Here is a 57671-nt window from a genome sequence, read left to right on the forward strand (position 1 = left end):
GGTTGGTTGGTTGGTTGGTTGGTTGGTTGGTTGGTTGGTTGGTTGGTTGGTTGGTTGGTTGGTTGGTTGGTTGGTTGGTTGGTTGGTTGGTTGGTTGGTTGGTTGGTTGGTTGGTTGGTTGGTTCACAAAAGAAATAGATGTTGGATTAAAGAAAATTACAGGAGCTGCCTTTTTTGAGACAGCTCCTGTATAATGTTTATTACCAGATTTTGATTCTTTCTTCCGGTGACTTGTACAGTTTGTCTCCTTGTTTAACATCAAAAGCTTTGTAAAAAGCATCAACGTTGATCAATGGACCAAAACTTCTGAAATATCCTGGAGAGTGTGGATCAGTTTTAACTTGGTTGATCATATATTTTTCACTGGATAGGGTTCTCCACACAGTTGCCCAGCTTAGGAAAAAGCGTTGATCTTGCGTGTATCCACTTATTTCACCTGGGTTTCCCTTATCTTTTAAATATAGTTGAAGTGCATCGTAAGCAATGTTTACACCTCCTAAATCCGCGATATTTTCACCGTTTGTAAATGTTCCGTTGACGAAAGTGCCTTTTACAGGTTCATATTTATCGTATTGAGCTGCGAGTGTTTTTGTTGCTTTTTCAAAATTGGCTTTATCTTCTGGTGTCCACCAGTCTACCAAGTTTCCGTCCGCATCAAATTGTGCGCCCGAATCGTCAAATCCGTGGCTCATTTCGTGGCCAATTACCGCACCTATACCACCGAAATTGACAGCTGCGTCGGCTTGTGGGTTGAAAAATGGCGGTTGAAGAATAGCTGCCGGAAACACGATCTCATTGTTTACGGGATTGTAATAGGCATTTACTGTTTGTGGAGTCATTCCCCATTCTGATTTGTCAACAGCCTTGCCAATTTTAGCCAGATCCTTTTCATATCGCCATGTGGTGATATTTTGGAGGTTAGCATACAGATTACCACCTTTATTTTCAGATAGAATACTCAATTTAGAATAATCTTTCCATTTGTCCGGATAGGCAACTTTTACAGTGAATTTGTTTAATTTTTCAAGCGCTTTTCCTTTTGTAGCCGAAGACATCCAGCTTAAATCGTTGATATGGACTGCAAAACTTTTCTTTAAATAGTCGATCAATTCGACCATTTGTGCTTTAGCCTCAGCTGGAAAATATTTTTCGACATATAATTTTCCGAAAGCTTCACCTAATGTGGAATTGATCAGTTCAAATCCTCTTTTATTTAATGCTCTTTGTTCTTGTTGACCTCTTAAATACTTACCGTAAAAAGCAAATCGCATGTCTCCTAATTTTTCGCTTAAATAAGAGGCACTACCGTTGATCATATGGAATTTTAAGTAATCTTTAATAACAGGAAGGTTTTGTGCACTGACCAATTTATCGAAGTTCTTGTAGTAACCTAATTCCCCAATGATTACTTTTTCTGTATTGACACCTACTTTTTTAAGGTACTCAGGTAGATTTACATTTTTAACCAAGGCGGTTAACTCTGCCATGGTCTGTGGATTGTACTGTAACGTATTATCACGGCTTTGTTCATTGGTCAAGTAGGTCTTCGCAATGCTTTTTTCATAGTCAACGATTCCTTTTGCGGCAGCATCAGCATTTTTATAGCCCAATTCTGTTAACATGGAAGCTACATATTTTTGATACTCGGCAATAGCTTCGGTATTTTTTTCATTTTCTTTCTGATAATAATCTCTTCCTAGTCCTAAGGAGGCATCTCCTAAGTAGACTGCGTTCATTTTTGAATCTTTTAAATCAGCATAGACACCCCAGCCATAGAAATTATTCTCACCTTCTTTCGTTACGGAAGTTAAATAATTCTGAAGATCTTTTAGGTTTTTAATCGCGTCGATTTTGTTTAAATTTCCCTGAATCGGCTTAATACCGTCTGCATTTCTTTTCTGTAAGTTCATGTAAGAAGCATACAGGTCCTGTATTTTTTTGCCCTCACTTCCTTCAGGAAATTTATCTTTTAAAAGAGAGTTCAGAATTTTCATCGAATTGTTGTCCGTATCTTCTGCCAATTTATTGAAGCTTCCCCAAGTGGGTTTGTCGGAAGGAATTTTAGCCGTTTTCATCCAGGTTCCGCTTACGTAGTTGTAAAAGTCATCCTGTGGACGTACAGATTTGTCCATTAAGCTCAGATCAAGTCCTTTGTCGGGTCCTGTGCCTGCTGTCTGTGCTTCCGCATGCTGTGTGTAGACTCCAGCCAAGAAAATTAGGGCGAGTGTTAATTTTTTCATTGTTGTTTTAATGTTGTATGATTTTCAATAATTCAATCTGGGAGTACGCACAAATTACGGATAAAATAGGTTATGTTATTTGCTCCGTGTAATTCGATTTGTAGCAGCCATGTCAATAATTAGCTGTGATTTTTTTAAAGCTAAAAAAATCATTTACACAAATGACGGAAAATTCTAATTCAGCAACAAGTAAATTTGATCATTATCTGTCATTTTATTAAACTAATCGGGTAAATTAACATGTTATTCGTTTGCTAACGAATAACATGCATATACTTTTTAAAGTATATCCTTTGATGTGTCGGTGAACGCTCCACTATCTGACTTAGCTAAGCAGTTTTAGGGTAAGAAGAAATACTAAACTTAATATGGAAATACTAAACTTAATATGAATTTAGTTTAGTATTAATAAACGATGTTTAATATTGCTTACATTTTCATCTATAAGTAAGCGATTATGTTCAAACTATCCTATTCAATTTCACCTAAAGTTACTGGCCTAACATTGTCATTGGCCATGCTGGCTGCACAGGGGGTTAGCCAGACCCGATCGTTCCAGGGGAGACTGGTCGATTCATTGAGTCAAGGCGCTATTCATGGCGCAACAATTCGTAATTCTCATTTAGCTAAGCTTGTTTCATCGGATCATTCCGGTAAGTTTGTGATTGACGCACATATCGGTGATACGCTAAGAATTGGCTACATGGGGTATCTTCCCAAGGTTTTCATTGTTGGTAATCAATCTTCATCCGTTATTTCGCTTATACCGAACCAACAATCCCTCAATGAGGTGGTTGTAACTGCGCTTGGTATCAAAAAAGAAAAGCAGGCTATTGGCTATTCAGTGCAGGAAATAAAAGGCAAAGACATGGTTAAAGCTCGGGAACCAAATGCTATTTCTGGTTTAGCTGGACGCGTGTCAGGCTTAACAATTACACCGAGTACGAACTTATTTGGAGACCCGGGTATCACGTTACGTGGTCGGAGCAATATTCTTATTGTGGTCGATGGCATGCCGATTAATACCGACTCATGGAATCTTAGCCCGGATGATATCGAATCCTATTCTGTTTTAAAAGGGGCAAATGCTGCGGCATTATATGGGAACAGAGGTCAAAATGGAGCGATTGTGATAACGACAAAACGAGCAAAATCACAGGATAAGGGTTTCCAGGTTGAATTTAACTCAAGTACACAATTGCAGACGGGGTATAATGCGATACCAAAAATTCAAACCGAATATGGCCCGGGTTCAAATTATCAATATGCTTTTAAAGATGGTCGTGGGGGTGGAATCAATGACAACGATTACAACATTTGGGGACCCCGATTTGAAGGACAGCTTATTCCGCAATATAACAGCCCGATAGATCCAAAAACAGGTCAGCTTATTCCGTTACCTTGGGAAGCCAGAGGAAAAGATAATTTGAAGAAATTTCTTCAGAATGGTCTTTTGAGTACAAACAATATTGCTATATCGACCAAAAATGATCATGGTGATCTACGCTTATCTGCGTCTCAGATGTTTCAACTGGGAACTACGCCTAACACGAAATTGGGGAGCACCAATATAAATCTTACCGGAGGCATTAACGCTGGTAGTAAGCTCCGTTTCGATGCGAGCATAAATTACAATAAGCAGTATTCACCAAATTATCCAAATATTGCTTACGGACCAAATAGTCCTATTTACATTCTTACATTATGGGGAGCGGCAGATTATGATATTGATGATCTTCGCAACTATTGGCAGCCTGGAAAAGAAAATGTACAGCAGTACAATCGTGAATACACCATTTATGACAATCCTTGGATGACGGCTTATGAAAATTTGAGGACTTATGATAAGGATGATATCTACGGTTATGTGTCGGCTAATTACAAGTTTAATGATAAATTGTCATTAAATGCACGTACTAGTGCTAGTACCTGGAATAGGAATAGAACGATTAAAATTCCAATTTCTGCCAACCTATATAATTATAATATCGGTGGAAGCCGTGTTGGTGGTTATCAGGAAACCTATGATACTTTTTGGGAAAATAATACAGAGGTTTCCTTAAAATACCAAAATCGTATCGCCGAGGACATAGGCTTCTCAGGCTCAGTATTTGGTAATTTAAGAACCGTCAGTGTCAAATCGCTGTTTGCACGTACAGATCGTGGATTGACTGTGCCCGGTGTTTATGACCTAAGTAATTCGATCATGCCCACGGTGTCTACTAGCGATCGCGCCCTGCGTCAGGTCGGAAGTGTTTATGGATTCATGGATGTAGACTATAAAAGTATGTTATTCTTAAATCTAACGGGGCGATTTGATAAATCTTCGACGATGCCGGTAAAGAATAACACCTACTTCTACCCATCGGCTTCACTAAGCGCTGTGATTTCACAGATGGTCACTTTACCCAAGGTTATTTCCGCATTAAAAATCCGTGGGGCATATGCTAACGTTGCGAGTGATTTCGTCAATGAATCGGCCCAGTACGATATTTATAAACTTTTGCCGGCATACAGTAACTATGGACGTTGGGCCAATTCAATGACGGGCGTAACGTATACCGATGTATTACCTAACCCGGATCTCGTGGCAGAGCGTGTGAAGACGGCGGAAATAGGTTTGGAAACTCGTTTATTTAACAACCGTCTGGGTTTCGATTTTGCTTTTTTTAGAAACCTGGAAGGTCCCCGGATTATCGAATTGGCTACGTCGGTTACTTCAGGTGTAAGAGCGAGACAAACCAATGGGTTGACTTTATTGCGTAAAGGTCTCGAGCTGAGTATCGATGGGACTTTGATTCAACAGAAAGATTTTAGCTGGAATGTAATGGTCAATGCATCGACAAATCATGCCTGGCTACATGACATCGATGGGCATCAAACGCGATCGGGGAATGTTCGTGTTGGTGAGCGATGGGACGGATATTACGTGAATGATTTTCAGCGTGATGAAAAAGGAATGCCAATTGTGGGTACAAACGGTTTGCCAGCTTACAATCCTTATGTGAGCAGAATAGGTTATAGCGATAATAAATTTACGGCCAGTATCAGCAATAGTTTCCGATACCGTGATTTCAGTTTTAGTTTTCTTGTCGATGGCCGCTTTGGTGGTTTAATAAAAAATGTGCAGGATGCCAAACAGTGGGGATCGGGAACACATCCCGAATCAGCAAATGAATATCGTCTAAAGGACTGGGAAAATAGGGATGTCAAAGATTATAAAGGAACTGTCATGACCAATGGGTTAAAAATAGTCAAGGGGCAGCTCAATACAGATCAGGATGGTAAGATAATCTCCGATACAAGAGAATTTGCCCCAAATGACATTTCTGTATTGTGGCAAAACTGGGCCACTAATTACTATCAGTCGGGACCAATTACGGCCAAAAGCCGAACCTTTGTCAAATTACGGGAGATCGTTTTCAGTTATAATATACCTGCCAACTTGTTGAAAAATTCCAGATTCTTCCGCAGTGCAAGTGTTTCAGTGGTTGGTAGGAATTTGCTGTATTTCACTGGAAAAGGTACCCAAAATATGGATCTGGACCAATTCACCAGTGCTAGCTCAGACTACCAGACACCATCAGTAAAGAGCTTTGGTCTAAATCTTAATGCAACCTTCTAAAAACTTAGTCAAAATTTTTAAAAATGAAGTACTTTAAATCCACTCTCATTCTTCTCCTGTTCGGGTGCTCTTTCAGTTCCTGTAAAAAGATAACGGATCTACAAAAAGACCCTGCGGCCGTATATAATCCTGCTCCAAAACTTTTGTTTACGGGAATACTTATGCGTTCTTATGATGCGCCATGGAGTGAAGATCATCGACATAATCAGTATATGACACAAAATGAGGCCTATTATGCGGGGCAGCCTTATGGATGGACTACAGGCTCTTTTGAAACGCCCTATGGTATATTGCGTGATGTGTACCGTATGGAAATCGAAGCTGCGAAAACTCCTGAATTGAGTGCTGCTTATATGACTATGGCTAAATTTTTCAAGGCTTATTTCTTTGCCCGAACGACTGAAATGTTTGGTGATATTCCAGTGACAGAGGCTCTGCAAGGTGAATCGGCGGGCAATTTTGCACCCAAATACAATACCCAGTTGGAGGTGTATCAGCAAGTGCTTAGCTGGCTTGAGGAGGCGAATAATGAACTGGCAAATCTCAAAGAAAAAGGCAATACATTAGATGGCGATTTCTTTTACAATGGCAAGCCTGAGCAGTGGCAGAAACTGGTCAACTCATTTAAGCTACGTGTTTTAATTAGCCTCAGTAAACGTGCCGACGATAGCCCCGCATTGCGGGTTAAGGAACGCTTTGCTGAAGTTTTGGCGAATCCTACCAAATACCCGCTGATTCTTGAAAATCGGGATAATTTTCAACTCCTTTACAATAATATTAACACCTATCCGCTATGGCCAACAGACGGTGTGATTATAAAAAAGGATGTGCGCAACACATTGGGAGCAACCTATCTGAATATTTTAAAGACTTTACAGGATCCAAGATTGTTGATTCAGGCACTGCCGGCTTCGGCGATGCCTTCTGATCCTACGCGCCCCTTCGACGTATACAATGGCGGGAAAACAGGCGACCTACAGAGTACCTTGCTAAAACAAGCTGCGGATGGACAGCTATCTATGATCAATTTTGATTATTGGCTCGCTTCGCCGTCTGGGGTTCCGTCTATTCAACTTGGTGCCTCCGAAGTCCAATTTGCCCTGGCAGAAGGTATCAATCGCGGTTGGGCTAGCGGAGATGCTGCGGTAAGATTTCAGTCAGGGATAAGTCAGTCGATGCTGTTCTACGGAATTTCTCAAGACAAGATCAATTTGTTCTTACAGGCAAATCCTTACAAAGGGAACAATATGGAAGGGTTAAAGCAGATCCTAACACAAAAGTATGTGGCATTTTTTGAAAACTCAGGAAAACAGGCATTTTTTGAGCAGCGCCGGACAGGAGTGCCAGTTTTTGATATAGGACCTTCGAATGCCAATAATAACCAGATACCGAAACGGTGGGCATACCCTAAGACCGAATACAGTACCAACGAAACTTACTTGAAAGAAGCTTTGCAACGTCAGTTTAATGGATCAGATACCCAAAATGACATTATTTGGCTTATTAAATAAAATACAAAGTAAGCGTAATTAGTCATGGAAAAACCTCTTGGATTTGTGTCCGAGAGGTCTTTTTACGTAGACAATCGTTTCTATGAATCGTTTATTGCTTCTCTTTGATGGTCAACATACGTATCAGGAGATCTTGTATGGAGAGACTATCCAGCTCTTTTCCAATAAATACCAGTGTATTCATTTTTCTCTCATCCTTTTTCCAATGGTTACCGTAGTCCATATCGACACGTGAACCGACGGTCTGTATAATGATTTTTTTGTCTTCATCTTTTTTATAACCAATTCCCTTCATTCGGTAAATTTTGTTTGGATACTTACCGACAAGTTTGCTCAAACCGAGAAATAGGTTTACGAAATTAAATTCTTCAGCAAAAGTATAGACGCGCGTTGCAATATCGCTCAGATGTTGTTTTGCCAGACTTGATTTGCCAAGTATCATTGAACTGCTTAGATTAACGTTCTTCAGAAAAGAAAAGGCTTCTATTTTTTTTGTGTACTTTATTTCCTCAATTATTTCGAAAGGAAACCCCTCCGTTACTGTTGACTGGAGAGTTTTCGCTAATGGGTTTACATGTGCTAAGTAATTGCTTAAATAGCTCAAATATGCTGAATGTACCGCTTCGGTTTTGTTAATGACAATGACGTCGGCAGCCGTGATTTGCCGTAACACTTCATCTCTTTCCTTGATCTGATCTTCAATAAGTGCAGCATCAACCAAGCAAATAATCTTTTTTAATGGGAAGTAGTTCTTAAACACTGGATGCCTTGTAAAAGGTTCTGTTATAGCATCGGGTATGGCAAGACCTGTACATTCAATAACGAGTTCATCAAAGCTGTCCTGTTTTTGATAGAGCGATTCGAGTGCGGTGTAAAGTTCATCGTTCATCGTACAACAGATGCACCCCTCTTGGAGCGCTACCAATTGTCCATAGTTTTCATTGAGCAAGGAACTATCTATATTTAGTTGTCCTATCTCATTTTCAATGATAGCAAAACGTTTTTTCGGATAGGATTTCATTAAGGCATTTAGAAAAGTCGTCTTTCCTGCACCTAAAAAGCCAGTTAAAATGGTTACTGGGCGAGCATGGGCTGTATTCATTTGCGATGATTATACATTTAATCTGCTTCTGGTATCATCCCAACGAAAGTCGGGGAAAGGCAGATCTTATTTCAATAAATTGAAAAATTCGTTTCGTTTACTTTCTGATAAGAATATACCGCTGTATTCCAGTGTTGTTGTACAGCTGCTGGTGTCTTTGACACCCCGGGCGGAGACACAGAGATGATCGGCATCAATCACAACAATGATATCATCTGTTGCTAAGGTGGATCTGAGCTCATTGTAAATCTGTAAAGTAAGGCGTTCCTGCACCTGTGGGCGATGCGCATAATAGTCTACAATGCGGTTTATTTTTGATAGTCCTATTACGCGGTCTTTGGGGATATAGCCTATATGTGCCCGACCTACGATTGGTAAAAAATGGTGTTCACAGGCTGAATTTACCCGTATGTCTTTTTCCATCAATAGCTTATTGTAGCCATAGCGATTTTCGAAGGTGGACAGCTTGGGCTTGTTAACCGGGTTAAGGCCATAGAACAATTCGTTGATATACATTTTTGCTACACGATGGGGCGTTCCGCTCAGACTGTCATCTTGGAGGTCGAGGCCAAGTTCATACATGATGTCCTTAAAAAGTTGAGATATCTTGCTGATTTTTTCTTCGTCTGTTCGATCAAATGCATCGGGTCGCAGGGGAGTATCCATTGAAGTCATCATGTGGTGGTCTCCTAAATCTTCCGGATTGGATGCTGTATCTTTTTTTAATAATGTGTTCATAAATTAATTTTTATCAAATCGTACTGATTATACCTCTTGTCTATTGTCAAATGGAGTTGCCATTTCATAGCGCTATTCGTGTTATAAATATAGTTAAAAAACATCAAATGCAATATAGTTGCTTTTATTGTTTTTTAACTATATTTGATAGGTAAATCTTTAATGCGTTATGTTTAAGCAATTTATTCTAGTTTTTTTGTTTGTTGTTGCAGGAAGTAAAACTAATCCAGTCTTTTCTCAAGGGGTAACGGAATCACAACATTTGGTCGATCATAAGCCTTTGATGAATGAGGTTTGGAAAACCTTTGACACCATGCTCTATAAAGTTAACAAGGTTAATGGCAAGACGGTTTACACCCCCTATTTTCCGAGTAAGCTGTCGAAACTGGATGGAACAAGTGTAGAGTTGCAAGGCTATATGGTGCCGTTAAAGGCCGGTCTTCGCCATAATAGGTTCCTTTTGTCGGTTTTGCCGGTGCAGCAGTGTATGTTTTGTGGACAAAATGGTATTCCACCAATGGTGGAGGTTACGCTGAGCGACAACAATAAAGTGTGGTTAAAAGAGAATCCTGTTATTGTAAAAGGCTATGTCAAATTAAATGAGAAAGATCGGAGCAGGGTTGAAATCTTTATAAGAGATGCAGCTCTTTTAAAACAGTAAAGATTATCAAAAGCTAACGATTCCGCCAGGTCCACCAAAGAATGATTCCATAGATAAGCACAGCGACCGCAAGCAGTAAAAATAGTTCGAAACTTGTCTCCGGAAAACTAGTCGATTGTGAAAGAAAGGCGGATATTAATAAAATGCCGAGTATGCCTGAGGTTATGCTCACAATGAGTTTTTGAGCTTTGTTTAATGCGGGTTTTGTTTGTTGTGCTACTTTCTTCTCGAGGATCTCATGTACAGGTTCGGTTTCCTTCAATAGTGCAATATCGAGATCAAGCTGCACTGCCATTAAATTGAGGGTATAAGCCCTTGGTAGAACTTCAGCTTTTTCGATGCGTTGCACAGACCGAAGATTCAGTTTGACAAGATCAGCAAGTTGCTGTTGGGAATATCCTTTACTGATACGGGCATTTTTGATCAAAAGCGCTATTTTCTCTTTGCTGGATTTATTGGTCATTTTAAGACATTTTGCGGCGTATTCAAATGTCGTGAAATTAAATGATTTAAGGCTATAGCTTTGTGTAAAAAAAATCATGATCGCTATTGCTCTTGAATTGGTCGTATCCCAGTTTTTGCTGGGTTATTTTTGCAAGCGGAACCTCCAGGTTCTGGGGTTTTCCTCAAAGGTCGGATCTTTCCTCTTTTGTCTGTTTGGTCCTATAATATACGTTACTGCTCTCTATTTGAGTATTGCTTATTTAGTCGGAAATCCGTATCAACTAAATCCGAATTATACGGTATCTGATTTTTTGGGCAGTCTTTATTATGTATCAAAAGCAGTGGTATTTGAGGAATTGATCTTTAGGGGAGCCGTATTATATATTCTTATGAGACGCTGTGGTCAGGGGAAAGCTGCATTGATCACGGCGCTGGCTTTTGGCATTTATCACTGGTTTTCGTACGGTATCGTGGGGCAGATTTTTAAGATGCTGGAAGTTCTTGTATCGACCGGTATAGTGGGGTATTTATTTGCACGAATTTGTATTAAAACAGGTAAAATAGTGCATCCGATTGTTTTACATTTTGGTTATAATTTTGCAACGATGATTCTATTTTCGAAAGAAAAAAATATCGGACTGCAGCTCCTGATAAAAACGTATGCGGTAGACCCAGTCAAACCCGAGGGGATTTTGCCTTTGTTCGTCCTCGTTAGTTATTATATCGGTTTTCCGCTGTTGTGCTATATTTTTCTTAAACAACTAAAAGCTGCAAATAATTTGTCCTGACTGCCTGCTAGTACCTATCATTTGCTCGCTTTATTACTTGCATGTTGCGGAACGGGTTTCTTTTTTTTGTGATTTATTTACATTGATAATCATATAAATACGTTTGTTGTTTTGTTTTAATCATTTGATTAAAACAATTGTTTATTTTTGATTCTTTTTTCTATCTTTGCATAATACAAGGAAGTTTAATCGGGATGAAAGAGAAGAAAATAGATCTGTCGACGGAAACGAAAATTAAGGAAGCGGCGAGGGTTGTATTCTATAAAAAAGGTTTCTCAGCAACCAGGACAAGGGATATTGCCGAAGAAGCAGGGATCAATCTTGCTTTGCTCAATTATTATTTTCGGAGCAAAGAGAAGCTTTTTGAAATTATTATGTTTGAAACCTTTTCGGCTTTCGTACAGAGTATGGCTGTTATCCTTAATGATGAAACAACCAATCTTGAAAGTAAAGTTGAATTGATAGCCAATAGATATATCGATTTTATCATCAGAGAACCGGAGGTGCCTACTTTTTTGATTTCGGAAATCAGAAACAATCCTCAGGAACTCCTCGAAAAGTTGCCAATCAAACAATTGCTAAACAATTCTGTTTTTTTTAAACAGCATCATGAAGCCTTAACACAGGGCTTTATTATGGAGCCACATCCTTTACATTTTTTAATGAATTTATTGGGGTTGGTTGTGTTTCCTTTTATCGCAAAGCCTTTGATTATGGGGGTACAAGATCTCGATATCGAACAGTTTAATGCACTTATGATAGAGCGTAAGAAGCTTATACCGATATGGATAGGAGCGATGATGACAGCAAAATAATTTTTTTGTCCCAAACTTAATCAAATGATTAAATCTAAAGATTAAAAAATAATGCCACAATATATGAACAACGCAGTTATGAAGTATTGTTATTTAACGCATGTTATTCTTTTATTGATCCTGTTGCATTTTGCAAATAGGACCGCTGCACAAGTAGAGGTACTCACTTTGGAGCGTTGTTATACGCTTGCCAAAGCAAATTATCCAGCAATTAAAAAAATGGATCTGATAACCAAAACGGGTGAGTATACCATCCAAAATGCCAATAAAAGGTTTCTCCCCCAAATTAGCTTCTCAGGTCAGGCAACCTATCAATCGCAAACAGTAAGTTTTGCGGATGCTGTAGGTTCATTGCCGGGTATTTCCTTACCTTCTATCAGTAAAGATCAGTATAAAATACAGGGTGAAATTAGTCAGCTCATTTACGATGCCGGCAATACAAAAATGCAGAAGGATTTAATCGCTGCAAATACGGCATTGGAGGAGCAGACCTTAGTATCCAGTCTCTATGGGATCAATCAACGTATCAATAGTCTTTATTTTGCTGTTTTATTAATCGATGCCCAATTGAAGCAGAACGAGTTAAACAAGGCTAACTTACAGACTCAGGTACAAAAAGCTGAGGCTGCTTTTGACAATGGGGTAGCATTTCGTAGTAATGTGGAAGAGCTGAAAGCTGAAGTATTGAATATAGAAATGCAGACGACAGAATATACATCTAATCGTACAGCATATTTAAATATGCTTTCGCTCTTTATAGGAAAGAAGCTGCCCGAATCCATGCAATTGGAATTGCCTACTGCTCAGTATACGCTTTCCTCCATTAACAGACCTGAATTAAAAGCTTTTGATTTACAAAAAAACATCGTTGACCAACAGGAGAAACAATTGAAATCCGATTATCTTCCACAGGTAAGTGGCTTTTTTCAAGGGGCACATGGAAGGCCAACCCTCAATATCATTGAAAACAAATTTGGTCCCTGGTACGTTACGGGGCTGCGTTTTTCTTGGTCGCTAAGTAGCTTTTATTCACTGTCGAACAAAAGAAATATCCTTCAGCTCAATCGTCAGTCTATTGATGCCGATAAGGAGACATTTTTGCTGAATGCCAAAGTTGACCTGAGCCAACAGGATGAGCAGGTTAATAAATATACCATCTTGATTCGACAGGATGATGCTGCGATTGCCTTGCGGACATCGGTAACTCAATCTGCTGAGGCGCAGTTGAGCAATGGAGTGATCACGACCCACGAGTATATTCAAAAATTAAATGCAGAACACTTGGCCAAGCAGCTCAAAATATTGCACGAGATCCAATTGTTACAAGCGATCTATAATTTAAAATTTATAGCCGGGAATTAACTGTAAACATCAAAAAATGAAAAGATTAATCCTATTTATTACTGCGCTCTCTTTGCTTAGTGGTTGTAAGCAACATAATGAATATGACGCTTCAGGGAATTTTGAGGCTGACGAAGTGATTGTCTCTGCGCAGCAAAACGGAATATTGATGCAATATGCTGTTGAAGAAGGAAAGCAATTGAAACTTGGAGATACTGTCGGAAAAATAGATGTCCGTACTGCTGAATTGCAAAAAGAACAAGTGCAGGCAAGTATCGAAGCTTTAGCTCAAAAGACGGTGAATCCCAGGGATCAGGTTGAACTAGTACAGCGCCAACTAGTCGTTCAGGAAGCGCAATTAAAACAACAGCTGTACGAAAGGACCCGGACGGAAAATCTGGTAAAATCAGATGCCGCAACACGTAAACAGCTCGATGATATCAATGCGGCAATCGATCAATTGCAGAAACAAATAGCCGTGACCAAGCAACAACTCACCCTCAATACATACAATACAAATACCCAAAATCGGAGTATCTTGAGTGAGAAAAATCCCTTAGAGAAATCTGCTGCACAGATTCAGGAACAGATCAATAAGGGACAGGTGATTAATCCTATTGGTGGGACAGTTTTGGTAAACTATGCACTACAGGGTGAATTGCAGGTCGTCGGTAAACCTTTATATAAAATTGCCAACACGACGAAGCTTTATTTGAGGGCTTATATTACCGGAATTCAGTTGCCACAGATAAAAGTCGGACAGGCGGTGACTGTGCGTATTGATGATGGCAAGGAAAATTATAAGGAATATCCCGCAACAATTACATGGATTTCAGATAAATCTGAGTTTTCACCAAAGACAATTCAGACTAAAGATGAGCGCGCTAATCTTGTTTATGCGATCAAAGTAAGTGTGAAAAATGATGGCTATTTAAAAATAGGGATGTATGGTGAAGTCCTTTGGTCAAAGTAAGTTATTATGATCGCTGTCAGTGTAAAAAATATGGTCAAAACCTACGGTAATGTTAGAGCCGTAGATGACGTTTCTTTTGAGGTAAAGAAAGGTGAGTTGTTTGGGCTTATAGGGCCTGATGGCGCCGGTAAAACATCAATTTTCCGAATACTAACCACTTTACTGCTTGCGGATAGCGGTACTGCTGCTGTAGAGGGATTTGATGTTGTCAGAGAATATCAACAGATACGCAATCGGGTAGGATATATGCCAGGACGTTTTTCATTATACCAGGACCTGACGGTAAAGGAGAATCTCACTTTCTTTGCGACAGTTTTTGGTACAACCATTCAGGAAAATTATCCACTTATCAAAGATATTTATGATCAGATACAACCCTTCAACGATCGTAGAGCAGGGAAATTGTCTGGCGGAATGAAGCAAAAGCTGGCCTTATGCTGTGCGCTGATCCATAAGCCCGACGTGCTTTTTCTGGATGAACCGACAACAGGTGTCGATGTTGTATCCAGAAAGGAATTTTGGGAAATGTTGACCAAACTCAAGGAACAGCAGATCACGATCGTGGTATCCACACCCTATATGGATGAAGCTCGACTGTGTGATCGTATTGCATTAATGCAGGGCGGAAGGATTATGTCAATCGATGAACCGTCAGGTATTATAAAAAATTTTCCAAAGCCACTATATGCGGTTAAAGCGGACAATATATATAAACTGCTCCAGGATCTCCGTTCGGATCAGGCGGTAGAAAGCTGTTATGCATTTGGCGAATATTTGCACCTTACCTCAAAATCAGAAGTGGATGGTAGGGAAGGCATTATTGCCCTGGCAAATAAGTATAATCCACAACATCTCGTGGTTGAAAAAATAGCAGCAACGATCGAAGATAGTTTTATCCGCCTGATGCAGGATCAAAATGGTATGAACGAATTCAAACAAGTTACAGATGGAGAATAAGGCAATAGTCTGTAAGGATCTGACCAAGCAATTTGGAGATTTTAAGGCCGTAGATAAAATTACGTTCGATGTTGACCAGGGCGAAATTTTCGGCTTTCTTGGGGCCAATGGTGCGGGGAAGACCACGGCCATGCGTATTCTTTGTGGTTTGTCCTACCCGACATCGGGTGAAGCAACTGTTGCTGGCTTCAATGTGTATAAAGAACAGGAGCAGATCAAAAAGAATATCGGTTATATGAGTCAGAAGTTCTCGTTGTACGATAACCTCACTATTTTGGAAAATATTGAGTTTTATGGTGGCGTTTATGGTGTTTCAAGGGCAGACATAAAGTCGCGGAGCAGTGATTTGGTACATACCTTAGGTTTGGAGAAAGAAGCAAAAAAACTCGTAGGCGAATTACCTTTGGGTTGGAAACAGAAGTTGGCATTCTCGGTAGCGATTTTCCATCGACCTAAAATTGTTTTTTTGGACGAGCCAACAGGAGGTGTTGATCCGATTACCCGACGGCAGTTTTGGGATATGATTTACGAGGCTGCTGCCAATAACATCACGGTGTTTGTGACAACACACTATATGGATGAAGCCGAATACTGCAACCGTATCAGTATCATGGTAGATGGGAAAGTAGAAGCGATGGACAGTCCTACAAATCTGAAACAGCGGTTCGAAACCCATTCCATGGACGACGTATTTTATCAACTGGCACGTGGGGCCAAAAGATCGGGAGATTGATATGAAACAGTTGTTCGCTTTTATTCGCAAGGAGTTTTATCATGTTTTTAGGGATCGTAGAACGTTGCTTATCCTTTTTGGGTTTCCCGTAGTTCAGATTCTCCTTTTTGGCTATGCATTGAGTAGCGAAGTTAAAAATATTGGAATTGCGATCCAGGATAATGCGCGTGATGTCAACTCCAGTGAAATCATAAACCGTATTAAAACAAGCTCATATTTTCAGGTGAAAGATGAAATTGTAAATTATAAAGATGTAGAAAGCCGATTTAAAGATGGAAGCATCAAATGTGCAATAATCTTTCCTGCGAACTTCGGGGAGGATCTATATCGAAAGGATGGTGCTCAAATTCAGCTATTAGCTGATGCTTCCGATCCGAATACTGCCACAATAGTCACCAATTATCTGACGGCTATAATCAAGGCATACCAGCAGGACCTAAATCCCGGAACAGCGTTATCCTATCAGATAGTGCCGCAACTGCGACAATTGTATAATGAAGAGCAGAACGGTTCCCTTAATTTTATCCCTGGAGTGATCGCATTGATTTTTATGATCGTGAGCACGGCACTGACCTCCGTGGCAGTTGTGCGCGAAAAAGAACTGGGGACTATGGAAATTCTATTGGTATCGCCTTTTAAACCCATTATGGTTCTCATCGCCAAAGCGATTCCATATCTCGTGCTTTCACTCGTCAATTTTATCATTATTCTTCTACTTTCGGTGTTTGTACTTGATGTTGAGATCAGGGGAAGTCTGGTGTTGATTTTTGCAGAGAGTATTTTATTTATTATCACCTGTCTTTCTTTAGGCTTGTTGATTTCTAATATCACCGATTCCCAGCAAACTGCCATGTTAATAGCGATGATGGGCATGATGCTGCCGACCTTATTATTGACTGGCTTTATGTTTCCTTTGGAAAATATGCCCTGGATATTTCAGGTTATTTCGCATATCGTACCATCCCGGTATTACTATGCAATTATTAAAGCTGTCATGCTCAAAGGAATGGGCTTTAGTTATGTTTGGAAAGAAACATTGATTCTCGGCGGGATGTCAGTTGTGTTGTTGTCAATTGCATTGAAAAGATTTAAAATCAGGTTGTAATGGAGGTATTAAGATTCATATTACAGAAAGAGTTTCGGCAGATATTCAGAGACAAGATTATCTTGGCCATGATGTTTGTCATGCCGACAGTTCAATTGATCATCATGCCATTTGCAGCCAATTTTGAAGTGAAGAATATCAATATTGCTTATGTTGACAATGACCACAGTTCTTATTCAAGAACCTTAATCAATAAAATTGCATCTTCAGGATACTTTAAAATCGTAAGTAGTCCACTATCTTATAAAGTTGGATTGGAAATGATCGAAAAGGGAGACGCTGATCTCGTATTGGAGATACCGGCAGGTTTTGAGCGCAATCTGGTGCGGGAAGGTAAGCAGCAAGTCAATATCGCAGTGGATGCCATCAATGGTACAAAATCGTCCTTGGGTGGAGCTTATTTAACTAGTGTAATTACTGATTTTAACGGCGGTTTGGATGTAAATATCAAAACCGCTAAAACAGGTGTTTCAGAGCAGGTCACAACCGTCAAAATAGCGAATTCCAATTGGTATAATCCCAGGGCTGAATACAAGTACTATATGGTGCCGGGTATTTTGGTTTTGTTGCTTACGATGATTGGCGGATTTATTACAGCGCTCAATATTGTCAAAGAGAAGGAAATCGGAACAATCGAGCAGATCAATGTGACGCCCATCAAAAAATGGCAGTTTATCCTAGGGAAACTAATTCCATTTTGGATTGTGGGCATGATTGTTTTTACCGTTGGTATGATTGTAATGTATATTGTTTATGGTATTTTTCCGCAGGGAAGTTTACTGCTTTTATATCTCTTTGCTGCATTTTACCTCATTGCACTATTGGGGTTGGGATTGTTTATTTCTACCCTCGCAGACACGCAGTTGCAGGCCATGTTCATCGCATATTTCTTTATGATGGTTTTTATGCTGATGAGTGGCTTTTTTACCAGCACAGATAGTATGCCGGCTTGGGCAAGAGCAATTTCGCAATGCACACCCGTTACCCATTTTATCAGTGTTGTACGGCTAATTGTCTTAAAAGGGAGTGGATTTCAGGAAGTGAAGAAAGAGTTTGTTTATCTTATTGGATTTGCTTTTTTGTTGAATGGTTTAGCCATCTATAATTATAGAAAGACCGTGTGAAAACATGGCGTAGCTATTCGTTCTTTGCTAATTGAACATAGCGCTTATGCTTGTTTAAGCCGTCAGATCGTCGGCATAGAACGAGCTGACTCAAGTCTATTTACGTATAATTTCCACACTATCTTTAGGAAAATGATTTTGTAGCCATTGTTGTAGCTTTTCCTGTTGTGTTTGAGATAGCGGAGTTTTGGTAGAATAAATAAATGCGACAAGGTTGGCTAAGCTATCCTTTTTGCTGTAATGCTGTTGTATACCAATGCTATAGGAGCTTAGTTCGGGGAACAATACCAAGATATCCCGATCGAGCTGTGGATTGGCCAATTGGTATTTGGTAAGTTCATTATTGAGAGCTCTTATGGTAAGGTCTTTTTCACTTACAGCAGCGGTACGCTTATCGATTTCGCTAAGAATACTCGATTTTAGGTCTAAACTGTCCTGATGAATAACCAGCGCGGTATTGGTAATCCCAAATGTTTCCATGCTGTGTTGTAGAGACTCAACTTCTTTTTTGCTGAATTTTTTTGATAAGAAAGCCAGTTCTAATTTCTTTGGATTACCATTCATCTCCAGTTTTTCATAAATAACCGTATAACCTTTATTGCTCAATTCCTGTTGAACGAACTGATTTACTTTGTTTGTGTATTTTTTTTCTTGCAGTAGATTGTAGGCAAAATATACGCTCGGCAATACAAGTATAATTGTGATGATGGTAATACTTTGTGTAATTCTTTTTTCCCGTTGCTGATCGACATAATGTGTTTTGGGGTAACGTAAATATTTGACAATCACAAAGGTCGAAATGCAGATAAAAACACAGTTTATTATATACAGGAATAATGCGCCGGCGAAAAAGCTGAAATTGCCTATTGCGAGCCCATAGCCCGCGGTACAGAGCGGAGGCATCAGGGCTGTTGCAATTGCTACTCCAGGAATTGGATTGCCCTTATCCACTCTTGTAATAGCAATGACACCGACAAGACCACCGAAGATTGCAATCATGACATCGTAAATATTGGGTGATGTGCGTGCTAGTAACTCAGATTGTGCCTCTTTGAAGGGGCTTAAAAGAAAATAGATAAACGACACGACCAAGCTGATCAATGTGGCAATCAGTAGATTTTTTAGCGATTTTTTTAATAACGGAAAGTCAAAAGTCCCTAAGGCGAATCCAGCTCCTACTATTGGCCCCATTAACGGAGATATCAGCATGGCTCCTATAATGACGGCAGTTGAATTTACGTTCAATCCAACAGATGCCACTACAATCGCGCAGGCTAGAATCCAGGCATTAGCTCCGCGAAAAGAAATATTACTGACAACATTTTCCAGAACAGCTTCCTTTTTTTCTTCACCTTGGTGTAGATCAAAAAATCGCAATATTTTATTCATAAATTTATTGTTGTACTAAAAAATATAAATATAGGGCCTAAACTATTCTTAACGTGCTAAAACTATGCCGCCTTTGGTAATTTGGTGTGCCTAGGCGATAAAATAAAGTAGCAATGCCGGATGGATCCAACTTTGATCGGATTGCCTGTGATCATAAATAGCGTTCTCTACAGATATTAAATGGCAAGAAGATTTTGTCGACTGCTCATAAAATATTATCTTTTAGTAATTTTAGAACTAAGAAACAAGAAATAGAAATGTCGTTAATAGATTTATCAAGACGCGTAGCGTTGGGAATAGATATCGGAGGGACCAATACGAAATTTGGGGTGGTCAATCATCGCGGTGAAGTACTTGAAAAGGGAAGCATAAAAACAGATGATTATGAGACGGTAGAGGATTTTATCGATGCGTTGTATGAAAAAGCATCTCCTTTAATTGAAAATTTTGGAGGTAAAGATAGCTTTGATGGAATTGGTGTTGGTGCTCCGGATGCGAATTATTATACTGGAACCATAGACCATGCGCCCAATCTTCCTTGGAAGGGTGTCATTCGATTCAGTGACTTAATGACCGCTAAGTTTAACATTCCCTGTACCATAACCAACGATGCCAATGCTGCTGCCTATGGTGAAATGCTTTTTGGTGCAGCGCGGGGAATGAAAGATTTTATTATGATTACCCTAGGGACAGGTGTAGGCAGCGGTATCGTCGCCGGCGGAAAGCTTATCTATGGTCATGACGGATTTGCTGGAGAATTAGGCCATACCATTGTTAAACCTGGAGGAAGGAAGCATTGGAGCACAGGTTCTGAAGGAAGTTTAGAAGCGTATGCATCCGCGACAGGAATAACGATCACGGCAAAGAAAATGAGAGCTGAATTTCCTGAGTCGATGTTAAATCAGTATCCAGAAGATGCTATAAATTCGAAGACTGTTCATGAATGTGCTTTGAAAGGGGATGCAATTGCCATCGAAGTATTTAGATATACGGGGCAGAAGCTGGGTGAGGCCTTGGCCAATTTTGTGATGTTCTCATCTCCTGAAGCAATTCTCCTATTTGGTGGGGTAATTAAAGCTGGTGATTTTATCTTAAAACCTGCGAAGCTGCATATGGAAAGAAATCTTTTTCCTTTGTTTAGGAATAAAGTGAAACTTGTGTTTAGTGAATTGGAAGAAGCTGATGCTGCTATTCTTGGTGCAAGTGCATTGGTTTGGGAAAAATAAAATATTCATTTGTTCTCAAGATACTAACGCCATCTATTAAGGATACCGTTTGTATCTTGAGAGTGACTTTTTAAGTTGTTAAGGTATAGGGCTTTTCTGTTAGGGTAGATCCAATACGCTGCCCCGAATTGGCGAACAAATAACCAACTATTTCATACCTAAGGAAAGCTGTTGTTATTTTTTGTGTATCTAAAGGCATAGTCTTTGCTGATGAATTCTTTTAAACTTAAAACTATTTGTATGAAAAAGACCGTTTTTCTTCTTTTGTTGCTATGCACAGCGTTATTCTCAAAAGCCGACCAACTCCAGGCCCTAACACAAAAACAAGCGGAAACTGCAGTTGCATATCTTAAGAAAGAACCCATTGTTATTTTATGGTGTAGCTGCTGCGACAATCAAACACCAAAAAAAATTACTGTAAACGAAGTGTTTTTTAAGCAATATCCTGACGGGAAATATTATTCTGTTATCGTAAAAGGTAGAGACGAAAGCGGAGTGGAAGTGGAAGAATATGTAGATTTAGCGTATGTATTTGTGAAAAAAGGGAAAAAAGCCAAAAGTCTAGGCAAGGTTTTAAAATTTGAATGCGATCCTTGTACAAAACCATTTGACTGGTCGGTTTAAACTCTTGATGCTACACATTTATCGGTAATCTATTCTGTTAGCTTCGGTGTCTTTGAGTTGCTTTAAAATTGATGGCGGAATCTCATCGCTGTCGATAGGGAAGCTGATGGAATCTGAAATAAATGTTTTTCGATCTGCCTTTTGAAATATCTCAAATAGCGCAATGGGTTCCTGATTAAAACTGATGCAAGTGCTTATAAAATGAAGTTCGAAAAGCTTAAAGTGTGGATCTTTAAGCTTTTCATTAATATCTTTTATTCTAGATATAAAATGTCGTTGCCGGATGAAGGTATTGCTATTCATCAAGATAAACACATAATCTGAATAGGCGTTTATTTTTCCAAAATATTTGTGATGATCGCCGCCACTCCTTTCGATAAAATATTCATTGGAGGTCTCAGATTTATATATTTCCATGGCAGATCGCCATATCCGGTCCTCTTTGGCTTGCATAATATTGTCCGGAAGGTTTCTATTATAAGAATACCAGCATCCAACTAAGCGATCCAACAGCAAGGTATTCTGTTTAACATTGTTCATATTAATTCTCAGATCATTAAAATTAAAGGCCTCCGTATTTGAATTAATAAAATCAATATAATTTGCATAGCCTAGAGCTTTTACGATCAAAGTCAATTTTGCCAAATTAGGCTTGCTTAAGTCCGCAGTTGTATTTTGCTCATATTTTTTTAGTTTATTAATGACAAGATGTTCATAAAGATAATTAGAGCCTAATAATTGTGGCTCTTTTTTTATGTTCTTTTCCTTGCAATCATGTGTTATCAACTCATTAAGTTCTGTTACAATAAAAGACCATTCGGTTTTGGTTACATCTTCCCAATGATTTTTCTTCAGGAAATGGAATCCCAGGAAATTCATTAATTTTTCGAGGTGCAGAATATCTTCTTTTTTCATGAGCTGTCTTATAAGACTAATTTAAGATTTATTTGATGTAAAAAGAGACTGTTATGAGATTTTTATATTTTCCAATCTATACATATTTGATTGGAAAATATATAGTTAAGATAATGGAAAAAAATAGCTTATTACATCAGGATAGTCTCTGGCTCAGACTTCAGGAATTTTCGCTTGATCGTCCAAATGTTGATTTTCCTTTTTCAAAGAAACTAGCAAAAGAAGAAAATTGGACTTTAGATTTTACCCAAAAAGCGATAGAAGAGTATAAAAAGTTTGTGTATCTCTGCTTTAGACTCGATAATGGTGCTTCACCGAGTGAAATTGTTGACAAAGTTTGGCATATGCATCTCCTTTATACCCAAAACTATTGGGAGGAATTCTGCCCACATGTTTTAAAGCAAAACTTGCATCATCACCCATCAGCAGGGGGGGATATCGCAAAAAAAGAGCATGAAAAGTGGTTTTCGGATACTTTAGCTGGCTACAGGGGAATTTTTAAACAGGAGCCACCAAAAAATATCTGGATAAAGGAAACAAATGGTCGAAGGAAAACGATGATTGGAAAATTGGGGTTGATATTTTTATGTACTCCTATTTTGCTACTCAGCTCGTGTTGGGGAGAAGTGATCAATAGACTGACGGCGATGCTCATGTGGGGAATCAGTTTTTTCTTTTTGGTAGGAATTGTTATGCTGATTCTTAACAGTATTGTTCCAAAAGATCCAAAAGATCGAAAAGGGTCCAGGAATAATTCTGACGACGGAGGAAGCTGTACGAGCGCTAATAACTGCGGTAGTGCCGGCGGTTGTAGTAGTTGTGGCAGCTGTGGTAGTTGCGGTGGTTGTAGTAGCTAATAATGTAAACGACGATGAAAAAGATAGCAGTTCATTTGGCAAGTATGACGATTAGTTTGATTTGGTTGGTAATTTACCAGCAGACTTGGAATCCATTTTCTTTAAAAGGACCTCAATTTTTGAAATTCTATCTGATTCTTCTGATAGGATTCTATACTTCGGTTTTAAGCCTCAAATTTTTACAAAAATCCATTTCAAAAATAGTACGCTATTTTATGCTTATGATCTTGCTCCTAGGAATTATAAAATTGCTCAAGGGGCTATATTTAGGAAAGCCGATTGGTTATCTTACCATTCTTTTAATGATCGAAGTTCTCATAATATCATTACATATTGATAACAAAAGAAGTGAACAGTAAATGAGATTCCCGTATTATTTAGATCGCAAGAAAATTGAAGATCGTATCTTTTATGTTTTTGGGGCATTTATTCGGACTAAAGATGAGTTGGTGCTGAAGGAAAATATGTGATCGAAGCATGTAGCTTAGAAATCAAAAAAAAGTGCTGGTCAAAAAAAAATCCCGAGCTGAAAGCTCGGGAGAATGATAAGTGCGGAAGAAGGGACTCGAACCCCCACGCCTTGCGGCGCCAGATCCTAAGTCTGGTGCGGCTACCAATTACGCCACTTCCGCATTAGGATTTCTTATGATGTCGCAAATATATAAACCAAAGTGATATCTTGCAAGTCGATAAGCTAGATTCCTTCTTTTAAATATGGATCATCCTGTTTATGAATGGAATATTTTTCATTAGGATACTTGTCTCTTTGATCATATGATCTGCAGGCAGCTTGTTTACCCGATTTTTTGATGAAATGCTTGCTGTCCTAATCAAGTTTTGTTAAGGCCTTTGAATTGCGTAACAAAAATACATATTGAAAAAAGTCAGTTGTATGAGTTTTCTCAACGGGTATGATATTCTCGCCAAAAAGCCGTGATTTTACAGTTATTAAATTTTGAGAAGTAGCATAGGGTGAATGTGCTGCATTGAGTTTAAACAATGATATACTATTTGGTCGACTTAATTCTTTTAGATCCTGAATGCCTTTCACGAGCATAAGTGGGCCATCTGCATTTACCCAATCTACTTTTTCATCTGCAGGGGTTGGAAATTGAGGATTCTTTGGGAGATACATTTCACTAGCAATGGTATAACTAACAAAGCTAGATACTTTATATCCTTTATTTTTCAGGCGTGTAGCAAAAGGATCGTTGGTTGCATCCTTTCCTTTTTGTAAAACATGAAAGAAACCAAATAATCCATATAGTTTTTGACCATCAATATGGTGATTTTTAATGTAATTTTCCAAATTTAATAGCATAGCTGAATCCCTGGACACGTCAGATTTATCCGCTGTAAAGCTTTTGTCTATGCCAATAACAGTGATTTTTGCCGAATCGGCAAGGTTGCGGTTATAATCATAAATTTCACCCCATTTTTGATATAGCTCTAAACTAGATTGTTGCGGAATACGTTTACGAATGGAGCTGACCACATCTTTCAATAGCGCGTTATCTTTTAGGGGCTTGGATAAAAAGCTGTTTAGTTTATTGGAATTTGTACTATCCATCTCAGCAATGTAATATTTAACACCGAGCTTTTTGTTCAAATAGAATAACAGCTCTTTGTCCAACTTTTGATTGTCTGCGTAGCCATGAATTTCCCCAAGTAAAAAAATATCCGAATTATAGAAGCTATTGTCGAATAGAGAATCTACAATATTATCCTTAATCTCCGTTTTATGGAGCTTGAGATACGCTATATTTTCCGCATTGGTATTTCCTATAAATATCCGATTGGAAATGAAAAAATAGAGGAATAATAGCCCAATAATGGCCAGTATAGAAAAAAATGTGATCTTAATAAATTTAAAAAACTTTTTCATAAATGAGGTTTTGGCAAAGGTATTATTTTTCAAGGAATGAACCAATAAGTATCTATGCATATAATTAAAATATATGTATTGGCGTTTTTAAGAATTGGGTCATTTTTTAATAGAATTGGGTCATTTTTCAATGACTATTTCCATAGGACGATTGCTGGCGAACCGCTACGGGCTTATTTTACAGCTTTTTGTACGATAATAGAGATTTTGTAGTTACCCCGTAGCGTTTGTGTCCCTTGTTCCTTGTTCGGATAAGGGGCGATATCTCGTAATGAAATGGTATATCCGTTGGTATTGGCAGTTCTTTGATAGCCTCTATCCTGTAAATCTATTGTAGCGAGTTTTATAATCGTGGGTTCGGTTGCTTTTTCTGCGATCTCAATTTCTGCTACTGCAACTCCAGACCAAATACAGTTGACGCCTTCAGGGCAACGGCTATCTTCTGAAATACCATTAAATTTGATCTTGATCGGATATTCTCGCAATGATTTTCTTTGTCCCTCAGCTAAGGATACACTTTCTGTCTCGTTTCTATTTGCAATACTTTCCTTTTGCGTTGCACAACTTGCCAGTGAGCAAATTCCTAGTCCAATAATAATCGTTATATAATTCATCATCTTTGCCGAAATAAAACTAGTGTATATTTTATCCGGTTATTACTACCAAAATTAAGCCATATTTAAGAAAAAGGTCACGCTCGTATTAATCGCCGTTTATGGCACTGTTTGTCACGCTTAATAGTGCTAAAATCCTATTTGGATCATTGCTGTGGCTTTTGAGCGATTATTGCTGTGATCCATTTTCATAATGATATGATTTTTCAGGTTCGTCACAGCTCGTAAAGAATAAGCTGGTCTTAGCTAGTTTTGATTTATCGAATCTTTCATCTTGCAGAAAGGACAGACCTTGCCGGATGTACTTATTTAAATACCGATCGTCTTGCTCAGGATTTCCCGCAAAAAATGCTTCATTGTCTGATGCAAACTTGCTGATATATCTTTTGGTGACAGGATCTAAAATGTACTGTTCGAGGTCAGGGTAAAATATTGTGTAATGTGCATTGCTAAATATTTCTGTGGGGTCGATATAGTTTGCCTGATCATAATCCTTCTTCATGGTCAATATTTCGTTCCAATGCTCTTGATTTGAACCGTCTTGATTTTCTCTTAAAAAACCTCTTTCTCCGCCATAATTGGAGAGCCTGATGGCTAATTTATTACCTTCAGCCAAATATAGGTAAGCGCTGAAATTTTGACGTGCACGTTGGTGCTTGTTATAAGCAGCTATAAAATCATTGAATTTTCCTTCATTGGTATACTGAAAGACTTGATAAGTGCTATCATCTTCCATATACTGACTTTGTACAATAAACTTAAGCGATTGAACCGGTTTGGATTCCTGATGAACAAAAGGAGGACTGAAACAGTTTGCCTTGTCATTGAAAACCCGATGTGTACTGTCATTATCAAATTGTACATAGGTTTTCCCACTTTCAAAACCTGCCAGATTGAAACGAGTACTGTCTTTGAAGTTAGCATTGTGACGCCCATACAATTGAAATAAAGGTGCTTCATCCGGATAGAAAAGCAGGTAATCTTTTTCAAAAACATAGGACCCGAAAACAGATGTAGCATAACCATATAACAGAAATTTGCCATCTTCAAAAAGACAAATTCCGCTATTACCACCATACTGTCCACTGATTGTCTTTGCCTTATCTTTTCCGCTTGGAAAATAGTGCGTGACTTGCTGTGCTTTACTATTTGTTACCATAAGGATAAGACTAATTAAGCCTAGAATTTTTTTAATGAATGACGTGCTTTTACTTTCTTTCCGCATATCTTTTGTTGTTTATCAAATTTAAACCATTGCAACACTGGTTCAATGTTGGTATTTACAATCCGTGCAGGCATTTTACGATTCGCCGAAACCTGTAAGGGAGCAATCTGACACATATCCTTTTGCTTGGTAAAGTAGTGGTTTTATCCGTCGTATTTTCAACTTACATTAACATTTTTTTCCACCTATTAGAACAAAATATACCCCCACTTACCCCGCTAATTCGAATATCTTTGATTCTCGTCTGATGAACACTTCGCCTGCTTTGAATGTTCATGGAAATTTATGATGATTTTATAGCCAATAAGATAAATAGATGTCAACACTAGCCCGTATAAATGCATATATGCATCTCAAAAAACATATTCGAATGAATGTAATTGCAGATCTTGATATGAGTATTTTCTATTTTAAGAAAAGACCTTTCATCGTGATGGATTTGTCAAATGAAAAGATATATTTCAATGATAGTGGATTAGAATGGTTACGTTCAGAAAAACAAATAGAACAGCCTGTTCAATGGACTCGGAGTAAATATCTTCCCTCCAAAAATTGGGTGGGACTAGCTCTTAATAACGAAAGAAATGATTTGATTATCCAGTTAATTGATGAATTTTATCTGGCGACATGTGATATGCTATTGATAAATCCAATTTCCAAGGGGAACTCTTCTTGTAAATTAAGCTATTAGATAAATTTTAGTAAATCTAACTGTGGATACCAGATTTGCGGAAAATGGACACTATAAGCTGATTATCTGGCCCAATTAAGTTAAATTGATCCGTTCTAGTGGGATTACTAGTGGAATTAAATAACCAAAAACAGGAATTGAGCAATGTAAAACATTAATAACAAGTGCTATTCGCATATATGCTAAGGTGTGTTAGGTATTTTAACCTGTTTTATAGGTACTTTAACTTATTTTATATTAGTTGCTTTTTTTTCTGATTTTTAATATCCATCTTTAGATCATTATAAACGTGAAATTTGAGTCCATTACACAACCTTTCTGAAGAAACATTGATTCTTTTGTTGAAAAAGAAGAATCAGCAGGCTTTTAGTTATCTTTATGATCACTATGCCACTGCGCTCTTTGGTGTGGTTTGTCGTATAGTGGCCTCAACCGAGCATGCGGAAGAAGTCATACAAGACGTATTTGTCAAAATTTGGCGACACATCGATGTTTTCGATGCTGAAAAAGGCCGTCTTTATACCTGGATGATCAACATTGCCCGTAATACAGCCCTCGATCATCGAAAATCAAAAGCGATCGTAAACGAACAGAAAAACCAACCGCTTTCAAATATCGTAAATAGGGAGGAAGAACAAGATCAAAGTCAGGGCGAACTACATACGAAAGCAGATTTTATTGGATTCAGAAATATTTTAGATAAATTGAAGCCTGAATGGCGTATCTTGATTGAAATGGCCTACTATGAAGGATATACACAACAAGAAATAGCCGAGCAACTCGATGTTCCGCTCGGAACGGTAAAAACCCGTACCAGAGCGGCATTTATACAGTTACAACAATTATTAAAGGAGTACCGTTAGTTTTGGATATTAGAGCATACATATCGTCGGGGATTATTGAATCGTACGTTTTGGGGCTGGCTTCCGAAGAGGAAGTGAGCATCTTGAATTGTATTCGAAAAAATAATGTCGAAGTGGAACAAGCCATCATCGAAGCAGAAATTGCACTCGAAGAGTTGGCTGATAGCCAAGCGATGGAGATGCCTATGCAGTTCAAACAAGATATATGGAATAAACTCATAGCGGAAAATCTAGTGCCAAGCGAAGATCAGGAAGTCAACGAAGTACTCGCGCCCGCCTCGACAGACCATAACGAAGTAATTGCTATCGATGCCGACAAGAAAACGCTCGGTGCTCGATCTTACAAGTGGGCGATCGCAGCGAGTCTATTGTTAGCGGTTAGTATTGGTGCTAATATTTTCTTATATCAACGTAAACAGGAAACAGCAAATAAGTTAAATCAGACAACGTCCTTACTTGATGCTGAACAGGAAAAACTCGCAACCTTACAGGATAAATGGACCCTGGTTCAAAATCCAGCGATAAAAACGATCCCTCTTAAAGGAGTTGAGCATAAACCCGATTACCGTGCCTTGGTATTTTGGGATCAGGCATCAAAGGCAGTTTATCTGAGTATCGAACATATGCCTGTTGCACCTAAAGGAAAGCAATATCAGTTGTGGGCAATGGTTGACGGTAAACCTGTTAATGCAGGTGTTTTTCCATTGGACTCAAAAGGAGACACTGCAAGTAAGATGCTCGATATTCCCCAAGCTCAGGCTTTTGCCATTACACTGGAAGATGAAGGCGGCAAAGATGCGCCAACGCTCAGTGCATTATGTGTGATGGGGAGTATATAAAAAAATGCCCTGATGGGATAAACCGATCAGGACATGCTAAAAACAGGTAAACTACGTCTTTTGTTAGGATTTTATAAATAAACCTGCAATATTAAGTACAGCTTCTGCAGTTAGAGGTTCGTCGAATGACTGGGTTGCCGCATTGGTAGAAATTTTCCCCGAGGCGCCTGGCAAAGTCGTAATATCCACTCCCGCTTGTGTCACATTATTTTCGCCTGCATATACCGGATCGACAACTGCTCCTATACCACTGTCATTGCTTCCTGTAATCCAAGGTTTTTGATTGGCGGCTCCACCTCCGCGGGCACGGCGCATTTGACGGATATGGGAGGCATGTCTTGCTTCAACCGAATGGATCTGCAGTGCGGCAGTCAGTACTACGCGATTGCCAAGTAAAATTCCCGCCTGGCCTTTATAAGCTCTTACCCCAGTATCTTCAAATGCTTGTGCGACAGCTAAAAATGTATCATAGTCACTGAAAACATTGCCAAAAGTGCCACCAGCAGTAAAATCAAAGGTTGGTTTTGAAACAGCTTTACTGCCCAATACTTGTTTAAGAAAATTCACATGTGCAACTTCATGGTCACGAATGGTGGTTATCGCACCAAGTGGTTTACCTGTGGGGATAAGGCCTGCTTTGGCAACACCCATTGTGTAATATTCTGCTTCGAGATATTCCAATGTCAAGGCATAGTTGAGTACACCATTTACATCCGTGGGCGCGGTGGCACCGTACGCTTTTTTAAAGAGTTCGCCTATCAGAAAGGGCAGGGCAGCCAAGGTTACTTTTTTACTCATTGAAGCCAAACTTTTGATTGCTTCACGACGAGGGCTGATGCGATCGCTGAATTCAGGATCTACAGCATTTATTTGTTCAAAAACGTTTAAGAGATTCATGATAATCAGATTTTAGGTGAATTAATAGGTTGGTAGATCACTAACATCAATCTTGGACTTAATAAATGGTGCCGCGGCACTAAGCACCACGCTTGGACTCTTTGCGAGATCAAGACCATTTGAATCCACTACTTCTTGATTGGCAAAACTGCCGTTGTCGATCATATCCCTGACCCAAGCGGCATGTCGTGCTTCAACAGAAACAATCTTACCTGCCAATAGTAAATAATTGACATCTTTGATTAGCCAACCAGCACCATTGTAAGCCGAAACACCAAGGTCTTCAAACGTTTTTGCTGTTGCCAGTACTGTTTCACGGCTATTGAAATTGACGCCAGCTAGGTTAAATTCGAGACTTGAAATGGCTTTTGCACCCAAGGCCACTTTGAAAAACTCACGGTGAGCAATTTCATGATCACGGATATCGGTGAAAAAAGATTTTTCCATATCCGTCATACCGCTATAGGGATTATTGACTAACTGGATGTAGAATGCGGCTTCAAGTTGTTCAAGTGCATAGGCATAATTTAGGATAGCAATGTCGCCGCTGCCAAAATACATGCCTTTACCGCCATTATCCATGCCATCATCGCGGTCTTTTTTACAGCTCGACATACCGAGTATGGCTAATGTCGCTGCGCTGGCTCCTGCATATTTTAAAAAGTCTCTTCGTCTGAGATCTCTTTTGTCCATGTCACTATTGGAGTTCAATAGTGCTTCGTTGTGGGAGGTTATCTTTTCCATAACAAAAGTCTTTTAGTTTATAATTTTTTCTCTGTACTTATACCCATTTACGACTTTTTGGAAAGCTTGGATTTCACAAGTTCAATTTTTTTTAAAATATATTCCTTCACATTGAAAAGTCAAGCAAAAAGAAACGTTATCGTTCATTGTTTGAGCAGTTTTAGTTTTATAGTTTATTTTTTTATTTAAAACTATTTTAGTGTAGCGGTGTTCATGTTTATATTTTATCATGCTATTACCGCTGGTTTTCTACTTTTTACTGTAGACTCAGGAAAGTCAATACTAAATCCAGATTAGTTGGGCATTGGACTGATTAAATCAATCGTTAGAAGATTAGTGAAATATTATTTATACGCTAGAGCAAGCTAGACATTAGGACCTATAAAGATTTCGAAGATAAAACTAATAACGAATACAGGCTTTTGTATGAATGCTAAATTGTTGCCTACAAATGAATCGGATCGAATACGTGTGTTGCATGAGTACGAAATTTTAAATACTGCAACAGAGGAAGAATTCGATCGCATTACAAAAATTGCATCGCTTGTATGCGGTACAACTATTTCATTGATCTCATTGGTGGATAAAGACAGGCAGTGGTTTAAGTCGCGCGTTGGTTTGGAGACTGAAGAAACCAGACGGGATGTATCTTTCTGCCAATATACCCTGGAAGAAGATCAACTGATGGAAGTTGAAGATGCTGAAAAAGACGAACGTTTCAAATCCAATGAGCTTGTTACCCGAGAACCAAATATCCGTTATTATGCTGGTTTACCATTAATCGATCCCAATGGCTATGCCTTAGGTGCGCTATGCGTTATCGATCGTGTTCCAAGGCAGCTCGACCAGCATCAAAAAGAAATTCTAACACTTCTCCGGGATGAAGTCGTTACGCTTATTGTCAACAGAAAGGAGAAAGAAAAGTACAGGGAAAGTGAACAAAAGCTGAAAGCATTTTTCGATAATTCTCAGGGGCTTATGTGTACCCATGATCTGAAAGGGAATTTCATCACCGTCAATGATGCTGGAGCTAAGATCTTAGGCTATACGAGAGATGAGATTCAGGTTTTATCTCTTTTTGATATTGTTCCATCGGAGGGGCACGAGAATTTACAGAACTACCTAGACGCGATTGTTCGGCATGGAACAATCAAAGGAGAAATGCGTACCATGACTCGTTCGGGTGACATGCGTATCTGGATGTTTAACAATATTCTGCAGGCCAGTGATAACAAAATACCTTATGTGATTGGTAATGCAGTAGATATTACAGAACAACATTTTCTAGAAAAGAAGCTTAAGCATGCACAGGCGACATTGATGCGAACTGGAAGGGTAGCTAGAATTGGAGGCTGGGAATATACGCCTGCTGATGGGAAGATTGTTTGGTCCGAAATTACGAGAGAAATTCATGAAGTACCCGAAGACTATGAACCAGAGCTGACAACTGCGTTACAGTTCTATAAAGCGGGAGCAAGTAGAAATAAAATACAGACTGCAATTGAACACGCACTCGCTACGGGAGAATCTTGGGACTTGGAACTTGAGATTGTCACCTTCGTAGGTCATGAACTGTGGATACGTGCGTTGGGAAATGCTGATTTTGAAAACGGGCATTGTGTCCGTTTATACGGTACCTTTCAGGATATTGATAAGCGTAAACGTATCGAAGCAGAGTCTTCAAATTCAAAAAAACTACTTGCAGAAGTGTTGGATGCAACCTCAGCTGTCGGTATTATAGCGACCGACAACGCTGGTGTAATTACATTGTTTAATACAGGGGCCGAAAACCTTTTGGGATATCATAGTGAAGAAGTGATTGGTAAATTTGGTCTTGCACACTTTCATTTAGAAGAGGAGCTCGTGTTGAGGACGAAAGACCTGGAGGTCGAATTGGGACGTTCGGTAGATAAACTTCGTTTCTTTGTAGATATGGCAGAGCTGCACGGTGCTGAACAGCAAGAGTGGATCTATTGTCGAAAAGATGGATCTCAATTACATGTTTCCTTGGCAGTTACTCTTATTAGGGATATTAACGACAATGTCATCGGTTATCTTGCGATTGCGACAGATATTAGCCGGATTATTCATCAACGCGAGGAGCTGGAAAAGGCAAAATTAATAGCCGAGCAGGCAAATGCAGCAAAATCACAATTTTTGGCAAATATGAGCCATGAACTTCGTACACCGCTGAATGGAATTGTCGGCTTTACCGATTTATTGCTTGGAACAGCACTTGAGGATACGCAAAAGGAATACCTTACGATCGTTGATCAATCCGCTAATTTATTGCTTGGAATCGTAAATGACATTTTGGACTTCTCTAAAATTGAAGCCGGCAAATTAGAACTGGAGATTGAACAGACCGATCTCTACGACCTGGTTATTCAGCTGACGAACTTTCTTAATCTGCAGATCAAAACCAAAAATCTAGCGTTTTATCTGAATATCGCTGACGATGTACCGCATTACATCTGGGTTGACGCCCTCCGTATCAAGCAAGTATTGATGAATTTATTGAGCAACGCCACAAAATTTACCGAGAAAGGAACCATTGAACTAAGCATTACAGTAGAATCACATGATACAGACCAGGCTGTTCTGTGCTTTAGTGTCAAAGACACAGGCATAGGTATCAAAGAAGATAAATTGGAGCGGATATTTGATGCATTTACGCAAGAAGATAACTCGATGACTAAACGTTATGGCGGAACTGGTTTAGGACTGACCATATCGAATAAACTGCTTAAAATGATGGACAGTGAATTGAAGTTGGAAAGTACTTTTGGTGTAGGCAGCCGTTTCTTTTTTAATATTCATGTGCGTTCTATCTGGGAAATAAATGAGTGGGAGGGATTGAAAAAAATAAAGGATGTGCTCGTTGTTGCCGAGGAAGAATCTGAACGAAATGCTTTGGCTCGGATGTTATCTTTAAAGAATATTGATAGCGTACAGGCAAAAACTGGATTTGAAGTATTACAGATGTTAAAAGGGGGGCGCTGTTTTGACGCTATTTTGATCGACAATCAATTGCCTATTATCAGTGGTATCGAAACAATAAAGAATATTCGCGAAAAAAAATTTAATAACAATTTTGAGCACAACATCATTCCTATTTTTAGTGCTGACGAGCAAGACATAGAACCGCTTTGTCATTCTTTGGCTATAAGTTGCTGGTTAGTCAAGCCTGTTAAGCCGGAAGACCTGTATTCTGTTTTAATAAAGAGTATTTCCTTTTAACTTTAGGTACATGGATAATTTCAATAGTATGATACGAAGGAAGTTAAATCTTTTTATAACCTATTCAGAAAGCTGCGCAGGATGTTTAATTCAATAGATTTAATAGGGATGAGTCTGATGGAATATCGTGCTCATCTCTATTAAATTTAATAAAAAAGGGCCGATCTTTTTTAGTTATTACAAGTTGAAATACCCTTTTTTATTGATCTATAGTTTTTGGAATCGTTTAGCAAAATCAATGGCAAAATGATTTAACTGGATCGTCCCATAGATTGGCTGACCCTGAATTTCAAAATCTTGTTGTAATTTTCCTGCACGGATTGCCTGCCCCATCTCTACATAGAGTGATGCAATTTCTGTTGGAAGTCCCGCCTTTAACATGCCGTCCAAAGCTTGTTCGTCGGTAAATTCAATCCATGGCAGGTTTGGATTACCAATAGCAGCTCCTAATGTGCGGGCAATTTCTCCTCCTGAAACATAATCGCTAACAATATAACGCACGTGATGTCCAACTTCTGAATTTTGGAGCGCATCGGCTGCGGCAGTAGCAATATCTAAGGGATCAACCACTGGAATTTTTATTTCTGCGGGGAAGTTTGATCCTTCAATACCTGCGTTTTTGATTAATGGAATATCGTTATAAAAATTCGTGTAGAAATATCCGGCACGCAAAAAGGTAATATGAACATCGCGTAGTGTTTTGTATATCTCTTCAATTTGGTGCAGACCGCGAATTGGTCCTGTTCCAGCATCAAAATCAGCTCCAACGCTGCTTAACATCACTATTTTTTTTAAGCCAGTCGACTTTATGGCTGTCGCGTAGGCTTTTCCTGCATTTGCGGTATTCTCAACAATATGTTGGCCACCTAAATTGGGAGGAGTCATCAGAAAAGCAGCATCTGCACCTGAAAAACTCGCTGTTAAAAAAGGAACATCAAAGATAGAACCAATAAGCGCTTTAGCGCCCAAATGTTCAATTTCGCTCGCTCTTTCAGGAGAACTGCTGATTACACTTACCTCATGACCTTGCTTGATAAGAATATCGACTAAATGTCTTCCTATATTTCCTAAAGAACCTGTTATTGTAATTTTCATCGTTTAATTTTTTAAATGTGATAATACAAAGGTACATTTGTACTTTCTTTTAAGGAAGTACTTACCCTATAGTAAGTATGCTAAACGCATAAACAAGACAATCATGACAGCAATTAAGGAGACATCGACGATTCAGGAAAACAAAAAAATTGCAGCGGAATTATGCCCTGTAACTTTCACAATGGATAAGATCGGCGGATATTGGAAACCAATTATTATCTATCATCTGTCTACGGATTGCAAGAGATATAGTGAACTTAAAAAATGTATCCCTGCAATTACAGAAAAAATGCTCATTCAGAGTTTAAAACAATTGGAAGCGGATGGATTGATCTTAAGGGAGGCAAAACCCGTTGTTCCGCCTTTTGTGATCTACAGATTAAGTCCGGCAGGGGTAGGTTTATTTCCTGTTATTCAGGCAATGGCCAATTGGGCACTTGAAAATCAGTAATCATTTACCGTTTTCCTACCGCTATTAAAGATAAGATTGTTTGACAAATGCCAGATGCTTTTCGCCAGGGTATGGGTTTAATCTAATGTGATTTTTGTCATGTGTTTCCATTTTTCAGGTTTTATTATTTCCCTGTTTGGAAAATACGACCTCAGCCGGGGGTAATGTTGAATACTGATTAATTTGTCAATTTTTTAATAGACTCTATAAGATAATTTTTAGGAACAAAAAACGCTTGAATCGGGGAAATTCAAGCGTTTTACTAACCAATTATAAACCTAAATTATGAATCTATAGTATTACATTTTTTATGCCAGTCTACTTAATATGACAAAATTGCAGTTCCACCTTCTTTAGTCTCCAAATCGGTAGCTCAGTGACAATAAGACTTTCCTGTTGTCCGGAAAATCAGCATAAAATACCTTAAGGTCTCCATATTCACTAACCAACTGCGGATTCGCATTTCTGAGCAGACCATTTGCGGTCAGTTTGACCATGCCACGATCTCCAAACATTTTTTTCTCCGCGGCGACATCTATACCATACCTTTTATCCGTTCGGGAAGGGCCAGTAGTAATTCCCGATCGATAATAAAATGCAATTTCGCTGCGAAATCCATATTTTAATTGCAGCGTATGCCGGCTGTTCGCTGTCCAGCTTGAGCCTTTAGAATCTAGGTTTACATTTCCAATTTCTCCGGAGTAGTTGTTGTAAAATGCATTTAAATAGTGGCTTGCTGTCCACCATGTTCGTAACGTTTGGTTATACATTACACTTGCGCTATAGTTCATATAGCGCCCGATGTTCTCTGGTTTCGACAAGTTTTCACCAACTTTATCACCTTGTCGGATAATCCAATTGATCATGTCACGTCCATATGAAATACCTAATGTGGTGAACAATTTGTTCCTATAGCCATGACCGATTTCCGTAATATAGCTTTTTTCGGGCTTCAGGTCAGGATTTCCCTCATTGTAGCTATAGGCATCTTCGTAAATTCGAAATACGTTGATGTCATGATCACCCGGTCTTTCGATACGGCTGCTAAAGGATGTTCTCAACGTATTTTTCTCATTTAGATGATATAAAAATGATCCACTTGGAAACAGATCAAAATAGCGCTGGTCATTTTTTTTGTTCAACGTGACCTGATTGGCGTTTATAAATGTATATTCTCCCCGCAGGCCAGCCTGATATTCTATCCGTTTGTATTTGCCGGAGTAGATGGCATATAACGCTTCGATATGCTGCGTGTATTGAAAGCGGTTTGAGGTTGCATCGTCCTGTATCCATTTGCCATTATCCAATAGCGTATTTATGACATCGTTGTTTATAAAGAAATACGTTCCTTTCCAGCCGAGCTCAATTTTGCTTGAATCTGTTAACGGTTTACTGTAGTCAAGCCTTCCGGAATAGGTCGTATTGCTCAAGTCCTGAATATTTGTCCTCCCTGTTGAAGATTGCGTGTTTGTTTGCAAATTAAACTGATCGGTTTCAAACCGGTTATTATAATCGTTTCCGTGTGGAGCAAAGTCAAAGTTGAATTTTAAAAAGTGATCTTCTCCTTCGTATTTATTAATATAATTGATATTAAATGTCCAGTTTTTAAACGACTCGTCAAAACGGTTGTTACTGATTGCATGCGCTGTCTGAATATTGGCTGGATAATCCCAGGTATCCATCTCGATAGATGCATAGGGTTTATAATTGCCCGTCATCCAATGTACACTTCCATCCAAAACTCCGCCGTCCGAAAATTCATATTTTGCACCAGCGCGAACACTATGAAAACTGGCATCATCGAGTTTCTTACGTTCGTGTTGTCTCTGAAAAGACGTTAAATTACCCTGGTTAAAAAAACTTCTTTCTGTAAGATTATGACTATTGCTCCGATCAAAGCTCTTATTTCCCTGCAAGTACATATCTAGCCCATTTACCTTGTAGTGTAATCCGCCGCCCAAACCGCCATAAAATTGTCGGCCCTGCCCAGCTCTGATGAAGGCATCGCCCCCAAAACCGGCCTTTGCATTTCGCTTGGTCACAATATTAATTATGCCGGCAGTTCCCGCGGCATCTTCACGTGCCGAAGGATTACTGATCAGTTCCAATTTGGAGACTTCGGAGGCTTGCAGTCCGCGTAAAATACTGGCAAGCTGTTCACCGGAGACATACATATCACGGCCATTGATGCGTACGTTAGCACCTGCGCGACCCTGAATTGAAAAATTTCCTTTCCCGTCCGAAACAAGTCCCGGTGTTTTCTCCAATAATTCGAGGACATTGTTGCCTTCAGCTAATACACTTCCTTCGACATCAACTACCATTTTATCGGCATACTGTCGTACACTAGCCTGCTTTCCAACAACATGTACAGTTTCCATCAGATGTTCAACTGGTTGTAAAAAAATGGGCAGTGCTGAGTGTTCGGCTTCAGCTAAAGAGTATGCTCGACTATGTGTTGTTGTGTAGCCGATTGAACTATAGCGTATAAGGTAATTTCCATTTTTAGGCGCATGCAGTAGAAATGAGCCGTCTTTGGCTGCATCTGCCTGCATGATCAGGGAAGAATCAGCTAAATGTAAAAGACTGGCTGTGGCACCTTTGATGGGATGCCCGTCTTTGTCGAATATTTTTCCAGATAATTTCGTTTGCGCGACAAGTCCAGTGGCAGCGGCTGAAAGTAATATAGATAATAATGTAGATTTCGTCATAATAATCGTGTCCTTTGTCCTCTTCGAGAAAGAACCGTTTAAGCATAAATTAAATAGTAGTGATTCGAAAACCTAAAGGTTTGTGGATTTTGGACGGAAACGGATCGGTGGTTTTCGCATTGTTGTTTGTATGTCCGTATTTGATACGTTCATTTCTTCTCCGTTATGCGATTCCCTGTCCAATTTATTGCGGCCTTTTTTCTTTCCCCATTTGCGATTGTACCATATAATAAAGCCTGTAATAGGAAGTGTGCCTGCAATAAAGGTGAGTACAAATGCCAGCATTTTTGTGGGAAATCCCCAAATTGACCCTACATGAATATCGTAATTGAGTCTTCTGAATTTTTCACCTGCACTTAATTCTTCAAAATCCTTGTTGAACAAGGAAATGTTATTGGGTAGAAATGCCCCGGTATACTGATCGAATGAATAATAGCGATTGTTATACTGTCGATCCATGTCATTACGAATATAGACCGAAATCGTAGCGTCCTTTTTTTCCTTGTCTGGATAGGTGATTGTCAAGTAGTGTGGATCTTTGTATTGGGTTAAAATCGTCTCAATCTCTCGATCAAAAGCTGTTGAAAAAATTGTTATTTGACCAATTTTTGTTGAATCGGATTGGACAGAAGTTCTTTCGGCTAGTGGCGTTCCCCAGTTTGTTGACCAATATAAGGCCCTGTTAAACCACTCGATACCATAATACATTCCAGTTATAGCCAATAATAGAATCAAAATAAAAGAATAAAAGCCAACCACATTATGCAGATCCAAATTAATTCTTTTCCAACCAGCTTTCCATTTGATCCGAAAGCTTTTTTCCCGAGTTGATTTTGTCCATTTTTTTGGATACCACCAGATCAATCCTGTGATTAAGGTAATACTGAAGACCAAGGTCGCATAGTTTACAATAGGGCGTCCAATTTCTCTGGGAAGCCATAGAAAACGGTGTCCATTCAGTGTCCATGCAAAAAAGCCATTCAATTTTTCTCTTAACTGCGCTTCTTTGGAATTGTCTTCTGTTTGCAAACCTAGATATTGGCCTGTATATGGGTGTAATAGATGCACCTGTGCGTTTGCTTTTGAATTAGCTTCTCTGCCTTTGCCCTCTTGCTCCTTTTTTTTGAGGGTAAAGGAAATGGGGTGATCCCGGGTATAGGTAATGCCTCTTACTACAGCACTAGGATAGAGTGAGTCTGCTATTCCGACGATCCTTGAGGGCGAAATCAAGGACTGGCTGGAAGCAAGGATATATTGCCTTTCTTTTTTCGGGATAACAAGATCGATAATCTCATGGTTAAAAACCCAAAGGCAGGCCATCAAACAGATCACAAATACAATACTACCTGAAATTAATCCCAGCCAAAGGTGCAACCAATTATTGATCTGCCTGAACAGCGAATTATTTTTCTTCTTTCTTACAGCCATGTCCACATTAGTTTACGGCAAAACTCATAGAGCTTGCGCGGCTATACTCTTCAAAGGGTTGCCCTGTAGCTTTTTCCCTTTTCGATACTTCCGCAAAGTATTTACCAGTCCATTCTGGCGTGAATTTGATTATACCCTGATCATTTGTCTGCAGCCATTTAATCCATCCGCTGGGTGCAATGATCTGAACAGCTGTATTTGCTGCAGGTTTACCTTTTTCGAATAAAGTCAACGACAGCTCTTTTTTATTTTTGGAAACCATATTGTTCGTAAAGACAAACAAATCGTTGTCGATATGGGTTGCTGTATTTCCAATAGTGGAATTTCCGACTTGGATTGTCGCTATCGCATTGATCTGATACTGTGTTTTGGCTCCTTCTTTGCGATCTGTATCTTTTTTTAGGGTAATGTGGTATACGCCCTCTTGGTCAGGAGTGAATGAGGCCAATAAGTGATCTCCTTGAGCCGTTGTTATCAAGGCGGCTGTGCTTCCATCAGGTTTGATCAATGTCAACGTAATCTGCGTACCATCTTTATACCACCACCATTTTGAGATAAGCTCATGTTCATCGGGTTCACCATAAATGACCTTTACAGTATGGATCTTTCCTTTGTTCCCTTGCAGTGAAGTTTCAATAAAGACAGCATGCGCCGAAGCTGACAACACAATAAAAAATGTGAAGAGGTTAATGAGTATTGTTTTCATTTGATTTAAATTAGGAGTTATATTTTAGAAATACCTAGATTCGATTTTGCCTGTTTTATCATCGAGTACTCGAGTTTTGAAGGTGTCATCGACTAGGTATTTCCTAAACTTAGTGGTGTTTTATTTAAGCTTGTTCAAGTGATAAACCTGTGTAATTCCTGGATCGATCTCGGCACCGCGTTTTACCGAATTTTTTGCTGGATCGTATTCATACACATACCATTTAGACTCATCTGTCTTGAATACATCATACAATTTTCCATTTTCCATAAAGTTCATCGTTGTTTTAGATTCTCCACCACCGACTAAAATCCGAAGATCTGCAACAATCTTTTTATTTGCCGGATCGACCACAAATGGACTAATGTAAACCTTGCCATCCCCTAGTTTTTGAACTTGTGAAATGTTGTTGCTGAAAACGTTATAGTCTTTCAAGTCGAAGAAATAATCTGGATCGAACGTAGTCTGGCCTGCCTTGATACGCAGTAAACCATAGGTAGCAGCATCAGTCTTTTTGGTTACGATATATAGATCATTATTATCATCTGTAAAAGTAAGTGTCTGTACCTCCCAGTGTCCCGCAGCAAAGCCTCCTCTGCCATCTTTTATAATTTTCCCATTCGCTAAACTCGGATAATCACACACATACATGTAGGCCGTGTCGATGATATCTTTACGAGTTTCATTGCTTCTGTATTTGTGTCCGACAAATAATTTGTCGCCTCTTTGTGTGAAGCTCGTCGGTACGATATATGGATTATGATCTTTTCCTTCCGGAGTTTTGGGATTAAAAGTGATCATTGGAATTTCTATACCAATTGTTTTATTGATCGTCATATTGTTGATGTTCATAAAATAAATCGGTTGTTCCAGTACATTTTTCACTTTATTGGTCGTACCAGCTGTTTTAGTCATGACCATTTCATCTTTTGTGCTGATATCTTTTAGGACTTTTCCCAGATAGAAATTTCCAGGGAAAGCGTAATTGTTCGTTTCTTTCCAAGATTTACTATTGACTACTTCAAATTGACTAAATCTAGTTCCATCATTTGACAGGTAATATTTACCCTCATAGGCATAAGCGTAAATGGCATAAAATGCTGCCGGTAGGTGAGACGTAATATCGATTCCTTGATTGTTGTTCGGAGTGAGCAGGGTATCTTTCATTAAATTATCTGCGGTAAGCAGGTAAGATGAACCCGCTGCGGTCGTCACCCATACACTATATAAGCTATTTGAAGTCGGTGTAGTTTCATCAGGTGAAGTGGTGTCAGGTGATTTCTTGCAGGAAGAAAATAACACAGTCGCAGCAAATATAGCGATGGCGAATTTATTGATTTTCATAAAAATATATATTTATTTGTTTTTTACATAATTGATAATCTCAGCTTGACGTAGAATGCACGTCCAGGTCGTTGCAGTCGAAAATTGTCGTATGCTCGTTCATCTGTTAGATTTCTAGCCTCAAAGGATACATTGTATTTGTTCCGGTCCCAAGCATAACTAAGTATCGCAGAATGGATATTTTGGGAAGGGATAAGATCTTTGGATTCAAGTGATCCCAAGTATGATTCTGTCAGATAAAACCAGTGCGTGTATTGATATAAGTAGGAGAGTTGTACTCTGCTTCCTTGCTGAAACCAGTTATTTTGGATCAGGCTTATATCAGCGTTTCCATAGATCCAAGGGCGATTAATGAGTTGTTTGCCATAAGTGAGGCTAATTTGTTTATTGTCTGAATCGTCTGTGTATTTTTTGTTGTAAGTAGCTTTATCGTAAGAACCATTTAGGGTAACTGCTAAAAGATCTTTAAAGCCATATTTGACTTCGGCCTCAAAGCCGTAGAGCTTTACTCCAGGTTCGTTATAGCTTTGAAAATAGGCATTTCCATTCTGCATGACCGCTCGGCTGGTTATATAGTTATCTGCCAAGCGATAGAAACCTGTTAAATCGACATTCAGAAAGTGATTCTGGTTAATATACGTATTGTAGTAAAACCCAGTGTTGATATTGTCACTCCGTTCGGGCTTTAAATCCCAGTTGGATGTTGTATTGATACCGTCACCATAAAGAGCCGTCATAGAAGGTAAGTTGTATGCTCTTTCATAAGATAGTTTCCAACCGCCATCCTTGGTTATCCTATACCGTGAGGCTAAACTCATGCTATAGTAATTCCCTTGCTTTTTTTGACTGATTATCCCACCGCTGATCAAATTGTTGTTTGCATCAAAGGTGCGTTCGTCAATATCTTTTGAGGCATTCATGCGGTAATATTTTACCGCTAAAACATTTGATAGGCGCTTGTCAAACCATTGGTTTTGCCATGACAAACCCAAAATATGTCGGCCCAAGTAGGATGGCAAACCTGAGCGGTCATAATTGCCAATCAGTTCATATTGTTTCTGATCGTTGCTATTGAAATTGTAGTTGAAGTTTAAACTCTGATTACGCGCTTCATCAAAGTCATAGTTTAGATTTACGCGCGCGAGATAATTTGACAAATTATACTTTGTATCTTTTTGGGGATTCGGGGTTGTGGCATTGTAATTCGAGATCCAGCTTCCAGACCAATCGTAATTGTACATAGCTGTATCCCGCACGTAGCGGGTATCGTAGCTATAGCTTGTAAAAATATCTGCGTATAGGCGATTGATAAGAAAATTGCTTTTTTTATAGCTTAGGGTTGGCATCAGATATTTGCTTTCAGACCATGCTCCGCCAAACACTTTGCTAAGTGAGGACCCAAGCTGGTTTTCTTTGTGATTTTGTGAATAGGTCAGACCTGCATAGAACTGATCAGCCCAGGATACATCGCGAAAACCGACCTCCAATTGTCCCATGGCTGAAGTGTAAGCATCGTTAAAACGCTTGGCTTTGGGGATCGTGACATACTTGTTGTCGACGGTGTTCTCGATAAGAACGTTGTACTTTTCGTTGGTATACATGTTATAATCATTGTCGGAATGATTGTAAAATGCATTCATCCGGAAGGATAGTTTGTTTTTGGGATTGGTAAATGTACCCACGACGGCCGCTTGATGAGTATTGAACGAGCCATAGGAATAACTCAGATCCAGATAAGGTCTTGCACGACGTTTTGTAATAATATTGACAGCACCTCCGAGCGCATCGGAACCCAAAAAAGCAGGAACAACACCTTTGTAAACTTCGACCCGATCAATCAGATTGACAGGAATATTATTTAAAGACATCGATGATCCAAAGTTTTCCATGGGAACACCATCAATGTAGATCTTTGCATCGAGCCCGTTGATGCGAAATACAAAGTTGGAGCCCAATCCACCATCTTCACGAATAGTGACTCCTGTGGCACGCTTTAAAACCTGTGTTAAATTGGCAGCTTCGTTGGCATGTTTATTCATGTCAATGACACTGACATTAAAGCCAGATCGCTTTATTTCGGCTACTTTTTGTTCATTTTCAGTTTTTGTATGTGCTGTTACGGTCACCTCGTCGATATAATTACGATCCTCGATAAGTTGAAAGTCCTGAATATTTTTCCCGTTTAGAGCTCGTTCTTCAGGAAGATAACCAACAGCACTTGCGCGTATAATAAAAGCATCGGATCCTGTTGTTTGTAATTTATAATAGCCGTCGACATCGGAAGATGTACCTGTGCTCTGATTCTTTAATCGAATTGTCGCTCCAGAAATTGGCGTGCCAAAATTATCTTTAACAAAGCCTGAAATCACATTCTTTTTGGAAGTTTGAGCTTGTGTAAATGCAATAAAAATTAATAATAGTAAAAAAGTAGATGTTGACCTCAACATTTTTATTTAGATTAAGTATATACAAGAGAGTTGCCTATACCGATCACTTACCGAATGTTGGTTTTATATATTTCTTGATAAAATATATAACATTCTGATTATTAGTGATTTTTTTTTGAGGTTAAATCCGAAATTATTTTAGATAGTCCATACGGACGGTGAAATTTGTAAGGGATGGAAGCTTGATTCCTTTGGAGATTTCTTTGGTATGCAGGTTATATTTCCATACAAGATGTTCGTCATTAGCATCATCGATCGCGATATAAGCGTATTGTTTATCGCTCCACACATTATCTTTCTGTGTGCCTTTATCCAATGGGAGCGGAATTTTTTCGATCGTCCCTGATTTTAAATCTACGAGTCTGTATTCAAACTGGTAGACTGCATGGAAATTGGAAAAATCAGTATACAGGTCCTTTCGTTCATTGCGTATTATCGCTTTATTCTGACCAACATACCACATTCCATAAGCATGATTGCCGATTGATTTGGAAATATTGATTATAAAGTCTTGATCGACGAGTTGATGACCTTTCTTTTTTCTAAAAATAGCTGTTGGTAATTTCGGATTATTACCTAACGCTATGCCAGGATTGGTCATAAAATAATAATCCCCCTGTTCGTCTTTAAAACTATAGGATTGAATGATGTTGAAACCACCAGGGTAAGTCGAACGTGTTTCTTTCTGAACATTCAGAAGCTTAAAATCATCGTATTTAATGGTCGCGTAATAGGTCGTATCGGATGTCGTATGCCCATATTTTCCAGTTGATTTAAAAAAGGAATAGGCTAGCCATAGATCGTTATTTTGAATATCCACAAGACCAAGGTGCAGAGCTTTATATTCTTTTGTCGCAAAAGGCAGTACAATAGTTGCTTCTTTGGCGACTTTCATGGTCGCAACATCAATCTGATAGAGTCTAGCTTGAGATTTATTGTCGACAAGATCTTCCCGACATATAGCAATGAGATTTGTTTTGTCTTTCCATGTGATGGTCTCAAAATCGCGATTTTTTAATTGTATACTATCAATGGGAACGAGAGAAGAACCTTGCAATTGGTATTTTTTAAACAAACTAGTCTGACTCGATAATCTGTAAAAGAAACCGTTTTTATAAATATATTCTCGTTCTTGTATTCTTGAAGTCGATAACGGGATTTCTAAAGTTGTACTTTTAGTGTCGTCCAAACTTTCAGCGAACAATAAGCTGGTGGGACTTTCATCCTTGTTGAATAAACAAAATACAAAATTAGGATCTATTTTTTTTTTAGGACTTTGCTGACAGGAAAAGATAAGCGTTGGAAAGAAACACAACAATAATAATCGCTTCATGTTTGTCTATTAAATGCTTTGAAATTGTTCCCTAATTTTAATCTGCATATTGGACGGAAGGAATGCCAAATCACTTTTTTGAAAAGCAACGATTTTACCAAAATCCGGAGAATCAGAAACAAAGTATTCTCGCCCGGCCTTAAATACAAGAACATTATGGTTGCTATCCACAAGCTCAAAGTCCCGTTTAGGTGTGATCATAAAGTCTCCGCTGAAGGTTAGTTTTTTATTGACCAGATCAATATTGGCCGTGCTATTTTTACTTAACTGTAAATCATAATGATCTTCGGTAAAGAGCTTGCTATTCTCAATTGATGTGTTGGTAAAGGTTTGATTATCAAGAGCAGGGGGAGATAGATAGAAAACAGAAAAACCGATTACAAGAACTGCGGCGGCGGCAGTAATTTTGGCCCAATGGAATTTTCTATATTGATATACATCGGCATTAATTTTATTCCACATGTCAGATCCAACTAGTTCATCGACAGGTTTATTTTCCGCAATACTATCCCATGAATTATTATCCAACCATTTTTCAACCGCATGCTTTTCAGCTTCAGAGCATTCACCTGAAGCATATTTTTTAAGTATTTCTTGGTTGATTTCCATCTTTTGATAATCCACGTATATTCAAAAGTACAAAAAAGTAATTAATAGGAATCTCGCAATATTGATATTGCAATACTTTTTAAGTCTTATTTTGATAACTGATAATGCTTTACTGATATGATATTCAACTGCTCGCTCGGAAATAAGTAGATTTGTTGCAATCTCTTTGTTCGTCAATCCTTCGTCGCGACTCAGTTTATAGACATTTTTGCATTGTTTGGGTAAAGAATCAACAGCTTGATCCAAGTGATTTTTGAGTTCTTTGTAATAAATATAATTGTCTTCGTAAGATGCTGCTTTGCTATTTAAGATCAGCTCATGATGTCTCTCTTTATTTCCTTTATTCCGAAGAAATTCTAGTGATTTTAATTTAACCGAACGTAATAGATAACGCTCCGCATCCTGAAGTTCTAGCTGATATCTTCTTTCCCAAAGAGATTTGAAGACATCTTGAACAATTTCTTTTGCATCATCTTCATTGTCTACACTTTTAAGCGCAAATGAAAACATTCTCTTCCAATACAGTTGAAAGAACTCTTCAAATTGTTGTTTGTTGATCTCTATTTTACGTACGGAGGTTTTCAAAGCACCCAAATATACACTCTATTTAGACTTGTTCCAAATAAAATGCAGTAATCTACTATCGCGCTACGTTGACTTAGTTGTTCTCGTGCTATCTAGCTGAAGCCGGTAACAGGTTAAAACTATAATAAGAGCGATTGATTATTCCTTAGATTTTAGGTAGGGGATACGATATTGTTCATCAAATCTTTTCTTGTCATCCCGATAACTACTGACTGCGCCGAGTTTATGCATCATTTTGATATAACACCAAGCGAGGTCAATCTGATAAGGCTTAAAACCACTCCGTGCACTCTTAGGATATAAATGATGGTTGTTGTGCCATTCACCCGCTACAATGCCGGGCCATAACTGATTTATAGATTTGTCTTTCTCATTGAAATCAATACCTTCACGTTGCTTGTCTTCACCTTTTGCATGGCCTTCATAGTTGAATGTCCGTACACCGATTGCCCAGAAACCGGCCGCACCAAAGAGTGTACAGGCAAGCGCGTGGCCACCGATCAAATAGAAAATGGCATACCAAAAAGCCCAGTTTAGTATCCAGGATCCAATAGCATGAGAAGGATTTACATACGACCCCCATTTTTGATATTGTGCATAACTATTTGCGGTTACACCTGTATGTCGCATCAGTAATTTAACACGGTTATATGAATTTTCCGTAAGGTCCTTAGCAATAGGCTGATGATTTACATCGGCTAAAAAACAGTATAGAAAACCAGCTTGTGCATTATAAGGATCACCAGGGGTGTCAGATTTTGCGTGATGAACGTGATGTGAAATCACATATATTTCTTCTGGAATTACATTAATAGTCAGATTCTGTGTGAAAAAACGCCAGAATCCGTTCCGGAATTTAAATGCGCCATGTGTTGCAAATCGATGGTGCCATATCGTACCATGAGTCCCCATAACGATCATACTGTAGACAAATGCTGCCAAGACAGTCCACCAACTGAAGTGGTACACCAAAAAGATGATAAAAAAGGGGATGAGGCAAGCTACTTTTAGCCAGCTAAAAAAGGGTAACCAATTTCTTTTATCTTTAAAAATATTGAGGCGTTTGAAGAATTCGTTGAAAATTTCTTTTTTGCTTGGCTTTACGAGGTTTCCATCGTTGTCTTTCCATCCGTAGGTAGGAACTTGCAGAACATGGTCTAAAAAGGGCATTTGTGGTTGATGTAAATTATAATATATGCTAAAGCTACCATTTAACATCGTTAAAAAGTGTTAATACGAAAAGTTTAACATATCCTTAAGATGTATCAGGCTATTTGGAAAAATAAAATACTGTAAGGAAAGCGAATCCCATACGCTCTAAGTTTAATCTTATATTGTTTTCGATATTCACTCATACAATCGACGTTTTTTCCTCGGAGCTTAGTCGCTATTTATTCGCTCCCAACCGAAGAAGCACCGAAGAAGTTCCGAACAAGCACCGAACAAGCACCGAGTAATCTCAGAATATAATAGCTATTCATTAGCTCTACAATTTCCATAATCCTGGTTGGTATTGAGTTCTAAATTTCTTCTAAATTGTTTTTGAATTTTATGAAATCATTAATAAAAAGAACATGAAAAGATTAATTTTTATTTTGGCTCTGATGGTAAGCGTATCACTGGTCAATGCTCAAGAAGTCTCAGAAAAGAAAGTTCCATCAGTAATTAAGCTGGCGTTTCAACAGAAATACCTTAATGTAAAGTCTGTAAAATGGGAAAAAGAAAAGGGAAATTATGAAGCTGGATTTAAGGATGGAAAAATCAATTATTCCGTCCTTATAAATGCCGCTGGACATATCATTGAAACCGAGGTTGGAATTCCCGTCGGAGAGCTTCCTGCAGACGCTAAAGCTTATGTAATCAAAAACTATCCACATAAAAATATCAAAGAAGCAGCCAAAATTACTGATGCTAGAAATAATGTTAGCTATGAGGCTGAAGTCGATGGTAGGGACTTAATTTTTGATTATAAGGGTAAATTTCTAAAGGAGGTTAGGGATTAGATTATGGTTCAATTACGGTTATTTTTTATTTTTATTTTAGTTATAGTTTCTTCGGTTGTTTCGGCACAGGTATCGTCTGTTACCCTTTCAGGTATTATAAAAAATAAGGCGGATAAATTGGCTATTCAATATGTTAATGTTGTGGTCAAATCTGATAAAGACAGCGCTTTTATCGCCGGAACGATGACAAACGATGAAGGCCGGTTTACCATTTCCAAAATTAAGCCAGGAAATTACCAATTAAACATTTCATTTACAGGGTTTGAGGATAAGAAGCAATCCCTATTTGTTGGTAGTCTTTCGGAGTTTTTGGATATCCCAACGATCGAGTTGGGCGAGCGTTCCATCGCATTGGAAGGGGTTAGCGTGACTGCTCAGGCAGGTCATGTAAGTAATAAACTGGATAAGAAAATCTATTCCGTTGCCGATAATATAAGTCAGACCGGCGGTTCTGTTTTGCAGACGATGCAAAATTTGCCCGGAATCACGGTTCAGGATGGCAAAGTTCAACTGAGAGGCAATGACAAAGTCACCGTGCTTATCGATGGAAAACAAACCGCTTTGACAGGTTTTGGTAGCCAATCTGGGTTGGATAATATTCCGTCATCAGCAATAGATAAAATAGAGATCATCAATAATCCTTCTTCGAAGTATGATGCCAACGGGAATGCAGGTATTATTAATATCATTATGAAGAAAAGTAATCAAAATGGATTTAATGGTAAAGTAGGTTTCAGTTCCGGATTAGGTTCATTATGGATACGGAAGGAAAACCTACCAACCATAAGACCACAATATACTTTAACACCTAAAATCAATCCCAGTGTATCATTAAATTACAGAAAAGATAAGGTCAACATTTTCATACAGGCCGATAATCTCTATACACAGACGCTGAACAAGAATGAATTTGTAACTCGTAAATATGAAGATGGTACAATTATTAACTCACAGCTGAAACGAAATCGGAATACGAATTTTCTAACGACGAAAGCGGGGATAGATTGGCATATTGACGAACAGAATAATCTGACTATTTCGGGGATGTATGGAAGTGAGAAGATTATTGACCGGGGCGATCAACCTTTTTTCGATGCCGATATTTCAACACGCTTGCGTCTTTGGCAATTTTTGGAAGATGAATTGAAGACAACAGCCATGGCGACAACTTCTTATCAGCACAAATTTAAAGATGCCGGGCATTTGCTCAATGTTGGTTTTAATTATACATTTCATCGAGAAGACGAAAAGTACTTCTATGACAATTATCTACCTTCTGCGAAGGGAACAGACTCTTTTAAGCTGCTATCCGACGAACAGGTTTATGATGTTAATGTAGATTATATCAAACCGCTGAAATATGGACGTATTGAAACCGGAATAAAGGTGAGAAACCGGAATATTCCAACTAATATGGAGTTTAAACCGGGCGCCAACTCTGTTCTTGATATGGATGCTGGCGGCTGGGCAAATTACAAGGAACTAATACCAGCAGTGTATGGGAATTATGTTTTCGAAAATGAGAAATGGGAGGCTGAATTAGGCTTGCGTCTAGAATATGTGAAAATTCAATATGATGTAAATCCAAATCATAACACCTATAAAAGTGATGGGTACAATTATACGCAACCCTTTCCCAATGTGAGATTGGCCTACAAACTTAACGACAATAACAAGCTTTCGGCTTTTTATAATCGGCGAGTGGACCGACCAAATGAAGTAGACATTCGTATTTTTCCAAAGTATGATGATGCTGAAATTATCAAGGTTGGAAATCCAGGCTTGCGTCCTCAGTTCACCAATTCTGTCGAACTGGGATATAAGAACACCTGGAGCAAGGGGTATTTCTATGTCGCAATGTATCACCGTTTCGCTGATGGAACTATTACACGGATATCGAGTACTGTTCCGGACAGTAAATTAATTTATGCTGTGTTCCAAAATGCAGGAAAGAGCTTCAATACGGGGATTGAAACAATCTTGAATCAAAAAGTATCTTCAATTTACTCCTTTAATATTAATGGTAATCTCTATCGAAACCAAATCAATGCCTTTACAGTAGAAAACCTTTATCCCGAACCCAATACTTTTTCAGCAGATCGGCAGACTGCACTTTCAGGTAACTTGAAGTTTAACAATATGTTTCGTTTTGCAAGAGGATGGGATGGGCAGATTACAGCAATCTATTTGGCACCGGATATTATACCACAGGGAAAAATCCAATCGAGGTTTTCAATAGATGCAGGACTAAAAAAATCTGTTCAAAAAGGAAAAGGCGAGCTTTTCTTTAATGCAACGGATTTATTAAATACGATGGTTATTAAGCGAAAAATAGATGGCATTGGTTTTAATTATACAAGCCATGATTATTACGAAACGCAGGTGCTGAGGCTAGGATATAATTATAAATTTTAAAGAGCGTAACTTTCTGAATGAAAAACACAAACACGAGTGCGAAAGTCGCCGCGAGATAGATGATAGGAGAACCAAGCAGCTCAGTCCTAATTGAAATTGGACTGAGCTGTTGAGGCAAGGTGTATACTGTTCTATGACGTGATTTTATTTTATCGTTCCCTAATAAATCTCATCTCAAATCCATTCTCTTTTCTCACCACCTGTTGTAGGTCGGGCGTAAATTGCAATTCTATGCCGAGTCCCATTTTAAATAGGTTATTTCCGAGATAATCGAGTGCTACATTTTCTTGATTAGGGGCCTCCACACTTAACATACCATCCTTTTCTACAAAGGTTAGCTTAAATGTGGGAGCTGTCTCAGCCGCATAGGTACCCAAATAACTATCGAGATGTTCGATGGAATATTTTTTTTCCTGATAAGGTTCTATAGCGGCAATATGTTCCATATTTTCCAAACGGGCCATTAATCCCCAGCCATAAAAATCATTGGATACCCCTACGAGTAATTGGTTTTCACCTTTTTTAAGCTTTAATCGAGCATTTCCATTCTGTACAGATATTCTTCCGTCAGGATATTTTTTCATATTCTGACGGAAGATATTTTTGTCAGTGTAGGTGATCTGATCATTTAGATAAAGCCATATTTCATCCGAGAATCCGAGCTGGAGATTGACGAATGTAGGCTCTTTCACGGTAATAACGGCTTTTAGCCAAACTATCCTGCGTTTTTCTGTAGCACCAAAGCGTCTTGTCAGGTTTATTAATCCATATCGCTCAGCGGCTATTTTTTCTGTAAAGGCTTCGTCTTTAGGTAGGTCACGAAAAGTAGTTGGCTCCCTTCCTTCTTCCAAAGTCGTAGGCTGGGTTATAGACCAATTTCGGATATAATTTGCTTCATGGCGGGTCAGGTCTACACCTTCAACCTGTGGTAATTCTTCGGTTTCGTTGGGTTTGATCTCGATATTGCTGATGTAGGAGTCGCCGTCAAATGCAATGTTTCCGCTATGTTCGCGCCCCTCAAGTTTTGGTACGGTCAATCTGAGGCTATTGTTGACAAAAACCTGCATTTGCATTCCCGAAATGACGAGTTTAATATGGTTCCATTCATCTGCTTTGGCTGTTGCAGCCGCCTGATATTGGGGATACATGTCCCACATGTTGACGCCGTGTAAGATGGGACAATACTGAATACCTTCATTGGCAAAAGGATCGGTCATTTTAGGTACTCGCAGATAGACAATCTCTTGTTCTCTTTCATCTTTTCGATGGAAATAAATGGCGCTGGCAAATTCTGTTTTCGCAGGTATCACATCATACTCGATGGTTCCATCTTTGAAAATTAAGTCTTTAATCATTACCGGACCAGATGCTGGAGCGATTTTTATTGCTCTACGGCCCTTAAAATTTAGAAAATCGACTTTTCCGTTTTGAAAGACCCATTTTTCTGCACTTAGTGTAATGTTTGTGCCTGCCGATGTCTTAATTTTCTTTTCTTGAGCATCACTTTGGAATAAAGCGACCAATATTAAGACTAGTATCAAGAATGTTTTTTTCATGTTAATAAAGTTTTTGATAAATTTAGCGTGTAGGCATTATTTTAACGCGTTCAACCTTGCATCAAGTTTATTCAAGTTTGTTCAAGATGATTGTTTGTTTTTAAAATTCTGATATGTAATGAATTATGATTAAGTCGAGTCATCCTGAATTATTTCAGTATCTTAAGAATTCCATTGAAAATAAACTTGAATGGGGTGAAACGTCCAATTGGAGTACTGCCGATTTTGAAAAACTTTCGGAAAAGATTCAGGAGAAAACGGGAGTTATACTTAGCATTTCTACATTGAAGCGGATTTTTGGTAGGATTGATTACCAAAGTAAACCTGCCCTGACGACATTAAATACATTGGCACAGTATCTTGGTTATGAAGACTGGCGGGCTTTCCGGAATGCTTATGTACAGAAAGAGATATCGCAGAAGCAGGGATTTAGTAAATCCGCTGTTGAGCCACAAGTGAGCGTACGAAAAAAGTATGGTTCTGTATTTATTATAGCTATTTCATCTGTCATTGTCCTTGTCGTGGTCATACTATTTGGTAATAGCTTTGTCCAAAAAAAGAAGCATTTTAATGGTAGCGCTTTCCACTTTTCGTCCAAGACAATGTTGACACAGGGTTTGCCCAATTCAGTTGTATTTGATTATGACGCTTCGGCAGCAAGTGAAGACGATTCGGTATTCATTGCACAAAGCTGGGACACTAGCCGCAAGACGCAGGTGGATAGAAACGACAAACATCACTCCGCTATTTATTACTATCCAGGTTATTTCAGGGCCAAGCTGATTATTGGGGACAAAATTGTTCGAGAACATGATATACAGATTAAAACAGATGGCTGGTTAGGATTGGTAGAAGCAGCGTGGGGAAAAGAACCGTTATATTTCAAAAAAACTGAAATCACATTGCCACATGAAATTGCCATTACGCAGGAGCTGCTGAAAAGTTATAAGGTCGACCTCCTCCCTGAAGCTCCACCAGTTAGATTTTACAATCAAAAGAATAGGACAGGAGTTATGACCAATAATTTTAGTTTTGAAACAGACATAAAAACAGGGATAGTCAATAGTGGCAATATTTGCCAACGTGTGGAAGTACTCTTACAGTCTAAAAACGATATATTTATTATACCTTTAGTAAACACAGCCTGTATCGGTGACATAGCCCTTACAGCTGGTGGTTTTTATACGGATAGTAAACAAGATGACCTCAGTGGATTTGGTTGTGATCTTTCCAAATGGACTAAGCTTAAAATAGTCTGTAAAAACCAGCAGATTAGATTTTGGATTAATGATAAACCTGTATATGCAACTACGATTAAAAATGCACCAACTGAAATAGTCGGTCTTCAATATCGTTTTAAGGGGGCGGGTTTTGTTAGAAATACTCGTTTAAGTGGATCGGAGATGAAGGATATTATTTTTTGATAAGAAAACTAATACGCATATGATGATAGTAAAAAAAATACTTCTTTTTTTATTTTTCTTACCTCTTGCTTGCCTGGCTCAGCAAAAAAAAGGAAAGCTTTTCGAAATTCAATTTGATCTTTCAGGATTTTCTAATGGTTCAAAGTTTGAACTGAGCAGTTTTCAGAATGACAGTCAGTCTTATTCAGGTGTGCTTAAGGATGGAAAATGTACGATAAAAGGAACTCTGCTGGAACCAACCTTATATATACTAACTGCAAAACCCAATTTGAGGACCGTGATTTGGATTGAGCCTGCACGTATGAAGATTTTGGGCGATAGCCTGAATTTTTCAAATATCGAAGTGCTGAATTCTAGATCACAAGCTGAGGCCATTCCGATCAATAAACAGCTGGATCCCATGTGGAAAAAAGCCGCAGCACTTGATAAGGAGATAGAAGTTGAAACTGATTCAGTCAAACAGACCGAGTTGAGAATTGCATCGGATCACTATTATTGGTCCATAAGACAATTAAGAATCGATAATATTTTTAATAAAAAACCTTCTTATCCGCTTATGCAGGAACTCTATTTCCTAAGAACATCATTAACAAGAGATTCCTTACAGCTAGCTTATGGTCGATTTCCGGAGAATATAAAAGATAGTAGAACTGGACGCTTTTTAAAAAAATTTATTCAAGCAAAAGAACTTAGAAAGGGGGACCTGGCACCATCCTTTATTGCACAAGATCTTAATAATAATGATCTAAAACTAGTTGATTTTAGAGGAAAGATTGTTGTGCTCGATTTTTGGGCTGCCTGGTGTGTTCCATGCAGACAAAGTAACAAAAAGCTACCGATGCTGTATGCTAAATATAAAAAACTAGGATTAGAGATTATATCCTTTAATCTAGATACGAATAAGGAGATCTGGAAAAAAGCTGCCGTCGAAGATAACATATCCTGGATTAATGTTGGCGATCAGCAAGCACTACACAGTAAAACTGCCATCACCTATCGGGTACAGGGTTTACCAAAAGTTTATATCATTGACCGAAATGGGATTATCCTTGAAACTGGAGGATCCGGAGTTGACCCTGAACGTGTATTAAAAGAAAACCTAGCACCTTCTCTTTAAGTCTCTGAGTAGAATAGAGTTTGCGAAATGTTGAAAGGTGATGGTTAAAAGGGATAACCACAATCGTGAAAAAATCAGGATGGTATTGTCAGTGATTTGATAGGTTGTTGACTTACAGTGATATCAGTGTAGCTTTAAATAAATATAATTGCTAAATTTAAGTATCTTTCACAAACACATATTGATATGCACCATCCATTAGAAAAACACTATGTCAACCGGGTTGGGTGGCTTCGCGCTGCTGTGTTAGGTGCCAACGATGGCTTATTATCGACGACGAGTATTGTAATTGGAGTTGCAGCGGCAAGTCCTGAACGCAATACCATTGTCTTGGCAGCGTTAGCGGGTATGATTGCGGGAGCAATGTCTATGGCAGCAGGAGAATATGTTTCCGTAAGCTCACAGGAAGATACCGAAAAGGCCGATCTCCTACGTGAGAAAAAGGAACTTGAAGAAATGCCTGAAATCGAGCTACAGGAATTAGCCAAAGTTTATGAAAGAAGAGGCGTCAGTCAAGAAACCGCCTTACAGGTTGCACGTGAACTAACTGCACATGATGCATTGGGCGCCCATGCACATGACGAATTGGGTATCAATGAGATTACACAAGCTAAACCTTTACAAGCTGCACTGGCATCTCTGGGCTCATTTGCATTAGGAGCGCTACTTCCATTTATGGTTTCATTGCTTGCACCAATTAAGCAGATGGTCTATCTGCAGTATGGTTTTACGATTATTTTTTTAATGGTTCTTGGAGCAATTGCGGCCAAGACTGGAGGCTCGAGTATCGGAGTTGCAGTAGGCAGAATATGTTTCTGGGGAACGATCGCAATGGGAGTGACCGCGTTAATAGGACATTTCTTCGGCGTTACGGTTGCTTAAATTTTTGAAGATAATACGCACTTCATAACTGAAGCTATGAAAAGGAAAGCATTTTCAATAATTCAGGATATCGGTTTCATCCTATTTCTTGTCGTATTTCCGCATGCTGTGCCATTACCTTTTTATTCTTATGCAGTGATTTGTTTTTTAGCAATTTTTCTTGTTTTAAGAAGAGAAGGCAGGTCATTGAAGGATTTGGGATTAGATAAGAAAAACCTTTCTTCGCGTGCTATTCTTTTAGGAATTCTCTCTGCATTGGCCTGGGTAATATTTATGCAGATAATATATATTCCAGTTATTAAACATCTATTTAACGTCCCTGATTATACAGAGTATAATTTTATCAGGAGTAGTATGGCAAGATTGATCATGACAATTGTTGCAGCTTGGGTTATTGGTGGATTTTATGAGGAAGTTGTGTTTCGGGGCTATATCCAGAATCTACTCGAAAAAAGATTGTTTAAAGGAATGGGAGGTTTGTTGCCTATCGTGATAACCAGTATTCTTTTCGGCCTCTATCATCTGCAGCAAGATATATTTGCTGTTATTGCTGCTTGTTTTGGGGGATTGTACTGGAGTATTTTATATAAAAAATGGAATAATAATCTTTGGGTTTCAATCATTTCACATGCGCTATTCGATATGATTACCCTTATCCTAATCTATACTGGAAAATTTGGAAATCTTATATAGATTTTGTCGTTTTTTGAGACTTGTTTCAAATGCTTTGTAAGCTCCGACAAGAACCTGACGATAGAAAAACTCCCGATTAAAAATGGCGAAAGTATTACCCTTATTTATTGATAGTGGACGAATATTAAGGAGATCAAAGCGATAATTATATTATGCAGGAGATTCATTTGCTTTTAACTATTTTGGTGTATTAAATCAATTTTTTATAATTAGTATGAAAATCAATCTATCACAGCGTACACTTATTTTTTATGGTGTCTTGGCGCCCTTTATTATTTTCGGATCAATCTATAATCTTTTGGGAATTATCTCAGGTACAAGTACGGTTATTTCTTTTGGGGCCTTCGCTCTCTTTGGATTTGTTCTTTTACCCGCCTTACTTGTTTCCACCTATCGGCAAAACCGCTGTACGCTATTCAGTGACCGGATAAGCATTGGAAAAAAAGAATATGTTTTCGATAGTTACGCAGTTTCTATTGTTGAAAAGTATCTACCGCTAAAGGAAAGGCCGCTTTTTTCATTATTTAGAGCACAATATGCTAATTTAATTATTTGGGAAAAATCAAGTGGACAAATCGTGCTCAATAAAGATTTAGATATTTCCTTGCAAGCAATAAATAAAATGAAGGCGTTTTTATCGGTGTAGATCAATAACTAAAGTGCCGTCTTGCTGTTTTATTGAAGTTGATTGAGAAGAAATTCGAAA

The 57671-nt window shown here is 38.6% G+C and carries 50 protein-coding genes, 1 tRNA gene and 2 pseudogenes (1 of these 53 running past the window's edge); 27 read left to right on the forward strand and 26 right to left on the reverse strand.

What is annotated here, in order from left to right; all coding sequences use genetic code 11:
• The 3 genes and pseudogenes from ACHWSC_RS04650 to ACHWSC_RS04660 form a co-directional block, all read right to left on the reverse strand.
• A pseudogene (locus ACHWSC_RS04650) lies at positions 1 to 66 on the reverse strand (PT domain-containing protein); the annotation flags it as partial.
• Positions 56 to 280 (reverse strand): annotated as a pseudogene (locus ACHWSC_RS04655) (PT domain-containing protein); the annotation flags it as partial. The pseudogenes ACHWSC_RS04650 and ACHWSC_RS04655, both read right to left, overlap by 11 nt.
• Positions 201 to 2240, reverse strand: coding sequence for a M13 family metallopeptidase (locus tag ACHWSC_RS04660; protein WP_394675929.1), 2040 nt, complete (start codon positions 2238 to 2240; stop codon positions 201 to 203). The gene ACHWSC_RS04660 and the pseudogene ACHWSC_RS04655, both read right to left, overlap by 80 nt.
• Positions 2241 to 2697: 457 nt before the next feature.
• Here ACHWSC_RS04660 and ACHWSC_RS04665 point away from each other — a divergent pair, with 457 nt between their 5' ends.
• Together ACHWSC_RS04665 and ACHWSC_RS04670 are read left to right on the forward strand one after the other, a co-directional pair.
• Complete coding sequence (locus ACHWSC_RS04665) at positions 2698 to 5865, forward strand: SusC/RagA family TonB-linked outer membrane protein (protein ID WP_394675930.1); 3168 nt, start codon at positions 2698 to 2700, stop codon at positions 5863 to 5865.
• Between the two features lie 23 nt (positions 5866 to 5888).
• A complete protein-coding gene (locus ACHWSC_RS04670) occupies positions 5889 to 7376 on the forward strand; it encodes a SusD/RagB family nutrient-binding outer membrane lipoprotein (protein WP_394675931.1) in 1488 nt (495 codons plus the stop codon).
• Positions 7377 to 7467: 91 nt separating this feature from the next.
• Here ACHWSC_RS04670 and ACHWSC_RS04675 read toward each other — a convergent pair whose 3' ends face one another.
• Positions 7468 to 8478, reverse strand: coding sequence for a CobW family GTP-binding protein (locus ACHWSC_RS04675; RefSeq protein ID WP_394675932.1), 1011 nt, complete (start codon positions 8476 to 8478; stop codon positions 7468 to 7470).
• A 66-nt stretch (positions 8479 to 8544) separates the two neighbouring features.
• On the reverse strand, positions 8545 to 9216 hold the full coding sequence (gene folE, locus ACHWSC_RS04680) for a GTP cyclohydrolase I FolE (RefSeq protein WP_145330451.1): 672 nt from the start codon (positions 9214 to 9216) through the stop codon (positions 8545 to 8547).
• A 169-nt stretch (positions 9217 to 9385) separates the two neighbouring features.
• Here folE and ACHWSC_RS04685 point away from each other — a divergent pair, with 169 nt between their 5' ends.
• Positions 9386 to 9877 (forward strand): hypothetical protein, encoded by a 492-nt coding sequence (locus ACHWSC_RS04685; protein ID WP_120336365.1) that lies wholly within the window; start codon positions 9386 to 9388, stop codon positions 9875 to 9877.
• Between the two features lie 13 nt (positions 9878 to 9890).
• On the opposite strand, the gene ACHWSC_RS04690 is transcribed toward ACHWSC_RS04685, so the two are convergent.
• Entirely contained in the window at positions 9891 to 10340 is a 450-nt protein-coding gene (locus tag ACHWSC_RS04690) for a helix-turn-helix domain-containing protein (RefSeq protein WP_158638962.1), read from the reverse strand.
• A 76-nt stretch (positions 10341 to 10416) separates the two neighbouring features.
• On the opposite strand from ACHWSC_RS04690, the gene ACHWSC_RS04695 reads away from it, so the two are divergent.
• The 8 genes from ACHWSC_RS04695 to ACHWSC_RS04730 all read left to right on the forward strand — a co-directional run bounded on the left by ACHWSC_RS04695 (position 10417) and on the right by ACHWSC_RS04730 (position 18157).
• On the forward strand, positions 10417 to 11109 hold the full coding sequence (locus ACHWSC_RS04695) for a CPBP family intramembrane glutamic endopeptidase (RefSeq protein WP_394675933.1): 693 nt from the start codon (positions 10417 to 10419) through the stop codon (positions 11107 to 11109).
• Between the two features lie 194 nt (positions 11110 to 11303).
• Positions 11304 to 11924 carry a TetR/AcrR family transcriptional regulator gene (locus ACHWSC_RS04700; RefSeq protein ID WP_394675934.1) on the forward strand — a complete coding sequence of 207 codons (621 nt, stop codon included), beginning with the start codon at positions 11304 to 11306 and terminating at the stop codon, positions 11922 to 11924.
• 63 nt (positions 11925 to 11987) lie between these two features.
• Entirely contained in the window at positions 11988 to 13286 is a 1299-nt protein-coding gene (locus ACHWSC_RS04705; protein WP_394675935.1) for a TolC family protein, read from the forward strand.
• A 16-nt stretch (positions 13287 to 13302) separates the two neighbouring features.
• Positions 13303 to 14238: an HlyD family secretion protein gene (locus tag ACHWSC_RS04710; protein WP_394675936.1), complete on the forward strand. Its 936-nt coding sequence runs from the start codon at positions 13303 to 13305 to the stop codon at positions 14236 to 14238.
• A 6-nt stretch (positions 14239 to 14244) separates the two neighbouring features.
• Positions 14245 to 15195, forward strand: coding sequence for an ABC transporter ATP-binding protein (locus tag ACHWSC_RS04715; protein ID WP_394675937.1), 951 nt, complete (start codon positions 14245 to 14247; stop codon positions 15193 to 15195).
• Positions 15185 to 15928, forward strand: coding sequence for an ABC transporter ATP-binding protein (locus tag ACHWSC_RS04720; RefSeq protein ID WP_088163713.1), 744 nt, complete (start codon positions 15185 to 15187; stop codon positions 15926 to 15928). The genes ACHWSC_RS04715 and ACHWSC_RS04720 overlap by 11 nt, the downstream gene beginning before the upstream one ends.
• 1 nt (position 15929) lies before the next feature.
• Positions 15930 to 17033: an ABC transporter permease gene (locus ACHWSC_RS04725; protein ID WP_286769951.1), complete on the forward strand. Its 1104-nt coding sequence runs from the start codon at positions 15930 to 15932 to the stop codon at positions 17031 to 17033.
• Complete coding sequence (locus ACHWSC_RS04730; RefSeq protein WP_394675938.1) at positions 17033 to 18157, forward strand: ABC transporter permease; 1125 nt, start codon at positions 17033 to 17035, stop codon at positions 18155 to 18157. Before ACHWSC_RS04725 ends, ACHWSC_RS04730 begins: the two co-directional genes overlap by 1 nt.
• A 96-nt stretch (positions 18158 to 18253) precedes the next feature.
• Here ACHWSC_RS04730 and ACHWSC_RS04735 read toward each other — a convergent pair whose 3' ends face one another.
• Positions 18254 to 19546 carry a TIGR00341 family protein gene (locus tag ACHWSC_RS04735; RefSeq protein ID WP_394675939.1) on the reverse strand — a complete coding sequence of 431 codons (1293 nt, stop codon included), beginning with the start codon at positions 19544 to 19546 and terminating at the stop codon, positions 18254 to 18256.
• A 257-nt stretch (positions 19547 to 19803) separates the two neighbouring features.
• On the opposite strand from ACHWSC_RS04735, the gene ACHWSC_RS04740 reads away from it, so the two are divergent.
• The gene (locus ACHWSC_RS04740; RefSeq protein ID WP_075993778.1) at positions 19804 to 20772 is read left to right on the forward strand and encodes an ROK family protein; all 969 of its coding nucleotides are present in this window, start codon (positions 19804 to 19806) and stop codon (positions 20770 to 20772) included.
• 240 nt (positions 20773 to 21012) lie between these two features.
• Positions 21013 to 21396: a hypothetical protein gene (locus tag ACHWSC_RS04745; RefSeq protein ID WP_120336374.1), complete on the forward strand. Its 384-nt coding sequence runs from the start codon at positions 21013 to 21015 to the stop codon at positions 21394 to 21396.
• A gap of 18 nt (positions 21397 to 21414) precedes the next feature.
• Here ACHWSC_RS04745 and ACHWSC_RS04750 read toward each other — a convergent pair whose 3' ends face one another.
• On the reverse strand, positions 21415 to 22311 hold the full coding sequence (locus ACHWSC_RS04750) for a hypothetical protein (protein ID WP_120336375.1): 897 nt from the start codon (positions 22309 to 22311) through the stop codon (positions 21415 to 21417).
• Between the two features lie 53 nt (positions 22312 to 22364).
• Here ACHWSC_RS04750 and ACHWSC_RS04755 point away from each other — a divergent pair, with 53 nt between their 5' ends.
• On the forward strand, positions 22365 to 23168 hold the full coding sequence (locus ACHWSC_RS04755; RefSeq protein WP_394675940.1) for a glycine-rich domain-containing protein: 804 nt from the start codon (positions 22365 to 22367) through the stop codon (positions 23166 to 23168).
• Between the two features lie 14 nt (positions 23169 to 23182).
• Entirely contained in the window at positions 23183 to 23527 is a 345-nt protein-coding gene (locus ACHWSC_RS04760; RefSeq protein WP_394675941.1) for a hypothetical protein, read from the forward strand.
• Between the two features lie 191 nt (positions 23528 to 23718).
• Here the strand turns inward: ACHWSC_RS04760 and ACHWSC_RS04765 are convergent.
• From ACHWSC_RS04765 to ACHWSC_RS04780, 4 genes are all read right to left on the reverse strand, one after another.
• A tRNA-Leu gene (locus ACHWSC_RS04765) sits at positions 23719 to 23800 on the reverse strand.
• Between the two features lie 194 nt (positions 23801 to 23994).
• Complete coding sequence (locus tag ACHWSC_RS04770; RefSeq protein WP_394675942.1) at positions 23995 to 25053, reverse strand: hypothetical protein; 1059 nt, start codon at positions 25051 to 25053, stop codon at positions 23995 to 23997.
• 173 nt (positions 25054 to 25226) lie between these two features.
• Positions 25227 to 25670: a hypothetical protein gene (locus tag ACHWSC_RS04775; protein WP_394675943.1), complete on the reverse strand. Its 444-nt coding sequence runs from the start codon at positions 25668 to 25670 to the stop codon at positions 25227 to 25229.
• Positions 25671 to 25836: 166 nt separating this feature from the next.
• Positions 25837 to 26826, reverse strand: a complete 990-nt coding sequence (locus ACHWSC_RS04780) for a preprotein translocase subunit SecD (protein ID WP_394675944.1) — start codon at positions 26824 to 26826, stop codon at positions 25837 to 25839.
• Positions 26827 to 27262: 436 nt separating this feature from the next.
• Here ACHWSC_RS04780 and ACHWSC_RS04785 point away from each other — a divergent pair, with 436 nt between their 5' ends.
• From ACHWSC_RS04785 to ACHWSC_RS04795, 3 genes are all read left to right on the forward strand, one after another.
• A complete protein-coding gene (locus ACHWSC_RS04785; protein ID WP_394675945.1) occupies positions 27263 to 27583 on the forward strand; it encodes a hypothetical protein in 321 nt (106 codons plus the stop codon).
• A gap of 296 nt (positions 27584 to 27879) precedes the next feature.
• Complete coding sequence (locus ACHWSC_RS04790) at positions 27880 to 28446, forward strand: RNA polymerase sigma factor (RefSeq protein ID WP_153846493.1); 567 nt, start codon at positions 27880 to 27882, stop codon at positions 28444 to 28446.
• Between the two features lie 2 nt (positions 28447 to 28448).
• Positions 28449 to 29285, forward strand: coding sequence for an anti-sigma factor domain-containing protein (locus ACHWSC_RS04795; RefSeq protein ID WP_205400677.1), 837 nt, complete (start codon positions 28449 to 28451; stop codon positions 29283 to 29285).
• Positions 29286 to 29348: 63 nt separating this feature from the next.
• Here the strand turns inward: ACHWSC_RS04795 and ACHWSC_RS04800 are convergent, their stop codons facing one another.
• Entirely contained in the window at positions 29349 to 30182 is an 834-nt protein-coding gene (locus ACHWSC_RS04800; RefSeq protein ID WP_153846491.1) for a ferritin-like domain-containing protein, read from the reverse strand.
• Between the two features lie 21 nt (positions 30183 to 30203).
• The gene (locus ACHWSC_RS04805; protein WP_394675946.1) at positions 30204 to 30926 is read right to left on the reverse strand and encodes a ferritin-like domain-containing protein; all 723 of its coding nucleotides are present in this window, start codon (positions 30924 to 30926) and stop codon (positions 30204 to 30206) included.
• 426 nt (positions 30927 to 31352) lie between these two features.
• Between ACHWSC_RS04805 and ACHWSC_RS04810 the strand changes: the two genes are divergently transcribed.
• Positions 31353 to 34166, forward strand: coding sequence for a PAS domain S-box protein (locus ACHWSC_RS04810; protein ID WP_394675947.1), 2814 nt, complete (start codon positions 31353 to 31355; stop codon positions 34164 to 34166).
• A 207-nt stretch (positions 34167 to 34373) separates the two neighbouring features.
• On the opposite strand, the gene ACHWSC_RS04815 is transcribed toward ACHWSC_RS04810, so the two are convergent.
• Positions 34374 to 35261, reverse strand: coding sequence for an NmrA family NAD(P)-binding protein (locus ACHWSC_RS04815; RefSeq protein ID WP_394675948.1), 888 nt, complete (start codon positions 35259 to 35261; stop codon positions 34374 to 34376).
• Between the two features lie 103 nt (positions 35262 to 35364).
• Here ACHWSC_RS04815 and ACHWSC_RS04820 point away from each other — a divergent pair, with 103 nt between their 5' ends.
• Positions 35365 to 35712: a helix-turn-helix domain-containing protein gene (locus ACHWSC_RS04820; protein WP_075993765.1), complete on the forward strand. Its 348-nt coding sequence runs from the start codon at positions 35365 to 35367 to the stop codon at positions 35710 to 35712.
• A 353-nt stretch (positions 35713 to 36065) separates the two neighbouring features.
• On the opposite strand, the gene ACHWSC_RS04825 is transcribed toward ACHWSC_RS04820, so the two are convergent.
• The 9 genes from ACHWSC_RS04825 to ACHWSC_RS04865 form a co-directional block, all read right to left on the reverse strand.
• Positions 36066 to 38423, reverse strand: coding sequence for a TonB-dependent receptor domain-containing protein (locus tag ACHWSC_RS04825; RefSeq protein ID WP_394675949.1), 2358 nt, complete (start codon positions 38421 to 38423; stop codon positions 36066 to 36068).
• Between the two features lie 72 nt (positions 38424 to 38495).
• Entirely contained in the window at positions 38496 to 39851 is a 1356-nt protein-coding gene (locus tag ACHWSC_RS04830) for a PepSY-associated TM helix domain-containing protein (RefSeq protein WP_394675950.1), read from the reverse strand.
• Between the two features lie 7 nt (positions 39852 to 39858).
• A complete protein-coding gene (locus ACHWSC_RS04835) occupies positions 39859 to 40557 on the reverse strand; it encodes a DUF4198 domain-containing protein (protein ID WP_394675951.1) in 699 nt (232 codons plus the stop codon).
• Between the two features lie 120 nt (positions 40558 to 40677).
• Positions 40678 to 41901 carry a DUF4374 domain-containing protein gene (locus ACHWSC_RS04840; protein WP_182330930.1) on the reverse strand — a complete coding sequence of 408 codons (1224 nt, stop codon included), beginning with the start codon at positions 41899 to 41901 and terminating at the stop codon, positions 40678 to 40680.
• A gap of 23 nt (positions 41902 to 41924) precedes the next feature.
• Complete coding sequence (locus ACHWSC_RS04845) at positions 41925 to 44348, reverse strand: TonB-dependent receptor (RefSeq protein WP_394675952.1); 2424 nt, start codon at positions 44346 to 44348, stop codon at positions 41925 to 41927.
• A 133-nt stretch (positions 44349 to 44481) separates the two neighbouring features.
• Positions 44482 to 45681 (reverse strand): hypothetical protein, encoded by a 1200-nt coding sequence (locus ACHWSC_RS04850; protein WP_394675953.1) that lies wholly within the window; start codon positions 45679 to 45681, stop codon positions 44482 to 44484.
• Positions 45682 to 45690: 9 nt separating this feature from the next.
• Positions 45691 to 46290 (reverse strand): hypothetical protein, encoded by a 600-nt coding sequence (locus tag ACHWSC_RS04855; protein WP_394675954.1) that lies wholly within the window; start codon positions 46288 to 46290, stop codon positions 45691 to 45693.
• 21 nt (positions 46291 to 46311) lie between these two features.
• Complete coding sequence (locus tag ACHWSC_RS04860; protein ID WP_237241782.1) at positions 46312 to 46875, reverse strand: RNA polymerase sigma-70 factor; 564 nt, start codon at positions 46873 to 46875, stop codon at positions 46312 to 46314.
• 138 nt (positions 46876 to 47013) lie between these two features.
• Complete coding sequence (locus tag ACHWSC_RS04865; protein WP_394675955.1) at positions 47014 to 48045, reverse strand: fatty acid desaturase; 1032 nt, start codon at positions 48043 to 48045, stop codon at positions 47014 to 47016.
• 404 nt (positions 48046 to 48449) lie between these two features.
• Between ACHWSC_RS04865 and ACHWSC_RS04870 the strand changes: the two genes are divergently transcribed.
• Both ACHWSC_RS04870 and ACHWSC_RS04875 read left to right on the forward strand, forming a co-directional pair.
• Positions 48450 to 48878 (forward strand): PepSY-like domain-containing protein, encoded by a 429-nt coding sequence (locus tag ACHWSC_RS04870; protein ID WP_394675956.1) that lies wholly within the window; start codon positions 48450 to 48452, stop codon positions 48876 to 48878.
• A 3-nt stretch (positions 48879 to 48881) separates the two neighbouring features.
• Positions 48882 to 51293 (forward strand): TonB-dependent receptor domain-containing protein, encoded by a 2412-nt coding sequence (locus tag ACHWSC_RS04875; protein ID WP_394675957.1) that lies wholly within the window; start codon positions 48882 to 48884, stop codon positions 51291 to 51293.
• A 149-nt stretch (positions 51294 to 51442) separates the two neighbouring features.
• Here ACHWSC_RS04875 and ACHWSC_RS04880 read toward each other — a convergent pair whose 3' ends face one another.
• Entirely contained in the window at positions 51443 to 52849 is a 1407-nt protein-coding gene (locus ACHWSC_RS04880; RefSeq protein WP_394675958.1) for a hypothetical protein, read from the reverse strand.
• Between the two features lie 125 nt (positions 52850 to 52974).
• Here ACHWSC_RS04880 and ACHWSC_RS04885 point away from each other — a divergent pair, with 125 nt between their 5' ends.
• The 5 genes from ACHWSC_RS04885 (at position 52975) to ACHWSC_RS04905 (ending at position 57611) form a co-directional block, all read left to right on the forward strand.
• Positions 52975 to 54273: a hypothetical protein gene (locus ACHWSC_RS04885; protein ID WP_394675959.1), complete on the forward strand. Its 1299-nt coding sequence runs from the start codon at positions 52975 to 52977 to the stop codon at positions 54271 to 54273.
• A gap of 19 nt (positions 54274 to 54292) precedes the next feature.
• Positions 54293 to 55390 carry a thioredoxin-like domain-containing protein gene (locus ACHWSC_RS04890; protein WP_394675960.1) on the forward strand — a complete coding sequence of 366 codons (1098 nt, stop codon included), beginning with the start codon at positions 54293 to 54295 and terminating at the stop codon, positions 55388 to 55390.
• A gap of 186 nt (positions 55391 to 55576) precedes the next feature.
• Complete coding sequence (locus ACHWSC_RS04895; RefSeq protein ID WP_120336392.1) at positions 55577 to 56272, forward strand: VIT family protein; 696 nt, start codon at positions 55577 to 55579, stop codon at positions 56270 to 56272.
• A gap of 36 nt (positions 56273 to 56308) precedes the next feature.
• Positions 56309 to 56965 (forward strand): CPBP family intramembrane glutamic endopeptidase, encoded by a 657-nt coding sequence (locus tag ACHWSC_RS04900; protein WP_394675961.1) that lies wholly within the window; start codon positions 56309 to 56311, stop codon positions 56963 to 56965.
• A gap of 214 nt (positions 56966 to 57179) precedes the next feature.
• Positions 57180 to 57611 (forward strand): hypothetical protein, encoded by a 432-nt coding sequence (locus ACHWSC_RS04905; protein ID WP_394675962.1) that lies wholly within the window; start codon positions 57180 to 57182, stop codon positions 57609 to 57611.
• A gap of 29 nt (positions 57612 to 57640) precedes the next feature.
• Here ACHWSC_RS04905 and ACHWSC_RS04910 read toward each other — a convergent pair whose 3' ends face one another.
• Positions 57641 to 57671: the 3' end of an NAD-dependent epimerase/dehydratase family protein gene (locus ACHWSC_RS04910; RefSeq protein WP_394675963.1), read on the reverse strand. 818 nt of this gene lie beyond the right edge of the window; 31 of the gene's 849 nt are visible here — the last part of the coding sequence; its start codon lies off the right edge, out of view — the gene reads right to left on this strand; it ends in the stop codon at positions 57641 to 57643.

This window comes from uncultured Sphingobacterium sp. (assembly GCF_964277905.1).
In the GTDB taxonomy this organism is placed as follows: Bacteria; Bacteroidota; Bacteroidia; order Sphingobacteriales; family Sphingobacteriaceae; genus Sphingobacterium; species Sphingobacterium siyangense.

What these genes read in the sequence shown, in the direction of transcription:
- ACHWSC_RS04835 (WP_394675951.1), bottom strand. Translation starts at nt 40,557, where the DNA reads ATGAAAACAATACTCATTAACCTCTTCACATTTTTTATTGTGTTGTCA.
- ACHWSC_RS04695 (WP_394675933.1), top strand. Translation starts at nt 10,417, where the DNA reads ATGATCGCTATTGCTCTTGAATTGGTCGTATCCCAGTTTTTGCTGGGT.
- ACHWSC_RS04805 (WP_394675946.1), bottom strand. Translation starts at nt 30,926, where the DNA reads ATGGAAAAGATAACCTCCCACAACGAAGCACTATTGAACTCCAATAGT.
- ACHWSC_RS04840 (WP_182330930.1), bottom strand. Translation starts at nt 41,901, where the DNA reads ATGAAAATCAATAAATTCGCCATCGCTATATTTGCTGCGACTGTGTTA.
- ACHWSC_RS04775 (WP_394675943.1), bottom strand. Translation starts at nt 25,670, where the DNA reads ATGATGAATTATATAACGATTATTATTGGACTAGGAATTTGCTCACTG.
- ACHWSC_RS04905 (WP_394675962.1), top strand. Translation starts at nt 57,180, where the DNA reads ATGAAAATCAATCTATCACAGCGTACACTTATTTTTTATGGTGTCTTG.
- ACHWSC_RS04800 (WP_153846491.1), bottom strand. Translation starts at nt 30,182, where the DNA reads ATGAATCTCTTAAACGTTTTTGAACAAATAAATGCTGTAGATCCTGAA.
- ACHWSC_RS04900 (WP_394675961.1), top strand. Translation starts at nt 56,309, where the DNA reads ATGAAAAGGAAAGCATTTTCAATAATTCAGGATATCGGTTTCATCCTA.
- ACHWSC_RS04810 (WP_394675947.1), top strand. Translation starts at nt 31,353, where the DNA reads ATGAATGCTAAATTGTTGCCTACAAATGAATCGGATCGAATACGTGTG.
- ACHWSC_RS04770 (WP_394675942.1), bottom strand. Translation starts at nt 25,053, where the DNA reads ATGAAAAAGTTTTTTAAATTTATTAAGATCACATTTTTTTCTATACTG.
- ACHWSC_RS04675 (WP_394675932.1), bottom strand. Translation starts at nt 8,478, where the DNA reads ATGAATACAGCCCATGCTCGCCCAGTAACCATTTTAACTGGCTTTTTA.
- ACHWSC_RS04880 (WP_394675958.1), bottom strand. Translation starts at nt 52,849, where the DNA reads ATGAAAAAAACATTCTTGATACTAGTCTTAATATTGGTCGCTTTATTC.
- ACHWSC_RS04885 (WP_394675959.1), top strand. Translation starts at nt 52,975, where the DNA reads ATGATTAAGTCGAGTCATCCTGAATTATTTCAGTATCTTAAGAATTCC.
- ACHWSC_RS04830 (WP_394675950.1), bottom strand. Translation starts at nt 39,851, where the DNA reads ATGGCTGTAAGAAAGAAGAAAAATAATTCGCTGTTCAGGCAGATCAAT.
- ACHWSC_RS04750 (WP_120336375.1), bottom strand. Translation starts at nt 22,311, where the DNA reads ATGAAAAAAGAAGATATTCTGCACCTCGAAAAATTAATGAATTTCCTG.
- ACHWSC_RS04890 (WP_394675960.1), top strand. Translation starts at nt 54,293, where the DNA reads ATGATGATAGTAAAAAAAATACTTCTTTTTTTATTTTTCTTACCTCTT.
- ACHWSC_RS04690 (WP_158638962.1), bottom strand. Translation starts at nt 10,340, where the DNA reads ATGACCAATAAATCCAGCAAAGAGAAAATAGCGCTTTTGATCAAAAAT.
- ACHWSC_RS04895 (WP_120336392.1), top strand. Translation starts at nt 55,577, where the DNA reads ATGCACCATCCATTAGAAAAACACTATGTCAACCGGGTTGGGTGGCTT.
- ACHWSC_RS04845 (WP_394675952.1), bottom strand. Translation starts at nt 44,348, where the DNA reads ATGTTGAGGTCAACATCTACTTTTTTACTATTATTAATTTTTATTGCA.
- ACHWSC_RS04715 (WP_394675937.1), top strand. Translation starts at nt 14,245, where the DNA reads ATGATCGCTGTCAGTGTAAAAAATATGGTCAAAACCTACGGTAATGTT.
- ACHWSC_RS04660 (WP_394675929.1), bottom strand. Translation starts at nt 2,240, where the DNA reads ATGAAAAAATTAACACTCGCCCTAATTTTCTTGGCTGGAGTCTACACA.
- ACHWSC_RS04820 (WP_075993765.1), top strand. Translation starts at nt 35,365, where the DNA reads ATGACAGCAATTAAGGAGACATCGACGATTCAGGAAAACAAAAAAATT.
- ACHWSC_RS04815 (WP_394675948.1), bottom strand. Translation starts at nt 35,261, where the DNA reads ATGAAAATTACAATAACAGGTTCTTTAGGAAATATAGGAAGACATTTA.
- ACHWSC_RS04875 (WP_394675957.1), top strand. Translation starts at nt 48,882, where the DNA reads ATGGTTCAATTACGGTTATTTTTTATTTTTATTTTAGTTATAGTTTCT.
- ACHWSC_RS04760 (WP_394675941.1), top strand. Translation starts at nt 23,183, where the DNA reads ATGAAAAAGATAGCAGTTCATTTGGCAAGTATGACGATTAGTTTGATT.
- ACHWSC_RS04670 (WP_394675931.1), top strand. Translation starts at nt 5,889, where the DNA reads ATGAAGTACTTTAAATCCACTCTCATTCTTCTCCTGTTCGGGTGCTCT.
- ACHWSC_RS04865 (WP_394675955.1), bottom strand. Translation starts at nt 48,045, where the DNA reads ATGCCCTTTTTAGACCATGTTCTGCAAGTTCCTACCTACGGATGGAAA.
- ACHWSC_RS04705 (WP_394675935.1), top strand. Translation starts at nt 11,988, where the DNA reads ATGAACAACGCAGTTATGAAGTATTGTTATTTAACGCATGTTATTCTT.
- ACHWSC_RS04720 (WP_088163713.1), top strand. Translation starts at nt 15,185, where the DNA reads ATGGAGAATAAGGCAATAGTCTGTAAGGATCTGACCAAGCAATTTGGA.
- ACHWSC_RS04730 (WP_394675938.1), top strand. Translation starts at nt 17,033, where the DNA reads ATGGAGGTATTAAGATTCATATTACAGAAAGAGTTTCGGCAGATATTC.
- ACHWSC_RS04710 (WP_394675936.1), top strand. Translation starts at nt 13,303, where the DNA reads ATGAAAAGATTAATCCTATTTATTACTGCGCTCTCTTTGCTTAGTGGT.
- ACHWSC_RS04825 (WP_394675949.1), bottom strand. Translation starts at nt 38,423, where the DNA reads ATGACGAAATCTACATTATTATCTATATTACTTTCAGCCGCTGCCACT.
- ACHWSC_RS04735 (WP_394675939.1), bottom strand. Translation starts at nt 19,546, where the DNA reads ATGAATAAAATATTGCGATTTTTTGATCTACACCAAGGTGAAGAAAAA.
- ACHWSC_RS04855 (WP_394675954.1), bottom strand. Translation starts at nt 46,290, where the DNA reads ATGGAAATCAACCAAGAAATACTTAAAAAATATGCTTCAGGTGAATGC.
- folE (WP_145330451.1), bottom strand. Translation starts at nt 9,216, where the DNA reads ATGAACACATTATTAAAAAAAGATACAGCATCCAATCCGGAAGATTTA.
- ACHWSC_RS04780 (WP_394675944.1), bottom strand. Translation starts at nt 26,826, where the DNA reads ATGGTAACAAATAGTAAAGCACAGCAAGTCACGCACTATTTTCCAAGC.
- ACHWSC_RS04745 (WP_120336374.1), top strand. Translation starts at nt 21,013, where the DNA reads ATGAAAAAGACCGTTTTTCTTCTTTTGTTGCTATGCACAGCGTTATTC.
- ACHWSC_RS04700 (WP_394675934.1), top strand. Translation starts at nt 11,304, where the DNA reads ATGAAAGAGAAGAAAATAGATCTGTCGACGGAAACGAAAATTAAGGAA.
- ACHWSC_RS04725 (WP_286769951.1), top strand. Translation starts at nt 15,930, where the DNA reads ATGAAACAGTTGTTCGCTTTTATTCGCAAGGAGTTTTATCATGTTTTT.
- ACHWSC_RS04685 (WP_120336365.1), top strand. Translation starts at nt 9,386, where the DNA reads ATGTTTAAGCAATTTATTCTAGTTTTTTTGTTTGTTGTTGCAGGAAGT.
- ACHWSC_RS04785 (WP_394675945.1), top strand. Translation starts at nt 27,263, where the DNA reads ATGAATGTAATTGCAGATCTTGATATGAGTATTTTCTATTTTAAGAAA.
- ACHWSC_RS04740 (WP_075993778.1), top strand. Translation starts at nt 19,804, where the DNA reads ATGTCGTTAATAGATTTATCAAGACGCGTAGCGTTGGGAATAGATATC.
- ACHWSC_RS04850 (WP_394675953.1), bottom strand. Translation starts at nt 45,681, where the DNA reads ATGAAGCGATTATTATTGTTGTGTTTCTTTCCAACGCTTATCTTTTCC.
- ACHWSC_RS04755 (WP_394675940.1), top strand. Translation starts at nt 22,365, where the DNA reads ATGAGATTTTTATATTTTCCAATCTATACATATTTGATTGGAAAATAT.
- ACHWSC_RS04665 (WP_394675930.1), top strand. Translation starts at nt 2,698, where the DNA reads ATGTTCAAACTATCCTATTCAATTTCACCTAAAGTTACTGGCCTAACA.
- ACHWSC_RS04870 (WP_394675956.1), top strand. Translation starts at nt 48,450, where the DNA reads ATGAAAAGATTAATTTTTATTTTGGCTCTGATGGTAAGCGTATCACTG.